The 57,671-nt window shown below is 64.0% G+C and carries 45 protein-coding genes, 3 tRNA genes, 3 rRNA genes and 1 pseudogene (2 of these 52 cut by a window edge); 27 read left to right on the forward strand and 25 right to left on the reverse strand.

Translation table 11 applies throughout. The features are described from left to right. The 7 genes from GSQ92_RS23910 to GSQ92_RS23940 all read left to right on the forward strand — a co-directional run. Positions 1-98: ribosomal RNA gene (locus tag GSQ92_RS23910) — 16S ribosomal RNA — on the forward strand; it begins 1,399 nt to the left of the window's first position. A 196-nt stretch (positions 99-294) separates the two neighbouring features. Then, positions 295-371, forward strand: a tRNA-Ile gene (locus tag GSQ92_RS23915). A gap of 83 nt (positions 372-454) precedes the next feature. Further along, positions 455-526: transfer RNA gene (locus tag GSQ92_RS23920), tRNA-Ala, on the forward strand. Between the two features lie 524 nt (positions 527-1,050). Further along, positions 1,051-3,801, forward strand: a 23S ribosomal RNA gene (locus GSQ92_RS23925). A 180-nt stretch (positions 3,802-3,981) separates the two neighbouring features. Further along, positions 3,982-4,096: ribosomal RNA gene (gene rrf, locus GSQ92_RS23930) — 5S ribosomal RNA — on the forward strand. Together the 16S, 23S and 5S rRNA genes with 3 tRNA genes alongside form the textbook arrangement of a ribosomal RNA operon. Positions 4,097-4,164: 68 nt before the next feature. Continuing rightward, positions 4,165-4,241 (forward strand) — tRNA-Met (locus tag GSQ92_RS23935). Positions 4,242-4,344: 103 nt separating this feature from the next. Next, positions 4,345-5,352, forward strand: coding sequence for a Gfo/Idh/MocA family protein (locus GSQ92_RS23940; RefSeq protein ID WP_158805105.1), 1,008 nt, complete (start codon positions 4,345-4,347; stop codon positions 5,350-5,352). Positions 5,353-5,381: 29 nt separating this feature from the next. Here the strand turns inward: GSQ92_RS23940 and fumC are convergent, their stop codons facing one another. After that, the gene (gene fumC / locus GSQ92_RS23945; RefSeq protein ID WP_158805106.1) at positions 5,382-6,815 is read right to left on the reverse strand and encodes a class II fumarate hydratase; all 1,434 of its coding nucleotides are present in this window, start codon (positions 6,813-6,815) and stop codon (positions 5,382-5,384) included. Positions 6,816-6,847: 32 nt separating this feature from the next. Continuing rightward, positions 6,848-7,774, reverse strand: a complete 927-nt coding sequence (locus GSQ92_RS23950) for an N-acetylmuramic acid 6-phosphate etherase (RefSeq protein WP_158805107.1) — start codon at positions 7,772-7,774, stop codon at positions 6,848-6,850. A 106-nt stretch (positions 7,775-7,880) separates the two neighbouring features. On the opposite strand from GSQ92_RS23950, the gene zwf reads away from it, so the two are divergent. Next, positions 7,881-9,353, forward strand: a complete 1,473-nt coding sequence (gene zwf, locus GSQ92_RS23955; RefSeq protein ID WP_158805108.1) for a glucose-6-phosphate dehydrogenase — start codon at positions 7,881-7,883, stop codon at positions 9,351-9,353. Positions 9,354-9,401: 48 nt separating this feature from the next. Here the strand turns inward: zwf and GSQ92_RS23960 are convergent, their stop codons facing one another. Then, positions 9,402-9,866 carry a CreA family protein gene (locus tag GSQ92_RS23960; protein ID WP_158805109.1) on the reverse strand — a complete coding sequence of 155 codons (465 nt, stop codon included), beginning with the start codon at positions 9,864-9,866 and terminating at the stop codon, positions 9,402-9,404. Positions 9,867-9,997: 131 nt separating this feature from the next. Here GSQ92_RS23960 and GSQ92_RS23965 point away from each other — a divergent pair, with 131 nt between their 5' ends. The 10 genes and pseudogenes from GSQ92_RS23965 to GSQ92_RS24010 all read left to right on the forward strand — a co-directional run bounded on the left by GSQ92_RS23965 (position 9,998) and on the right by GSQ92_RS24010 (position 20,021). Further along, complete coding sequence (locus tag GSQ92_RS23965; protein ID WP_158805110.1) at positions 9,998-11,239, forward strand: MFS transporter; 1,242 nt, start codon at positions 9,998-10,000, stop codon at positions 11,237-11,239. A 71-nt stretch (positions 11,240-11,310) separates the two neighbouring features. Then, positions 11,311-12,477, forward strand: a complete 1,167-nt coding sequence (locus GSQ92_RS23970; protein WP_158805111.1) for an iron-containing alcohol dehydrogenase — start codon at positions 11,311-11,313, stop codon at positions 12,475-12,477. Between the two features lie 12 nt (positions 12,478-12,489). Then, positions 12,490-12,870, forward strand: a complete 381-nt coding sequence (locus GSQ92_RS23975; RefSeq protein ID WP_158805112.1) for a histidine triad nucleotide-binding protein — start codon at positions 12,490-12,492, stop codon at positions 12,868-12,870. Positions 12,871-13,138: 268 nt separating this feature from the next. Continuing rightward, positions 13,139-13,975, forward strand: a complete 837-nt coding sequence (locus GSQ92_RS23980) for a MetQ/NlpA family ABC transporter substrate-binding protein (protein ID WP_216850489.1) — start codon at positions 13,139-13,141, stop codon at positions 13,973-13,975. Positions 13,976-13,980: 5 nt separating this feature from the next. Continuing rightward, positions 13,981-14,709 (forward strand): annotated as a pseudogene (locus GSQ92_RS23985) (methionine ABC transporter ATP-binding protein); the annotation flags it as partial. A 91-nt stretch (positions 14,710-14,800) separates the two neighbouring features. Further along, on the forward strand, positions 14,801-15,451 hold the full coding sequence (locus GSQ92_RS23990) for a methionine ABC transporter permease (protein ID WP_158805114.1): 651 nt from the start codon (positions 14,801-14,803) through the stop codon (positions 15,449-15,451). Between the two features lie 14 nt (positions 15,452-15,465). Next, complete coding sequence (locus tag GSQ92_RS23995; RefSeq protein ID WP_158805115.1) at positions 15,466-16,731, forward strand: SfnB family sulfur acquisition oxidoreductase; 1,266 nt, start codon at positions 15,466-15,468, stop codon at positions 16,729-16,731. A gap of 54 nt (positions 16,732-16,785) precedes the next feature. Beyond that, positions 16,786-18,192: an LLM class flavin-dependent oxidoreductase gene (locus GSQ92_RS24000; protein ID WP_158805116.1), complete on the forward strand. Its 1,407-nt coding sequence runs from the start codon at positions 16,786-16,788 to the stop codon at positions 18,190-18,192. A 94-nt stretch (positions 18,193-18,286) separates the two neighbouring features. Then, positions 18,287-19,036, forward strand: a complete 750-nt coding sequence (locus GSQ92_RS24005; RefSeq protein WP_158805117.1) for an electron transfer flavoprotein subunit beta/FixA family protein — start codon at positions 18,287-18,289, stop codon at positions 19,034-19,036. Positions 19,037-19,091: 55 nt separating this feature from the next. Continuing rightward, complete coding sequence (locus tag GSQ92_RS24010; protein ID WP_158805118.1) at positions 19,092-20,021, forward strand: electron transfer flavoprotein subunit alpha/FixB family protein; 930 nt, start codon at positions 19,092-19,094, stop codon at positions 20,019-20,021. Between the two features lie 22 nt (positions 20,022-20,043). Here the strand turns inward: GSQ92_RS24010 and GSQ92_RS30405 are convergent, their stop codons facing one another. From GSQ92_RS30405 to GSQ92_RS24040, 6 genes are read right to left on the reverse strand one after another with little or no spacing between them, the layout of a single operon-like run. After that, positions 20,044-21,183 carry a hypothetical protein gene (locus GSQ92_RS30405; protein WP_216850491.1) on the reverse strand — a complete coding sequence of 380 codons (1,140 nt, stop codon included), beginning with the start codon at positions 21,181-21,183 and terminating at the stop codon, positions 20,044-20,046. Positions 21,184-21,196: 13 nt separating this feature from the next. Continuing rightward, positions 21,197-22,864 carry a GMC family oxidoreductase gene (locus GSQ92_RS24020; protein ID WP_158805119.1) on the reverse strand — a complete coding sequence of 556 codons (1,668 nt, stop codon included), beginning with the start codon at positions 22,862-22,864 and terminating at the stop codon, positions 21,197-21,199. A gap of 45 nt (positions 22,865-22,909) precedes the next feature. Continuing rightward, positions 22,910-23,191 carry a formate dehydrogenase subunit delta gene (locus GSQ92_RS24025; RefSeq protein WP_254065845.1) on the reverse strand — a complete coding sequence of 94 codons (282 nt, stop codon included), beginning with the start codon at positions 23,189-23,191 and terminating at the stop codon, positions 22,910-22,912. Beyond that, positions 23,188-26,034, reverse strand: a complete 2,847-nt coding sequence (gene fdhF / locus GSQ92_RS24030) for a formate dehydrogenase subunit alpha (protein ID WP_158805120.1) — start codon at positions 26,032-26,034, stop codon at positions 23,188-23,190. Before fdhF ends, GSQ92_RS24025 begins: the two co-directional genes overlap by 4 nt. Before the next feature lie 36 nt (positions 26,035-26,070). Further along, a complete protein-coding gene (locus GSQ92_RS24035; RefSeq protein ID WP_158805121.1) occupies positions 26,071-27,627 on the reverse strand; it encodes an NADH-quinone oxidoreductase subunit NuoF in 1,557 nt (518 codons plus the stop codon). After that, on the reverse strand, positions 27,624-28,145 hold the full coding sequence (locus GSQ92_RS24040; protein ID WP_158805122.1) for a formate dehydrogenase subunit gamma: 522 nt from the start codon (positions 28,143-28,145) through the stop codon (positions 27,624-27,626). Before GSQ92_RS24040 ends, GSQ92_RS24035 begins: the two co-directional genes overlap by 4 nt. Before the next feature lie 321 nt (positions 28,146-28,466). On the opposite strand from GSQ92_RS24040, the gene GSQ92_RS24045 reads away from it, so the two are divergent. Beyond that, a complete protein-coding gene (locus tag GSQ92_RS24045; protein WP_158805123.1) occupies positions 28,467-30,821 on the forward strand; it encodes a penicillin acylase family protein in 2,355 nt (784 codons plus the stop codon). 172 nt (positions 30,822-30,993) lie between these two features. On the opposite strand, the gene GSQ92_RS24050 is transcribed toward GSQ92_RS24045, so the two are convergent. The 6 genes from GSQ92_RS24050 to GSQ92_RS24075 all read right to left on the reverse strand — a co-directional run bounded on the left by GSQ92_RS24050 (position 30,994) and on the right by GSQ92_RS24075 (position 39,033). Continuing rightward, entirely contained in the window at positions 30,994-31,899 is a 906-nt protein-coding gene (locus GSQ92_RS24050; protein WP_158805124.1) for an SMP-30/gluconolactonase/LRE family protein, read from the reverse strand. A 35-nt stretch (positions 31,900-31,934) separates the two neighbouring features. Beyond that, a complete protein-coding gene (locus tag GSQ92_RS24055) occupies positions 31,935-33,596 on the reverse strand; it encodes an ABC transporter substrate-binding protein (protein WP_158805125.1) in 1,662 nt (553 codons plus the stop codon). A gap of 291 nt (positions 33,597-33,887) precedes the next feature. Beyond that, positions 33,888-35,045, reverse strand: coding sequence for an FAD-binding oxidoreductase (locus tag GSQ92_RS24060; RefSeq protein ID WP_158805126.1), 1,158 nt, complete (start codon positions 35,043-35,045; stop codon positions 33,888-33,890). Then, positions 35,042-36,667, reverse strand: a complete 1,626-nt coding sequence (locus GSQ92_RS24065) for an FAD-dependent oxidoreductase (protein WP_159014135.1) — start codon at positions 36,665-36,667, stop codon at positions 35,042-35,044. Before GSQ92_RS24065 ends, GSQ92_RS24060 begins: the two co-directional genes overlap by 4 nt. Positions 36,668-36,700: 33 nt before the next feature. Next, positions 36,701-37,666, reverse strand: coding sequence for a GlxA family transcriptional regulator (locus GSQ92_RS24070; protein ID WP_216850493.1), 966 nt, complete (start codon positions 37,664-37,666; stop codon positions 36,701-36,703). A 92-nt stretch (positions 37,667-37,758) separates the two neighbouring features. Next, on the reverse strand, positions 37,759-39,033 hold the full coding sequence (locus GSQ92_RS24075) for an aromatic ring-hydroxylating dioxygenase subunit alpha (protein WP_159014137.1): 1,275 nt from the start codon (positions 39,031-39,033) through the stop codon (positions 37,759-37,761). A 38-nt stretch (positions 39,034-39,071) separates the two neighbouring features. Here GSQ92_RS24075 and GSQ92_RS24080 point away from each other — a divergent pair, with 38 nt between their 5' ends. Beyond that, positions 39,072-39,974 carry a 2-hydroxyacid dehydrogenase gene (locus GSQ92_RS24080; protein WP_159014139.1) on the forward strand — a complete coding sequence of 301 codons (903 nt, stop codon included), beginning with the start codon at positions 39,072-39,074 and terminating at the stop codon, positions 39,972-39,974. Positions 39,975-40,119: 145 nt separating this feature from the next. On the opposite strand, the gene puuE is transcribed toward GSQ92_RS24080, so the two are convergent. From puuE to GSQ92_RS24095, 3 genes are read right to left on the reverse strand one after another with little or no spacing between them, the layout of a single operon-like run. Then, complete coding sequence (gene puuE, locus GSQ92_RS24085; protein WP_158805130.1) at positions 40,120-41,058, reverse strand: allantoinase PuuE; 939 nt, start codon at positions 41,056-41,058, stop codon at positions 40,120-40,122. Positions 41,059-41,086: 28 nt separating this feature from the next. Beyond that, positions 41,087-42,118 carry an NAD(P)-dependent oxidoreductase gene (locus GSQ92_RS24090; protein ID WP_158805131.1) on the reverse strand — a complete coding sequence of 344 codons (1,032 nt, stop codon included), beginning with the start codon at positions 42,116-42,118 and terminating at the stop codon, positions 41,087-41,089. 13 nt (positions 42,119-42,131) lie between these two features. Next, positions 42,132-43,391: a Zn-dependent hydrolase gene (locus tag GSQ92_RS24095; RefSeq protein ID WP_216856925.1), complete on the reverse strand. Its 1,260-nt coding sequence runs from the start codon at positions 43,389-43,391 to the stop codon at positions 42,132-42,134. A 91-nt stretch (positions 43,392-43,482) separates the two neighbouring features. On the opposite strand from GSQ92_RS24095, the gene GSQ92_RS24100 reads away from it, so the two are divergent. Then, positions 43,483-44,259 (forward strand): SDR family NAD(P)-dependent oxidoreductase, encoded by a 777-nt coding sequence (locus GSQ92_RS24100; protein ID WP_158805132.1) that lies wholly within the window; start codon positions 43,483-43,485, stop codon positions 44,257-44,259. Positions 44,260-44,262: 3 nt separating this feature from the next. Here the strand turns inward: GSQ92_RS24100 and GSQ92_RS24105 are convergent, their stop codons facing one another. The 3 genes from GSQ92_RS24105 to GSQ92_RS24115 all read right to left on the reverse strand — a co-directional run bounded on the left by GSQ92_RS24105 (position 44,263) and on the right by GSQ92_RS24115 (position 48,058). Then, on the reverse strand, positions 44,263-45,249 hold the full coding sequence (locus GSQ92_RS24105; RefSeq protein ID WP_159014141.1) for an ABC transporter permease: 987 nt from the start codon (positions 45,247-45,249) through the stop codon (positions 44,263-44,265). Between the two features lie 29 nt (positions 45,250-45,278). Continuing rightward, the gene (locus GSQ92_RS24110) at positions 45,279-46,817 is read right to left on the reverse strand and encodes a sugar ABC transporter ATP-binding protein (RefSeq protein ID WP_216856926.1); all 1,539 of its coding nucleotides are present in this window, start codon (positions 46,815-46,817) and stop codon (positions 45,279-45,281) included. A gap of 221 nt (positions 46,818-47,038) precedes the next feature. Continuing rightward, entirely contained in the window at positions 47,039-48,058 is a 1,020-nt protein-coding gene (locus tag GSQ92_RS24115; RefSeq protein WP_158805134.1) for a sugar ABC transporter substrate-binding protein, read from the reverse strand. Between the two features lie 418 nt (positions 48,059-48,476). Between GSQ92_RS24115 and tal the strand changes: the two genes are divergently transcribed. The 3 genes from tal (at position 48,477) to GSQ92_RS24130 (ending at position 51,851) form a co-directional block, all read left to right on the forward strand. Next, positions 48,477-49,559: a transaldolase gene (tal, locus tag GSQ92_RS24120; protein WP_158805135.1), complete on the forward strand. Its 1,083-nt coding sequence runs from the start codon at positions 48,477-48,479 to the stop codon at positions 49,557-49,559. Between the two features lie 137 nt (positions 49,560-49,696). Next, entirely contained in the window at positions 49,697-50,683 is a 987-nt protein-coding gene (denD, locus tag GSQ92_RS24125; RefSeq protein WP_158805136.1) for a D-erythronate dehydrogenase, read from the forward strand. Between the two features lie 244 nt (positions 50,684-50,927). After that, a complete protein-coding gene (locus tag GSQ92_RS24130; RefSeq protein WP_158805137.1) occupies positions 50,928-51,851 on the forward strand; it encodes a glycosyltransferase family 9 protein in 924 nt (307 codons plus the stop codon). A 175-nt stretch (positions 51,852-52,026) separates the two neighbouring features. Here GSQ92_RS24130 and GSQ92_RS24135 read toward each other — a convergent pair whose 3' ends face one another. Further along, positions 52,027-52,521, reverse strand: coding sequence for a GNAT family N-acetyltransferase (locus GSQ92_RS24135; protein ID WP_216850496.1), 495 nt, complete (start codon positions 52,519-52,521; stop codon positions 52,027-52,029). Beyond that, positions 52,518-53,876, reverse strand: coding sequence for an aspartate aminotransferase family protein (locus tag GSQ92_RS24140; RefSeq protein WP_158805138.1), 1,359 nt, complete (start codon positions 53,874-53,876; stop codon positions 52,518-52,520). Before GSQ92_RS24140 ends, GSQ92_RS24135 begins: the two co-directional genes overlap by 4 nt. Positions 53,877-53,994: 118 nt before the next feature. On the opposite strand from GSQ92_RS24140, the gene GSQ92_RS24145 reads away from it, so the two are divergent. Then, entirely contained in the window at positions 53,995-55,377 is a 1,383-nt protein-coding gene (locus GSQ92_RS24145; RefSeq protein WP_158805139.1) for a M20/M25/M40 family metallo-hydrolase, read from the forward strand. 65 nt (positions 55,378-55,442) lie between these two features. On the opposite strand, the gene GSQ92_RS24150 is transcribed toward GSQ92_RS24145, so the two are convergent. Further along, entirely contained in the window at positions 55,443-55,898 is a 456-nt protein-coding gene (locus GSQ92_RS24150) for an Rrf2 family transcriptional regulator (protein WP_158805140.1), read from the reverse strand. A gap of 65 nt (positions 55,899-55,963) precedes the next feature. Between GSQ92_RS24150 and cysK the strand changes: the two genes are divergently transcribed. Together cysK and GSQ92_RS24160 are read left to right on the forward strand one after the other, a co-directional pair. After that, positions 55,964-57,004 carry a cysteine synthase A gene (gene cysK, locus GSQ92_RS24155; RefSeq protein WP_158805141.1) on the forward strand — a complete coding sequence of 347 codons (1,041 nt, stop codon included), beginning with the start codon at positions 55,964-55,966 and terminating at the stop codon, positions 57,002-57,004. Positions 57,005-57,131: 127 nt separating this feature from the next. Further along, a complete protein-coding gene (locus GSQ92_RS24160; protein WP_158805142.1) occupies positions 57,132-57,350 on the forward strand; it encodes a hypothetical protein in 219 nt (72 codons plus the stop codon). Positions 57,351-57,563: 213 nt separating this feature from the next. Here the strand turns inward: GSQ92_RS24160 and GSQ92_RS24165 are convergent, their stop codons facing one another. Continuing rightward, a protein-coding gene (locus GSQ92_RS24165) for a hypothetical protein (RefSeq protein WP_158805143.1) crosses the window boundary here: on the reverse strand, positions 57,564-57,671 show its end. The gene runs 573 nt beyond the window's last position; only the last 108 of its 681 coding nucleotides appear in the window; its start codon lies beyond the right edge, outside the window; the stop codon is at positions 57,564-57,566.

Raw genomic sequence — 57,671 nt, forward strand, 5'->3', positions numbered from 1 at the left:
CTAGCAATAGGAGGCAGCCAACCACGGTCGGGTTAGCGACTGGGGTGAAGTCGTAACAAGGTAGCCGTAGGGGAACCTGCGGCTGGATCACCTCCTTTCAAGGAACTGTTCTGATTTCCTGCGGCATTTTCGGATGTCGAGGTTTGGAACGGTGTCCAATTGCTTCCGGCGGATGCTGGAAGCGGCTCGGTCGCCTGGTCTTCGATTGGGCGCCATCAACATATCCCTTCCCCGCGACGACTCTGTCTTGGAGTTGTGCGATGCTGTGCATCGTGCGAACCATGACTGAGTAGGGGGCTAGTAGCTCAGCTGGTTAGAGCACACGCTTGATAAGCGTGGGGTCGGAGGTTCAAATCCTCCCTGGCCCACCAAGTATTTCTCGGAGTTTTGTTCTGAGATAAGGTGCTGAGCACTTGGTCCCTGGTTTTTTCTTCTGGTTGTTACTGTCCTGTGAGGGGGTGTAGCTCAGTGGGAGAGCACCTGCTTTGCAAGCAGGGGGCCGTCGGTTCGAATCCGTCCACCTCCATGGGAGCCTTCGGGTGAGCCTGGGTGGGTTGGTTGGGCTGGTGTTCTGACCATCGTCGCGGTGGGAAAGTCTTCGCAAGGGTTAGGAGCGGTGCCGCGAGGCGCTGTGCCGGCTCATGCGGTGCGATCCGTTTGTTCTTCGATTGGAGAGCGGGCGGAATGGTCTTTTGAAATGTGAATCAGGGTTTGGCGCGTCTGGACGCGCCGGCTGCAAGTCTGACCGGAGGAGGCACGCGAGTGCTGAGTCCCCGCAGCCGGGAAGTGTTCAGAAGCGTGGAGGCGGCATGATCGCCGATCTTGGGGGCGCCTAGCCTTCGGGGTTGAACATCATGTCGTGGACTATGTGTGTGCGAAGTGGCGACGTCCATCGGGTTTATTCAGTGTTTCTCGCATTGAATGGAGATCGGTGGCATCGGGATGGGGATAGGTTCATCGATCGGTTGTCTGGAGAGGTCCGGGCAAGACGGGGTTGGATGGTTCCTGTGCAAGATGGGGGTGAGTGGCGCGAGCTGTTCATCTGCGTGGTTGTGAGCATGAGAAGGGCGTTCGGTGGATGCCTTGGCACCAGGAGGCGATGAAGGACGTGGCACGCTGCGAAAAGCCATGGGGAGCCGCGAGCAGGCGTTGATCCATGGATATCCGAATGGGGAAACCCACCCGCAAGGGTATCATGATCTGAATACATAGGGTCATGAGGCGAACCCGGGGAACTGAAACATCTCAGTACCTGGAGGAAAAGACATCAACAGAGATTCCGTCAGTAGTGGCGAGCGAAAGCGGAACAGGCCAGTGGCCTATTGAAATCGAGCAGAACGGTCTGGAAAGTCCGGCCATAGCGGGTGATAGCCCCGTATGCGGTGAGGTTTTGGTAGGTCCTTGAGTAGGGCGGGACACGTGAAATCCTGTCTGAACGTAGGGGGACCACCCTCTAAGCCTAAATACTCCCTGGTGACCGATAGTGAACAAGTACCGTGAGGGAAAGGTGAAAAGCACCCCGATGAGGGGAGTGAAATAGACCTGAAACCGGACGCCTACAAGCAGTCGGAGCCGCAACTGCGGTGACGGCGTACCTTTTGTATAATGGGTCAGCGAGTTTCTGTTTGCAGCAAGCTTAAGCCGGTAGGTGTAGGCGTAGCGAAAGCGAGTCTGAATAGGGCGATATAGTTGCAGGTAGAAGACCCGAAACCGAGTGATCTAGCCATGGCCAGGCTGAAGGTGCGGTAACACGCACTGGAGGGCCGAACCCACGCCTGTTGAAAAAGTCGGGGATGAGCTGTGGCTAGGGGTGAAAGGCCAATCAAACTCGGAAATAGCTGGTTCTCCGCGAAATCTATTGAGGTAGATCGTCGGGTGTTTACCCTGGGGGGTAGAGCACTGGATGGGCTAGGGGGGCCCAAAGCCTTACCAAACCTAACCAAACTCCGAATACCCAGAAGTATAGCCCGGCAGACAGACCATGGGTGCTAAGGTCCGTGGTCGAGAGGGAAACAGCCCAGACCGCCAGCTAAGGTCCCCAAATCGTGGCTAAGTGGGAAAGGATGTGGGAATTCCAAAACAACCAGGAGGTTGGCTTAGAAGCAGCCATCCTTTAAAGAAAGCGTAATAGCTCACTGGTCTAATAGAAATCCTGCGCCGAAAATGTAACGGGGCTCAAGCCACGTACCGAAGCTGCGGGTGTCAAAGACGTAGCTGTCTTTGATGCGGTAGCGGAGCGTTCCGTAGGCCTGCGAAGGGAGATGGGGTGACCCCTCCTGGAGGTATCGGAAGTGCGAATGCTGACATGAGTAGCGACAAACAGTGCGAGAAACACTGTCGCCGAAAGTCCAAGGGTTCCTGCGCAAGGTTAATCCGCGCAGGGTGAGCCGGCCCCTAAGGTGAGGGCGAAAGCCGTAGTCGATGGGAACCAGGTGAATAGTCCTGGGCCTGCTGGAAGTGACGAATGCGAAATGTTGTCGGGGCTTATTGGATTGTCCCGGCTTTTTGAGCATTCCAGGAAATAGCTCCAGCGTATAGACCGTACCCTAAACCGACACAGGTGGACTGGTAGAGCATACCAAGGCGCTTGAGAGAACCATATCGAAGGAACTAGGCAAATTGCTCGCGTAACTTCGGGATAAGCGAGACCCGTTTGTGGGCAACCATGGGCGGGTGGCACAGAGCAGGGGGTAGCGACTGTTTAGTAAAAACACAGGGCTCTGCGAAATCGAGAGATGACGTATAGGGTCTGACGCCTGCCCGGTGCCGGAAGGTTAAGAGGAGGTGTGCAAGCACTGAATTGAAGCCCCGGTAAACGGCGGCCGTAACTATAACGGTCCTAAGGTAGCGAAATTCCTTGTCGGGTAAGTTCCGACCTGCACGAATGGCGTAACGACTTCCCCACTGTCTCCGGTATGGGCTCAGCGAAATTGAATTCCCCGTGAAGATGCGGGGTACCCGCGGTCAGACGGAAAGACCCTATGAACCTTTACTGCAGCTTTGCAGTGGCATCAGGGGAGCACTGTGTAGGATAGGTGGGAGGCTTTGAAGCCGGGGCGCTAGCTCTGGTGGAGCCATCCTTGAAATACCACCCTGGGCGCTTCTGATGTCTAACCGAGTCCGGTCATCCCGGGCCGGGACCCTGCATGGTGGGCAGTTTGACTGGGGCGGTCGCCTCCCAAAGTGTAACGGAGGCGCGCGATGGTGGGCTCAGGCCGGTCGGACATCGGCTGCTGAGTGCAATGGCATAAGCCCGCCTGACTGCGAGAGCGACAGCTCGAGCAGAGACGAAAGTCGGCCATAGTGATCCGGTGGTCCCGCGTGGAAGGGCCATCGCTCAACGGATAAAAGGTACTCTAGGGATAACAGGCTGATCTCCCCCAAGAGTCCACATCGACGGGGAGGTTTGGCACCTCGATGTCGGCTCATCACATCCTGGGGCTGGAGCAGGTCCCAAGGGTTCGGCTGTTCGCCGATTAAAGTGGTACGTGAGCTGGGTTTAGAACGTCGTGAGACAGTTCGGTCCCTATCTGCCGTGGGTGAAGGAGACTTGAGAGGATTTGTCCCTAGTACGAGAGGACCGGGATGAACATACCTCTGGTGCACCGGTTGTCACGCCAGTGGCACAGCCGGGTAGCTAAGTATGGACGGGATAACCGCTGAAAGCATCTAAGCGGGAAACCCACCTCAAAACTAGGTCTCCCTGAGGGTCGTGGTAGACCACCACGTCGATAGGCCGGGTGTGAAAGCGGGGCAACCCGCTCAGCTAACCGGTCCTAATCACCCGATAGGCTCACAAGACACACCATCCTGCACAGCAATCATCCAACCATTCCTTCAATGGTGGACCGACCAATCCCAACTGACAGCATCCGCTGACAGGCAAATACAATCGCCACAACGCACACACACAAACTCCAGCCAAACCCTCACAACCCAACCGTCCCCAGGTGCAAACCTGGAGCCGGGTGGATTGGACGACCTGGTGGCCATAGCGGGGAGCCTACACCCGATCCCATCCCGAACTCGGCCGTGAAAAACCCCAGCGCCCATGGTACTGCGTCTTAAGGCGCGGGAGAGTAGGTCGCCGCCAGGTCTTCCAATCCACCCAACACACATACAAATCCGCAGGCACACCACCGCCCGCGATCACACAGCTACCAACGCGGGGTGGAGCAGCCCGGTAGCTCGTCAGGCTCATAACCTGAAGGTCACAGGTTCAAATCCTGTCCCCGCAACCAAATCAGCAGATCCACCGAACTAAAGGAGGCGCACGGGTTTCCCCCGAAGTCGCGCCGCCGCCAAACCCATGCCACTATCGCTCCAGATTTGGGAGCACCAAAGGTGAGCATCAAAATCGGTCTGATCGGCTGCGGCGTCATGGGGCTCGACCATGCGCGGCTCGTCATGAACGCCATCGGCGGAGCGGATCTCTCAGGCATCTATGATGCCGACCCGGCGCGCGTGAAATCGCTTGCCGAAATGTCTTCGGCGATCCGGACCTTTCCGACACCCGAGGCATTGATCGAGGATCCCGGGATCGACGCGGTGATTATCGCCGCGCCCGACGCGACCCATGCCGCTCTCACGCTCTCGGCGATTTCCGTCCGCAAGCCGGTGCTGTGCGAGAAACCGCTTGCCACCACGCTCGATCAATGCCGGGAAGTCATCGCGGCTGAGATGGCGACGGGCCGCCGACTCGTCCATGTCGGCTTCATGCGCCGATTCGACCCCGGGTACCGCGCCATGAAAGCGCAGCTCGACAGTGGGGCTCTCGGCCAGCCCCTCTTCCTGCACTGCGTCCATCGTAACAAGGTCGCGCCAGATTACGTCACCTCCGATCTCGTCATCGCCAATTCGATGGTGCATGAGATGGACATCGCGCGCTTCCTGCTCGGCGAGGAATTCGCGTCAGTCACCCTGACCAGCGCGCGCCGCAGCCGCTTCTCCTCAGCCCGGCAGCCGCAATTCGCCGTGCTGGAAACCGCAGCCGGCGTCGTCGTCAGCATCGAAATGACACCCGACTCACAATATGGCTATGAGGTGCAAGGCGAACTGGTCTGCGAGGAAGGCACCGTCTCTCTCGCGCCCGCGCCGCCTTTCGCGCTGCGCCAGGCCGGGCTGTCGGGATACCCCGTTGAGGAAGACTGGCGCCCGCGCTTCGCCGACGCCTATCGCATCCAGCTTCAGGAATGGGTCGCGGCGATAACCAGCGGCGAATCCTCTCCGGGATCCACAGCCTGGGACGGCTACGCGGCGTCGTTCACTGCTGCGGCCGCGCTTACTTCGCTAGCGACCGGTCAGCGGGAAGCGATCGAAATGCCCGCACGCCCCGCCTTCTACGACACCTGAGACAGCAGGGCGCCTGCGAAGCCGCGCGCCTAATGCGCGGCGCTCGGTGCCAGCATGTCGGCCGGCCTCACCCAGGTGTCGAACTGCTCGCCGGTGACGAAGCCCAATGTGAGTGCCGCCTCGCGCAGGCTGCTGTTGTCGCGATGCGCCTTCATCGCGATCTTCGCTGACTTCTCGTAGCCGATATGGCGGTTCAGCGCCGTCACCAGCATCAGCGAGTTTCCAAGGTTCTCTCTAAGGCGCGGCAAGTTCGGTTCGATCCCGCGCGCGCAATGCTGCTCGAAGGCCAGCATCGAATCCGTCAGCAGCCCCACGGACTCCAGCACATTGTGCACCATGACGGTCTTGTAGACGTTGAGCTGGAAGTTGCCCTGGCTGCCCGCGAAGGCTACCGCCGCGTCGTTGCCGAAGACCTGCACCGCGACCATCGTCATCGATTCGCACTGCGTCGGATTGATCTTCCCCGGCATGATCGAAGACCCCGGCTCGTTCTCTGGTATCGTGATCTCGCCGAGCCCGGCGCGCGGGCCGGAGGCGTGCCAGCGCACGTCGTTGGCGATCTTCATCAGCGCGCCCGCCAAGGTCCGCAGCGTGGCGCTCGCATGCACCATCGCGTCATGCGCCGACAACGCGGCGAATTTGTTGGGCGCGGAGACGAAGGGATGCCCGGTCTCGTCTGCGATATACCGCGCCGCGACTTCGCCGAAACGCGGATGCGCATTGAGGCCCGTGCCGACGGCCGTGCCGCCGATCGCCAGATCCATCAGCCAGGGCAGGCTCGCCGCGATCGCCCGCTTGCATTCGTCGAGCTGCGTGACCCAGCCCGAAATCGCCTGACCCAGTGAAATCGGCGTCGCATCCTGTAGATGCGTGCGCCCAATCATGATGACATCGGCGTAGGCGCGCGCCTTGGCATCGAGCGTATCGCGCAACACCGTGATCGCTGGAAGCAGCTGCTCGGCGATTTCCTGCACGGCCGCGATATACATGACAGTCGGGAAGGTATCGTTAGATGATTGCCCGCGATTGACATCATCATTCGGATTGATCGGCTTCTTAGTGCCGACAATGCCGCCGGCCATCTGAATGGCGCGGTTCGCGATGACCTCGTTCGCATTCATGTTGCTCTGAGTTCCAGAGCCAGTCTGGAACACGACGAGCGGAAATTCACCATTCCACCGGCCGTCGATCACCTCCTGCGCCGCGCGCACGATGAGCTCCACTTTCTCAGCCGGCAATTCGCCAAGCTCGCCATTTGCGAGGGCGGCGCATTTCTTGAGGATGCCGAAAGCGCGGATGACCGGCGGTGTCCAGGCGAAACGGCCGACACCGATTGGGAAGTTCTCGATCGACCGCTGCGTCTGAGCACCCCAAAGATGATCAGCGGGCACCGCCACTTCGCCGAGCGAATCGGTTTCGATCCGCGTCCCTGCTGGAGGCTGCGTTGCTGGGATGCCGCTCATCTACCCGATCCTTGTCTCGTCGTGGCCGCTTGCTACAGCGAAGTCGCCGCCTCTTCCAGCGCCGCCCGAAGGAGGCCGCCATGGCGCAGGAGAAGAGCTTCGGCGCTCGCCGCGTCCACGTCCTTCCGCACCATCACAAGGGCGAGCTTGATTCGCCCCTGCGCCTCCTTCAGCGCCGCCTCCGCCCGCTTCGTCGAACAGCCCTCGAGTTCGACGATCATCCGGGCGGCGCGCCCGGCAAGCTTCGCGTTGGTCGGCCGCATCTCCACCATCCGTCCGCGATAGATGCGGCCGAGCCGTATCATGACCAAGGTGGAAAAAAGGGTGAGTGCCGCCTTCTGTGCGGTTCCGGCCTTCATACGGGTCGATCCGGCGATCGCCTCAGCGCCTGTATCGAGCAGAACAGCGTGCTCGGCGGCTGCGAGCAACGGCGTTCCAGGACTATTCGCCATGCCGATGACGAGCATGCCGTGCGCCCGGCCCGCCGTCGCTGCGGACACCGCCCAGGGCGTCGTGCCGCTTGCCGCGAGCGCGACCATCACGTCCTCCGGCCTCGGATCAAGGGCCGTGAGCGCCGCGACGGCCGCCGCACCGTCATCCTCGGCACCCTCCGCGGCCCTAAGCAGGCTGGCGGTGCCGCCCGCAATTAGGATGAGACTGCGCTCCGGGGGCCAATCGAAGGTCGGCGGCAGTTCCGCCGCATCGAGCGCCGCCAGTCGGCCGGAGGTTCCCGCGCCGACATAGATCAACCGGCCTCGCCCTGGCGCCAGACGCGCCGCGGCCGCGTCGGCGGCGGCTGCCAGGCCGGGCAGCGCGGGCCGCAGTGCCGCGACAGCCGCCATCTGACCCTCCCACAAAGCCTCGAGCGCGACGGCGCTGTCCCAGAGGTCGAGATCGCGGAAACGCGGTGTGACGCGCTCCGTGGTGGGCAGCGGCGCTGGAGAATGGGTCGGGCTCATGCTCCCCGTTGACGGCAGGGCGGCCGCATCGTCAAGCGGCGCGGCTGGTCAATCGGCGCACTGTGGGTATGCTAGGAGCCTCCGGTCAAAAGGAGCCCATGTCAGCATGGTCGCGCGCATCATCACCGTCGATCCCTTCGATATCGTGGTCTTCGGGGGCTCGGGCGATCTCGCCCGCCGCAAGCTGCTACCGGCGCTCTACCAGAGGGACCGCAGCGGCCAGGTGCCTGCCGAAGCCCGCGTCATCGGCTCCTCTCGCCGCCATCTCACGGATGCCGACTATCAGGCGATGGCACGCGAATCGATCACCGACTTCGTGCCCAAGGATGATATCGACCCCGAGGTGCTTGAGCGGTTCATCGCCCGCGTTGGCTATGTCTCGATGGACGCCACCGGCACGGACGGCTGGAGCGATCTCGTGGACAAGCTCGCGGATGGCGCGGACCGCGTGCGCGTCTTCTACTTCGCGACGTCGCCGGAGCTTTTTGGCCCAATCTGCCAGCAGATCGCCGCCCATCACCTCGTTACACCGCTGAGTCGGGTCGTGATGGAGAAGCCGATCGGCAAGGATCTGGAATCAGCCCAGGAGCTCAACAACGCCATTGGCCGGGTCTTTCTCGAGAGCAGCATCTACCGCATCGACCACTATCTCGGAAAGGAGACGGTACAGAACCTCATGGCTCTGCGCTTCGGCAATTCGCTCTTCGAGCCGCTGTGGAATTCCGCCCATATCGACCATGTGCAGATCACGGTCGCCGAGGATCTCGGGCTCGAAACCCGCGCTGGCTACTACGATACGGCCGGCGCGCTGCGGGACATGATGCAGAACCATATCCTGCAGTTGATGTGCCTGATCGCGATGGAGACGCCGACCTCGCTCGACGCCGATACGGTGCGCGACGAGAAGCTGAAAGTGCTGAAGTCGCTGACGAAGATGACCCCGGACCAGGTCGCGCAGCACACCGTCCGCGGTCAATACACGGCTGGCGCCTCCACGAAAGGCCCCGTGCCCGGCTACCTGGACGAGCTTGGGCGTCCCACGAGCATGACGGAGACCTTCGTCGCGGTGAAGGCGGAGGTCGGAAACTGGCGCTGGGAGGGCGTGCCCTTCTACCTGCGCACCGGCAAGCGCCTGCCAAGCCGCGTGTCGGAGATCGTGGTGCAGTTCCGCGGCGTCCCGCATCGCGTTTTCGAGCATGGCGCCGGCCAGCTACAGGCAAACCGCCTGGTCATCCGCGTGCAGCCGGATGAGGGCGTGCGGTTATGGCTGATGATCAAGGATCCGGGGCCGGGCGGCATGCGCCTGCAATACGTGCCCCTCGATATGAGCTTCGCCAAGGCCTTCTCGGTGCGCAATCCGGATGCCTATGAGCGGCTGATCATGGATGTCGTCAGGGGCAACCAGACCCTGTTCATGCGCCGCGACGAGGTCGAGGCCGCCTGGGCCTGGATTGACCCGATTCAGGATGCCTGGGTCGCTTCGGAGGAACTGCCGAAACCCTACCGCGCCGGCACCTGGGGTCCCTCCGCCGCGATCGCCCTGCTCGAACGCGACGGGCGGACTTGGTACGAGGAATAGAGGTCGCGAGGGGTTGTGCTGTCGGCTCAGTCCGACAGCACACAACGCTTACGGACTCGTCGTCGGGATGACCGAGATCGAGTTGAACGGACTACCTTCTTTGAGGCGGCTGCTGATGGCGAGGTAGATGACGACCTTCTTGTCCGCGTCCAGCATCCGGAAAATGACGAGGTGCTTGAAGAATACCGAGAGGCTGGCGGCGAAGACCTGCTGCTTCTTCGGCAGGTTCGCCGGATAGGCAACCGGCCCGACGGCGCGGCAGGCGATCGAGAAGCGCGACGGATCCTCCGCCAAACCCACGCTGCCCGAGATACCACCCGTAACGGCGCGGGCGAGGTAGCACGAGGCGTTGGGCACATCGGGATCATCGTAGCGGTCCACCACCACGCGGTCATTGGCGCCGAGCAAACGGAAGGTGGTGTCCACACCGCCTACGCGCGTTTGCGCCATCGCCGCAGCGGGCAACAGCGCCATCAGGGTCGTGATCAGGAATTTCGTTCGCACCGGCGCCATCCGTGAAAGTGTTTTCGTCATTTAGCGATGAGGCGCGGCTTTCCCACGCTTGATCGCCCTGCACTTGATCGCTAGGCCACGCTCCTGCATCCCGTCAGGAGGATGCAAAGCGAGGAAGGCATGCCTTCCGCATGACCAAGAAAGCCGAGACCGAGCCGCTCGCGAAGCCAGCGCGATCCACGACCGCTCGCCATCGGTCGCGGCAATGGCGCACCGTCAATCGCCCCATCCTCGCGACGGTCGTCTTTACCTTTGCCGCCTATATGATGGTCGGACTGCCTCTCGCGGTTCTGCCGCCCTTCGTGCGTGGTCCCTTGGGGTTCAGCTCCGTTCTCGCCGGCCTTGCCGTAAGCACGCAGTATCTCGCCACCTTCATCACCCGCGCACCGGTCGGCCGCCTGACGGACTCGGTTGGCCCGAAACACATCGTCATGTTCGGGCTTAGCGCCTGCGCTGGCAGCGGCGTTCTCACCGCCCTCGGTGGGTTGTTCCAGTCGCAGCACGTCCTCAGCCTCGTGTTGCTGCTGCTGGGTCGCCTTTGCCTTGGCACCGGTGAGAGCGCTGTCTCGACCGGCGGCATCGCCTGGGCCATCGGCAAGGTTGGCGCCACGCATAGCGCCAAGGTCATCTCCTGGAACGGCATCGCGACCTACGGCGGCATCTCGCTCGGAGCCCCGCTCGGCGTGCTGATCCAAAGTATCGCTGGGTTCAGCACGATCGGCATCGCGGTGGTGGTCGTCGGTTTGGCGGCGCTACCCTTTGCCGCCGCTGGCCCGATTACGCGCTTGGTGACAGGCCCTCGGATGTCCTTCGGCAGCGTCTTTGGCCGCATCCTGCCCTACGGCGCGGCGCTGGCGCTGAGTTCGATCGGCTTCGGCGCCATCGCCTCCTTCATCACGCTCTTTTACGCGAGCCGACACTGGGGCCATGCTGCGCTCGCACTGTCGGCCTTCGGTGGCTGCTTTATCCTCGCCCGCCTCATCTTCGTCGGCAGCATCGCGCGCCAGGGCGGCAATCGTGTCGCCCTGGCCTCCTTCCTGGTCGAGTGCGCCGGCCTGGCGCTCCTGTGGCGAGCGGGTGATCCAGCCTCCGCCCTCATTGGCGCAGGCCTCGCGGGTTTCGGCTTCGCCCTCGTTTTCCCGGCGCTGGGTGTCGAGATTCTGGCGCGCGTGCCCTCGACCAGCCGCGGTGCGGCGATCGGTGCCTTCAGCGTCTTCCTCGACGTCGCCCTCTGCGTTACGGGACCGCTCGCGGGCTTCATCGTCGGCTCCTTCGGCTACGCCACCATCTTTCTCGTCGCCGCCTTCGCTGCCGCCATCGCGGCCGTGATCCTCATCATGATGGGCGCGCTGCGCACTCCAGCCAGCCGCTAGGGCAGGCGAGCCCGCCTTGCCCAACGCGCCGCCTATGCGGAGACTGGCGGAAACCAAGCGGGAGACGCGCCATGGCGACCGGTCAGCAACCCTTCGAGTTCCGCACAGTTCCCTCGATCCAGGTCGAGTGGTCCGGCGCGCAAAGACTGGGCGCCCTGCTCGCGCCTCGCTTCGCCGCGCGTCGTGCCCTCATTGTGACGGATGGCGGTTTGGTCCGCGCCGGGCTCCTCGGGCCGGTTGAAGCCAGTCTGAAAGCAGAAGGCTTTACCGTGGCAGTCTTCGATGCCGTGGTGGCGGACCCGCCCGAGGCCGTGTTGCTGAGTTGCGTCGAGCAGGCAAAGGCTGCGGGAGTGGACATCGTGATCGGCCTCGGCGGCGGATCTTCGCTGGATGTCGCGAAACTTACCGCGGTTCTGGTGAGGTCGGATCAGCGCCTTGCCGATATCTATGGCATCGGCAAGGTCCAGGGCGACCGCCTGCCGCTCGTGCTGGTCCCGACCACGGCGGGCACCGGGTCGGAGGTCACCAACATCACCATCCTGACCACCGGCGAAACCACCAAGATGGGCGTCGTGGCGCCGCAGCTCTTCTGCGACTACGTGCTGCTCGACGCCGAACTCACCCTCGGCCTGCCCGCGACCCATACCGCCGCGACGGGCATCGACGCGATGGTCCATGCGATCGAGGCCTATACCAGCAAGAACAAGAAGAACCCGCTCTCGGACGCCCTGGCCCGCGAGGCGCTGCGCCTGCTCAGCACGCATCTCGTCACCGCCTGCCGCGACGGGAAGAACCGCGTGGCGCGAGAGTCGATGCTGCTGGGTGCCACGCTCGCCGGCCAGGCCTTTACCAATGCGCCGGTCGCGGCGGTTCATGCGCTCGCCTATCCCTTGGGCGGCCACTACCATGTGCCGCATGGCCTCTCGAACGCGCTCATGCTCGGCCCGGTGCTGCGCTTCAACTCCGCCGCCGCCGCGCCGCTCTATGCCGAACTCGCGGATGTCGTCATCGGCCCGGCCAAGGGTGACGCGCAAAGCCGTGCCTCGGCCTTTGTCGGCGAGATGGAGCGGTTGATGAATGAGAGCGGCGCGCCCCGCCGCCTCCGCGATGTCGGAGTGACCGACAACAGCCTGGCCTTGCTTGCCTCTGACGCCATGAAACAAGGGCGGCTGCTCGTGAACAATCCGGTGGAGGTTACCGAGGCCGATGCCCTCGCCCTCTATCGAGAGGCCTTCTAGGGAGACTGGATCATGCCCGTCAGCGGCCTCGGCAACTATGACGACCAGAACATCTTCGCGCGCATTCTGCGTGGCGAAATCCCGAACCGCACGGTGTTCGAGGATGAGACGGTGCTCGCCTTCCACGACATCGCGCCCCAGGCGGCGGTGCATGTGCTGGTGATCCCCAAGCGCCCCTACATCTCCTTCGCGGATTTCGCGAAAGCACCGGCTGACGAAGTCGCCGCGTTCTGGCGCGCGGTGGGCCGCGTCGCCGGCGAGCTTGGGTTGGAGGAAGGCGGCTATCGCCTGCTCACCAATATGGGCGCCGACGCCGGACAGGAAGTGCCGCATTTCCACGTCCACATCTTCGGCGGCGAGCCGCTCGGCCGGATGATCCAACCGCGGGGCTGACGCGCCCGCGAGTGCGGCGGCTAACGCGGTCCAACGGATAGTCCGTCATGGCATGCGCAGGCATGCCATCCACGCCTTACCTTCGCTACGCGGGTGAAGGCGCGGATGCCCGGCCTTCGCCGCGCATGACATGGTGGGGTACGCGCCGTTCAGACCAAAGTCGTTCTGATTTAGGCACCGCTTCGACGCGGGTTTGACTGGTAATAACGCTTTTAGGTAGGATATTTTGTAATCCACCATATCAAATCTACCAACGAAGGATCAGCGTATGTCCCAAGGAGAATACGCGCTTACGATGCCTCGACGAGGAAGGCGTCGCGCTGTCGCGGCAGGGCTGGTGGCGCTTGGCCTGTTCCTGCTCGGCCTCGTCGCCCATGCCCGCGCCGATGAGGTATTGCGGATCGCCGGGACACCTGGCCCGATGGCGGAGGTGCTGCGTCACGCCGCCGACCTCGCCGCCAAGCAAGGGCTGAAGGTGCAGGTGGTACAATTCTCGGATTGGGTGACGCCCAATGTCGCGGTCAACGAGGGCTCGGTCGAGGCCAATCTCTATGAGCACAAGCCGTTCCTGAACGCGGCCATCAAGGCTCGTCACTTCAACCTCGTGCCCGTCGCCTCGGCGGTCGTGATGCCGATGGGCCTGTTCTCGCATAAGCTCAAAAGTCTGGACCAGCTGCAAAATGGCGAACAGGTGGCGATCGCCAATGATCCGGTGAACCGCGCGCGGGGCCTGCAGCTGTTTGAGAAGGCGAGGCTCATCACGCTCACGCCCGGCATCGGCGATGCCGCGACGGTGAAGAACGTGACCTCCAACCCGAAGCATCTGCGGTTCATCGAACTGGAAGCGCCGCAGCTCGCCCGCGCGCTGGACGACGTGAAGGTTGCCCAGGTGAGCTACACCTTTCTCATCGCATCCGGCGGCGATCCTAATTCAGCGCTGATCGAAGATGGCGCTGGCAACCAGCATTATGCGTTGTTCTTTGTATCCAGGCCTCAAGACGCGCAGGATCCGAAACTGCTGAAGTTCATTCAGATCTTCCGGTCCGACGATGAGCGTGCCTTCATTCTCAAGCGCTACGCTGGCGCCATTTCCCCGGCTTGGTGATCGCGATGGACCAGACGGTTCTCGACTGGCAGCCGGACCACCGTGACCAGTCGGCGCCCGTACTGCGCGTCGGCAAGGTCTCGCGCCGCTTCGGCGGCGTGACCGCGCTCGACGATATCTCCTTCACGCTGGGCGCCGGCCAGGTGCTTGGCATCATCGGTCGTTCGGGCGCCGGGAAATCCACCCTCATCCGCTGCCTCAACGGGCTGGAGCGGCCGGATGCCGGACGCATCGAGATCGAGGGACGCGACGTCACGAACCTCTCCGAACGCGGCTGGCAAAAGGAACGCCAGCGGATCGGCATGATCTTCCAACACTTCAACCTGCTTTCCACCCGCACGGTGATCCAGAATGTCGCGCTCCCGCTCAAGCTCGCGGGTGTAGCCAAAGCCGAGCGGCTGGCGCGGGCAACGGCGCTGCTTGACCTCGTGGGCCTGGCCGACAAGGCCCACGCCTATCCGGCGCATCTCTCCGGCGGCCAGAAGCAACGTGTCGGCATCGCCCGAGCCTTGGCCTCGGACCCCGCGCTGCTGCTGTGCGACGAAGCGACCTCGGCGCTCGACCCGGAGACGACCCTCTCGATCCTCGCTTTGCTCCGGCGGATCAACGAGGAGATGGGCCTGACCATTGTCCTCATCACCCACGAGATGAACGTCGCCCGGCGCATCGCCGACCGCGTGCTGGTGCTCGCCGACGGCCGAGTCGCGGAGGAGGGACCGGTGCGGGAGGTCCTGATGGCGCCGCGCGCCGAGGAGACCCGCCAGTTGCTCGCCGCCGCCAGCCTCGGCTTCGAGGATGCGGGCCGGCCGGTGCGGGAGGTGCCGCATGGCCATTTCGCTTGACGATCTGCTGACGGCGCTGTGGCAGACGCTCGAAATGGTCGGCGTCTCCAGCGTGATCGCGGCATTGCTCGGCCTGCCGCTCGCCTTGGTCATGGTTGCGACCAGCCGGCGCGGCATCGCGCCCCAGGGTGCGATCAACATGGCGCTGTCCGCCGTCGTCAACGCTATTCGCTCGGTGCCCTTCATCATCCTGCTGGTGGCGCTGATCCCCGTCACGCGCCTCATCGCCGGCACCTCGATCGGCACCGAGGCGGCCATCGTGCCGCTGACCATTGCGGCGACCCCCTATTTCGCGCGCATCGTCGAGGTTTCGCTGCGGGAGGTCGATGGCGGTTTGATCGAGGCGGTGAGGGCCATGGGCGGCAGCCGCCTCGCGGTGATGCGGGAGGTGTTGATCCCCGAGGCGCTGCCGGGCCTCATCGCCGGCTTCGTGGTGACGCTGGTGACCATGATCGGCGCTTCGGCCATGGCGGGCGTCGTTGGCGCGGGCGGGCTGGGTGACCTTGCCATCCGCTACGGCTACGATGAGTTTGACACGGGCGTCATCATCGTGGTGGTCGCTGTGCTGATCGCCTTGGTTGCGGGGGTGCAATTCCTCGGCGACCGGCTGGTTGTCCGCGTCGACCATCGCTGAAGGACTTTCGATCGATGAGTGAGGCTCTTCGTGTAGCGCTGCCCACGGCACCGGCCGCGGCCCTCGATCCACGCGCGGCACCGCCGCTGCCGTTGCCGACCGTCCGGCCGCCTTTGCTGAACGCGGTGCAGGCCATCGAGGCTGCTCATGCCTTCGCCGCCTCCATCAAGGATGGCGCGGCGGAACGCGACCGGGACCGGCTTCTGCCCATCGCGGAGATCGAACGCTTCTCGGCAACCGGCCTCTGGGGGCTGAGCATTCCGCAAGCCTATGGCGGCCTCTCGCTGCCCTGGACCGTGATCGCCGAAGTGTTCCGGATCGTCTCGGCGGCTGACCCGTCGATCGGCCAGATCCCGCAGAACCACTATGCTTTCCTCAACCTCCTGCGCGCCGAACCTGACGAGGAGCGGAAGCGCTACTTCTTCGGCAAGGTTCTGGAGGGCTATCGCTACGGCAATGCGCTGGTCGAAGTGGGAACCAAGACGGCCGCCGAGTGGAAGACCCGTATCATCCCGGATGGCGGCGGCTTCGTTCTCGAAGGCACCAAGTTCTACTGTACTGGCGCGCTATTCGCGCATCTCGTGCCGGTGGTGATGCGGACCGAGGACGGTGCTGTGCTCCGCGCCATAGTGCCGCGCAATGCCCCTGGCCTTACCGTGATCGATGACTGGTCGAGCTTCGGGCAGCGCACGACGGCTAGCGGCACGGTCAGGCTCGACCATGTGCGGATCTCGGCTTTCGATGTCATCGGGCTGAATGGATTGGGCGATAAGCCCACCGTTTATGGACCTGTCTCCCAGATCATGCAGGCTGCCATCGATGCGGGCATCGCGGCGGGGGCCCTCGCGGATACGATGGAGTTCGTGCGCACGAAGTCGCGGCCCTGGATCGACAGCGGCAAGGAGAAGGCCGCCGAGGATCCTTTCACCATCAGCCAGATCGGCGACACGCAGATCCGGCTGCACGCGGCGGAGATGATGCTGGAACGCGCCGGTCGCATCATCGATGAGGTGCTGCTGGACGAGAATCCGGAAAGCATCGCCCGCGCCTCCATCGCGGTGGCGGAAGCGAAGGTGGTGACAACGGAGGTCGCCATGCATGCGACGAACAGCTTGTTCGAGCTTGCGGGCACCAGTTCTACGCTGGGTAAATACAATTTCGACCGGCATTGGCGGAACGCGCGCGTGCATACGCTGCACGATCCGGTCCGCTGGAAATACTTCGCGGTCGGCGACTACGCACTCAATGGCACGCCACCCCCGGTGCATAGCTGGATCTGAGCGGGGCCAGCGAAGAGCGACACTTGCGGAACGAGCCGCGCTGATTGGACGCAGATGACCAAGCCCATCCTGCTCAACGCCTTCGCGATGAACACCCTCACGCATCAGTCGCCGGGGCTGTGGCGTCACCCCCGCGACCGTTCGCGCGAGTTCAATCGCCTGCCGATCTGGCTGGAACTCGCGAAGCTGTGGGAGCGTGGGCTGTTCGACGGGGTGTTCCTCGCCGATGTGCTGGGTCCCTACGACGTCTATGGCGGCAATGCGGATGGGGCGGTTCGTAGCGGCGCGCAATTGCCGACCAACGATCCTATGATGCTGATCCCCGCGATGGCCGCCGTCACCCAAAACCTCGGTTTCGGCGTCACCGTCTCGCTCAGCTACGAGCCGCCCTATCTCATGGCGCGGCGTCTTTCGACGCTGGATCACCTTACAGATGGCCGCGTCGGCTGGAATATCGTGACGAGCTATCTCGACAGCGCCGCTCGCGCCCTGGGCCAGCCACGCCAGCGCGCCCATGACGACCGCTATGCCATCGCCGAGGATTATATGACGGCGATCTACAAGTTGTGGGAGCAGAGCTGGGAGGAGGGCGCGGTGGTCGCCGATCCCGTGCGCGGCTATGGCGACCCCAGCCGCGTGCATGTGGTGCGTCATTCCAGCGAACATCTCAGTATGGAGGCGCTGCATCTCTGCGAGCCCTCGCCCCAGCGGACGCCGATGCTGTACCAGGCCGGCAGTTCCCCGCCGGGCCAGGCTTTCGCGGCGCGTCACGCCGAATGCGTCTTTGTCTCTGGCCCCTCCGCGGCGGTCATCGGGCCGCGCGTCGCCAAGCTGCGCGCGGCGTTGGTCGCGGCTGGGCGCCGGCCGGATAGCATCAAGGTTTTCGCCCTCGCGACCGTCGTCGTGGCGCCGACCACCGCCCAGGCGCGCGAAAAACTTGCCGACTACCGCGACTATGTCGATCACGAGGGCGCCCTGGTGCTCATGGGCGGTTGGATGGGCGTGGACTTCGCCGGCTATGCCTTCGACCAGAAGATCCGCTTCATCGAGAACGACGCCGGCCGCGCGGCGATGGAGAACTTCACCCGGGGCGATCCCGGCCGTGAATGGACGGTGCGGGAAGTGGCCGAGCATGTCGCGATCGGTGGCGCCGGACCGGTCTTCGTCGGCAGCCCCTCCGATGTCGCGGAGACGATGCAGGCCTGGATAAAGGAAACCGACGTCGACGGCTTCAACCTCGCCTATGCCCTGCTGCCCGAGAGCTTCGAGGATGCGGTGAACTTGCTGGTCCCCGAGCTGCAATCGCGTGGCCTCTACAAGACGGCCTATGCCCCCGGCACCTTGCGGGACAAGCTGTTCGGCGAGGGTCCGCTCCTTGCCGACCCCCATCCGGCGGCCACTGCGCGCCGCCTGTCGCATTCGGCCGCCGCCGCTGTCGTTTCCGATCCAGTCGCCGTCTGAGCAAAGCGCCAGGAGGGGGCGGGTTGCGCGGGGGCTTCTTGGGACGATAGGAAGGCCCCTGAACTCGTAGCGAGTGTGTGGCGGTGGAGGCCTGATGAAGATCCTGGTGCCGGTTAAGCGGGTGGTGGATTACAACGTCCGCGTCCGGGTGAAGGCGGATGGCTCCGGCGTCGAGCTCGCCAATGTCAAGATGTCGATGAACCCGTTCGACGAGATCGCCGTCGAGGAAGCGCTGCGTCTGCGCGAAGCCGGCAAGGCGACCGAGATCGTGGCCGTCTCCATCGGTCCGCTGCAATCGCAGGAAACCATCCGCACCGCGCTCGCCATGGGCGCCGACCGCGGCATCCTGGTCGAAGTCACGGAAGCGGTGGAACCGCTGACGGTCGCCAAGATCCTCAAGGCGATCGTGGAGCAGGAGCAGCCCGGCCTGGTAATCCTCGGCAAGCAGGCGATCGACGATGATTGCGGCCAGACGGGCCAGATGTTGTCGGCGCTGCTGGGCTGGTCCCAGGGCACCTATGCCTCGAAGATCGAGATCGGAGATGGCCGGATCGCGGTGACGCGGGAAGTCGATGGCGGATTGCAGACCGTCGACCTGAAGCTGCCGGCTATCGTGACGACGGATCTGCGTCTCAACGAGCCGCGCTATGCGAGCCTGCCCAACATCATGAAGGCCAAGAAAAAGCCGATCGAGATGAAGAAGGCGGCGGATTTCGGCATCGACACCACGCCTCGGCTCAAGGTGCTGAAGACCGTCGAGCCGGCGGGCCGTAAGGCTGGCGTTATCGTGGGATCGGTCGGCGAGCTTGTCGCCAAGCTGCGCGACGAAGCCGGCGTGATCTGACGCAAGCACGACGGGACTGAGAACGCCGGCTTGCCGGACGGAAGAGGATAGGCTGATGAAGACGCTCGTTCTGGCGGATCACGACAATGCCAGCCTCAAGGAGGTCACGGCCCGCGCCGTCACCGCCGCTCAGGCGCTGGGCGGTGAGGTCGATGTACTGGTTGCCGGGCAGGGCGCCCGCGCCGCCGCTGAGCAAGCCGCCAAGCTCGCGGGGGTTTCGCGCGTGCGGCTGGCCGAGGATGCGGCGCTCGCCCATCAGCTCGCCGAGCCATTGGCGGCGCTGCTGGTCTCGCTGGCGCCCGAATATGATGTGCTGGCCGCGCCCGCGACAGCCATGGGCAAATCGGTGATGCCGCGCGTCGCGGCCCTGCTCGACGTCATGCAGGTGTCGGACGTCATTCGCGTCATCAGCGCGGACACTTTCGAGCGGCCGATCTATGCCGGTAATGCCATCCAGACGGTGCAGTCGGCTGACGCGAAGAAGGTGCTGACAATACGTACGGCAACCTTCGCGCCGGCGGAGAGCAGCGGCTCCGCGCCGATCGACAGTGTGACGGCGGCGGCGGATCCGGGTCTGTCTGGCTTCGTCGGCGAGAGCCTGTCGCGGTCGGAGCGGCCTGAATTGCCCTCGGCCAAGATCGTCGTTTCGGGCGGCCGGGCGCTGGGCTCCTCGGAAAAGTTTCAGGAGTTCATTATCCCGCTCGCCGACAAGCTGGGCGCGGCCATTGGTGCTTCGCGCGCGGCCGTCGATGCGGGTTATGCGCCGAATGACCAGCAGGTCGGGCAGACCGGCAAGGTGGTCGCGCCGGATCTGTACATCGCCGTTGGCATTTCGGGCGCAATCCAGCATCTCGCCGGCATGAAGGACAGCAAGATCATCGTCGCCATCAACAAGGATGCTGAGGCGCCGATTTTTCAGGTCGCCGATTACGGCTTGGTCGGCGATCTGTTCACGCTGCTGCCGGATCTCGTGAAGGCGCTCTGAACGACTACGTTTGATCAGCGCGTTATCCTCGGCCGTTGACGGCGGCTCGGCCCCGCTCGACCAGCGCCTGGAAGCGGGCATGCTTTATGCTCTCAAGATATTTATTGGTGGGATTTGGGTTTGGGAGCCAGTGGATGCCGTTGAAGCTGTAAGCATCCTGCCGCAACAGGACGGCAGTGGGAAAAGGATTCGAGAAGATATATTTGGTGACGTTTGAAGGCAGGTCCGCCAAATTTTGACTGTAGTTTACTGTGCTTGGTTGAGTGAATGTAATCACGCCTGGAGCTGGCCCTCTATTATAATGGGTCCAGCTTTGCCCATGAACTTCGGACCCGCGAAGGCCCACTTTGAGCAGGTGATCCAGCGAGGGAAAGAAAAACTCGCCATTTGCCCAGTCCTGAGCGGGAATGGTTGGCTGCCGATCAACATCCAAAAAATATTTGTCGATCGCTGACTGCGAGATGGAACTCGTCGTTGAGGTCGTTGAGGTCGTTGAGGTCGTTGAGGTCGTTGAGGTCGTTGAGGTCGTTATTGGCGGCGATGGCAGCAGGCCCGCGACCTGCGCGGATGCCGCCGCTTTCCTTTTGACCATCTCAAAGTTGATCAGGTCGTCTCGAATCGGCAGGCCGCGATAGAGCTCCTTCAGCACGCTGCGCCTGCAATCCGAGAGCGCCTCCTCGACGTACGGCACGAGGCGCCAGTTCTGCGCCATAGCCCAGTAAGTAGCCTGTTCCCGCGTGTTCCTCATCCTGGCGTTGAAGTCTCTGGCCGCTTGCAATGCTTTGAGGACGCCCTGAAATTCACCTGCTCTTTGGCCGCTATTGCCATTCTTGAAGGCAAACCTGACGTCTTCGAGGAAACCATCGACCACCCCGTTGGTGGATCTCGGCGCGGAGCGAAAATCGTCCATCTCCATAAGGCGTTGCACGAGTCCCTCGGTCTGGAGTCTGAGGTAGTAGCTTTGGAGATCTGTGAGATTGTTGCTCGCGATGGGAAGATACGAGGCAGCCGTCTGTCTTACTGCGGGGACCTGCCCGGGAAGCGATAAGAGCTGAGAGCCAATTTGGACGGGGGGAGCCACCGGGAAAAACGGACCAGCGATGGAACCCATTTGCGAACCCGCCGATAGCGGGGTTGTTCCGTTGAGCGCTGGCGCGTACATGCCGACATCCGTCTCATTGAGTGCAAACACCGCAAATACTGGACGAATACTTACCGATCGGTTTCCAATTGCTATCTTCAACGACCATCTTCGCACCTTGTTCAGCGATCATGGCGGTGGGCGTGTTGGTATTGCCCGAGGTGATGGTCGGCATGATCGACGCGTCGATGACGCGGAGGCCCGCGATTCCCAGCACGCGAAGACGTTCATCGACCACCGCGAGCGGATCGCTCGGCAGCCCCATCTTCGCCGTGCCGACGGGGTGGAAGATCGTCGTGCCGATAATGCCCGCCGCGCGATGGAGCGACTCGTCGTCATCGCCCACCGTCGGGCCGGGCAGGTATTCCTCGGGCGAGAAGGGCGCGACCGCCTTCTGCGACATCAGCCGCCGCGTCACGCGGATGGCGTCGGCCGCGACGCGGCGATCCTCTTCCGTCGTCAGATAATGCGGCGCGATCATGGGCGCGTCGCGCGGCTCGGCGGAGCGCAGCCGAACCGTGCCGCGCGAGGTCGGGCGCAGGTTGCAGGCCGAGACCGTAATGGCGGCGAAGCGATGGAGCGGATCGCCGAACTTGTCGAGCGACAACGGTTGAATGTGAAACTGGATGTTGGCGCGCTCCTGTCGCGGATCGGATCGCGTGAAGATCCCCAATTGCGACGGCGCCATGGTCAGTGGTCCTCGCCGGCGCAGCGCGTAGTCGATGCCCATCCAGCCACGCCGGAACAGCGAATAATAGATGTCGTTCATCGTCCGCACGCCGCGCATCTTGTAGATGGCGCGCTGCTGAAGATGGTCCTGCAAATTGCCGCCGACGCCGCGCAGCGCGTGAACCATCGCGATGCCGTGCGGGGCAATCGCCTCCGCATCGCCGACGCCCGAAAGCTGCAGGATTTGCGGCGAGCCGATGGCGCCCGCGCAAAGGATCACCTCCCGCGCTTTCGCCTCGGTGCGCGCGCCGTTACGCAGGAAACGGATACCCGTGGCTCGCTTGCCCTCGAAAATCACGCGCTCGACATGCACGCCGGTTTCCAGTCGCAGATTCGGGCGGTGCAGAACCGGCTTGAGAAAACCGCGTGCGGCCGACCAGCGGCGACCATGTTTCTGGTTGACGTGGAACGGCCCGGAACCCTCGTTATCGCCGGTATTGAAGTCGTCGATCTTACGGATGCCCATCTGCGCCGCCGCCTCACGCACCGCTTCTAGCACCGCCCAGGCGATGCGCGGCGCCTCGACGCGCCAGCCGCCGCCGACGCCATGGAATTCGCTCGCGCCGAGAAAATGGTCCTCCAGCCGCTTGAACGCTGGCAGCACGTCGTCCCATCCCCAGCCGGTCAAGCCGAGCTGCCGCCAATGGTCGTAATCCGCCCCCTGCCCGCGCATCGCGACCATCGCGTTGATCGAGGATGACCCGCCGATGACCCGGCCGCGCGGATAGGCAAGCGACCGGCCGTTGAGCCCGGCTTCGGGTTCCGTGCGGAACATCCAGTCGGCGCGCGGATTGCCGATGGCGAAGAGATAGCCGACCGGGATGTGGAACCAAATCCAATTGTCCATGCCGCCTGCCTCCAGCAGCAGGACCCGGCGGCGCGGATCGGCGGAAAGCCGGTTCGCCACGATGCAGCCGGCGGTTCCGGCGCCTACGATGATGGTGTCGTAATCGCCGTCGAGAAGGCTCGTCATGGACGGTGCCACGACCGAGGGGCCGGTTGCGTCACGCGCTTTTCCTCAACCGGCGTCGCTTGCCATCTGACCAACCTCGTCAGGACCCGCGGTTTCCTTCCGCGCCGGGTTTTCCGCCGGACTATCCGCAGCCAAAGCGCTCACCACCAGCGGATCGATTCCCGGCGCGCCTGCCGCGATCTGCGCCGCGAAGGTGCGTCGCATCTTCGGCGTCCAAAAGGATTCGAGATGCTTGGCGATGCCCGCCATGGCCTCGTCATCCGGATAGGAGCGGAAGAAGCTGGCGATCTGGTTCGCCATGCGGATCAGCTTGTCGTCGCCGCTCACTCGGCGGGCGCCTCTTCGAGCGAGGCTAGGCGCATCAGGCTGAAATCCTCCTCCGCGTTTTTCTCCTGCCAGGCGGAGATATGGTTCGTGCGGCGCACCTGCACCGCCGTCACCTTGTATTCCGGGCAATTGGTCGCCCAGTCGGTGTGATCCGTCGTCACCACATTCGCGCCCGTCGAGGCATGGTGGAAGGTCGTATAAACCACGCCCGGCTGCATCCGCTCGCTGATCCGCGCGGGCAATGTAATGTCGCCCGAACGGCTGGCGAGCGAGACCAGTTCGCCGTTCTTGATGCCGCGATGCTCGGCGTCGAAGGGGTGGATTTCGAGCACATCCTCCTCATGCCAGCGGCTATTCTCGGTCCTGCGCGTCTGCGCGCCGACATTGTATTGGCTGAGGATGCGGCCGGTGGTGAGGATCAGCGGGAAACGCGCGCCGGTGCGTTCCTCCGTCGGCACGAATTCCGTGATCATGAAACGCCCTTGCCCGCGCACGAAGCGATCGACATGCATCATCGGCGTGCCGGTCGGCGACGCCTCGTTGCAGGGCCACTGGATCGAACCCAGCGTGTCGAGCTTCTGATACGACACCCCGGAGAAAGTCGGCGTGAGCCGCGCGACCTCGTCCATGATCTCGGACGGATGCGTGTAGTTCATGGGGAAGCCCAGCGCATTGGAGAGAGCCATCGTCGCCTCCCAATCCGCGAGACCGCCCAGCGGAGTCATGACGCGGCGCACGCGGTTGATCCGGCGCTCGGCATTGGTGAAGGTGCCGTCCTTCTCCAGGAAAGACGAACCCGGCAGGAAGACGTGGGCGTATTTCGCGGTCTCGTTCAGGAACAAATCCTGGATGACGACGCATTCCATGGCGCGCAGCCCGGCGGTGACATGCTGCGTGTCCGGATCCGACTGCGCGATGTCCTCGCCCTGGATATAGAGGCCCTTGAAGCCGCCGCCCACCGCTTCGTCCAGCATATTGGGAATCCGCAGGCCCGGCTCGCCGGAAAGCGGCACACCCCAGATCGCCTCGAAGCTTTCGCGCACCGCGTCATTTGCCACATGGCGGTAACCCGGGAATTCGTGCGGAAAGCTGCCCATGTCGCAGGAGCCCTGCACGTTATTCTGCCCGCGCAGGGGATTAACGCCAGCGCCGAGTTTTCCGATATTCCCGGTCACCATCGCGAGATTCGCCATGGCCATGACGGTGGTCGAGCCCTGGCTGTGTTCCGTGACGCCGAGGCCGTAATAGATCCCCGCATTGCCGCCGGTTGCGTAGAGTCGTGCCGCTCCACGAACGTCGGCGGCGGGAACACCGGTTACGTCCTGCACGGCCTCGGGCGCATTGTCAGGCCGCGCGACGAAGCGCGCCCAGGTCTCGAAGGCCGGCATTTCGCAGCGGGCGCGGACGTAATCCTCGTCGATCAGCCCTTCCGTCACCACGACATGCGCCATCGCATTGAGCAGCGCGACATTTGAGCCCGGCATGAGCTGCAGGTGATAATCGGCCGCGACATGCGGCGTGCGCACCAGATCGATGCGGCGCGGATCGGCGACGATCAGCCTGGCCCCCGCTCGCAAACGCCGCTTCATGCGGGAGGCGAAGACCGGATGCCCATCCGTCGGGTTGGCGCCGATCACCAGGACGACATCGGCATGATCGACCGAAGCGAAATCCTGCGTGCCAGCCGAGGTGCCGAGCGTCGACATAAGCCCGTAGCCGGTCGGCGAGTGGCAGACCCGGGCGCAGGTATCGACGTTATTATTGCCGAAGGCACCGCGCACGAGTTTCTGGACGAGATAGGTTTCCTCGTTGGTGCAGCGAGAGGACGTGATGCCGCCGATCGAGTCGCGGCCATATTCCGCCTGAATGCGCTTGAACTCGGAGGCCGCGTGGTCGATCGCTTCCTTCCAGGTGACTTCACGCCAGGGATCGGTGATCTTGGCGCGGATCATCGGCTTGGTCTTGCGGTCCTTATGCGTCGCATAGCCGAAAGCGAAGCGGCCTTTCACGCAGCTATGCCCGGCATTGGCCTTGCCGTCCTTGAACGGCACCATGCGCACGACGGTCTCGCCCTTCATCTCCGCCTTGAAGGAACAGCCGACGCCGCAATAGGCGCAGGTGGTGACAACGGAATGTTCCGGCACGCCGATTTCGATGACGCTTTTCTCGTTCAGCGTCGCGGTCGGGCAGGCCTGCACGCAGGCGCCACAGGAGACGCATTCCGAGCCCATGAAGTCGGTGCCGCCGGGCGAAATCTTCGAATCGAAGCCACGCGCCAGCATGGTCAGCGCGAAGGTGCCTTGCACTTCCTCGCAGGCGCGGACGCAGCGCGAGCAGGCGATGCATTTCGACGCCTCGAAGGTGAAATACGGGTTGCTCTCGTCCTTCGCGGCGCTGAGATGGTTGGCGCCGTCATAGCCGTAGCGGACCTCGCGCAGGCCCACTTTGCCTGCCATGTCCTGCAACTCGCAATCGCCATTGGCCGAGCAGGTCAGGCAATCCAGCGGATGGTCGGAGATATAGAGCTCCATGACACCTTTGCGGCGCTTGGCGATCTCTGGCGATTGGGTATGCACCACCATGTTTTCTTCGGCCGGCGTTGTGCAGGAGGCCGGATAGCCGCGCCGTCCCTCGATCTGCACGAGGCACAGGCGGCAAGACCCGAAGGGCTCCAGATTATCGGTGGCGCAAAGCTTTGGGATCTGCGTGCCGAGGCCCATCGCCGCCGCCATGACCGAGGTACCGCGCGGCACGGAAACCGCCTGGCCGTCGATGGTGAGCGTCACGCGTTCCGGCGAAAGACGGATCGGCGTGCCGTAATCGGTTTCGCGGATCAGGGACATGCTGATGCCCTCCTCGTTTTCGCCATCGTCATTCGCTTACTCCGCCGCCGCTGGCAGGTGCCGCGCACGATCGAAATCCTCGGGGAAATGGGTAAGGGCGCTGCGCACCGGCACCGGTGTCAGGCCGCCCATGGCGCAGAGCGATGCGTCGGTCATGAGTTCGCACAGATCATCGAGCACCGCGAAGTTGCGGTCGAGATCGACGCCGGCCGTGATGCGGTCCATCACTTCGACGCCACGTACCGCGCCGATGCGGCAGGGCGTGCATTTGCCGCAGCTTTCATGGGCGCAGAATTCGAAGGCGAAGCGCGCCTGGGCGGCGAGATCCACGCTGTCATCGAAGACCGTGACACCGCCATGGCCGAGCAACCCGCCTGCCTTGGCGAAAGCCTCGTAATCCAGTGGCGTGTCGAGCATCGCATCCGGAAAATAGGCACCCAGAGGCCCGCCGACCTGAACCGCGCGAAAGGGCCGGCCGGTGCGTGTGCCCTGGCCCCAATCCTCGACGATTTCCCGCAAGCTCACGCCGAAGGGCAGTTCGATGAGGCCGCCGCGCGCGACATTGCCCGCGAGCTGCACCGGCAGGGTGCCGAGTGACCGGCCCATCCCCAAAGCGGCATAGGCAGCCGCGCCGTTCGCCATGATCCAGGGCACGCTCGCCAGGGAAAGAACATTGTTGACCACGGTGGGTTTGCCGAACAGCCCTTGGATCGCCGGCAGTGGCGGCTTCGCGCGCACCATGCCGCGCTTGCCTTCCAGACTGTCGAGCAAGGAGGTTTCCTCGCCGCAGATATAGGCGCCCGCGCCCATCCGCACCTCGATATCGAAGGCGTGGCCGGAGCCTTGGATATCGGCGCCGAGATAGCCCGCTCGCTGTGCCGCGGCGATGGCGCGGTTCAGCGCGCGGATGGCGTGGGGATATTCGGACCGCGTGTAGATGAAGCCCTTGGTGGCGCCCACGGCCACGGCGGCGATGGTCATGCCCTCGATGAGGGACAGCGGATCGCCTTCCATCAGCATGCGGTCGGCGAAGGTGCCGCTGTCGCCCTCATCGGCATTGCAGACGATGTATTTGCGGTCGGCCTGGGCCAGCGCCACGGTGTTCCACTTGATGCCGGTGGGAAAGCCCGCGCCGCCCCGGCCGCGCAGACCCGATAGCTTCACCTCATCGATGATGACAGGCCCCTCGGCGGCCAGAGCGCGGTCGAGCCCGGCATAGCCGCCATGGGCGCGATAATCCTCGACCGAGGCCGGATCGACGATGCCGCAGCGCGCGAAGGTCAGGCGCGTCTGGCGCGCGAACCAGGGGTGGTCTTCCGGCCGGCCAATCCGCTTGGGATGGTCGCCGCCCGTCAGCATCCCCGTATCGAGCAGACCCACGACATCCGCCGTGGTGACCGGCCCGTAGCCGATGCGCCCCTCGGGCGTTTCGACTTCCAGCAACGGTTCCAGCCACACCGCGCCGCGCGTGCCGGTGCGAATCACATCGAGGGTGAGGCCCCGCGCCGCCGCCTCACGCTCCAGCACTCGCATCACCTGATCGGCGCCGAGCGCCACGGCCGCCGCGTCGCAAGGGAGGTAGAGCCTCGTCATGCCACGGCCTCCGCCGCCAGGGCGTCCGTGACTTGGGCGAGAAGAGGCGGCGTCAGCCGGGCCAGCGGCTCGCCATCCAGCAATGCCGCCGGGGCGCAGGCACAGAGGCCGAGGCAGAAGGCGGCTTCCACGGTCAGCGCGCCATCGGCGGTCGTGCCGCCCCAGTCGAGCTCCAAGCGGCCAAGCACATCGGCGGCCAGGGCGACGGCGCCCATCGACTGGCAAGCCTCGGCGCGGCACAGCTTCAGCACATGGCGGCCGGGAGGCGCCTCACGGAAATCCTGGTAGAAGCTCACCACGCCCAGGACCTCGGCGCGGGAAAGGTTGAGATGCTCCGCGATCAGCGGCACGGCGGCACGCGGGACATGCCCGAAGGCCTCCTGAAGCGCATGCAGGATGGGCAGAAGCGGTCCTTCCAACCCGCCATGCGTAGCGAGGATTTGGCGGGCGGTTTCCTCGTCCCACGGCGCCACGCCCTGCAAAAGCTCGGAGAGAGGAGATGGTCGAGAGATCGTCATGCGCTTCCCGCGAAGAGCTTTCGTTTCGGTTTGCTCGCTGTGCCGGTTTTCGCAGCCGCCACCAACGCTCCCTAGGACGAACCGCCGAGGGAAGGCTTGTCCGTCCCCGTCATACAGCGGGGGAAGACAGACCTAGCCTACCGTGAATCTGGCATGCCAGGCCAGCGCCGTGCCCCAAAGGCCAGCGCGCACGGCCCCGCGACCTGGGCAAGCGTCGCCTGGGCGAGTTGTGGAGCGAGCGTCGCCCCCCTTAAGCTGGCGGACGACCATGGAAAAGCAGCATGAACTCACCCGCCTCGCTCGCCGCCATCCCGCAGACCTATGACTGACCGGACCTACAGCATCCCTGGCCTCACCGGCCCTGCGGAAATCAGGGTGGATCGCTGGGGTATTCCGCATATCCGCGCGGCCTCCCGGCTGGATGCCTTCCTGGTCCAGGGCTTCAACGCCGCGCGGGACCGGCTTTGGCAACTCGATCTTTGGCGCAAGCGTGGCCTTGGCTTGCTGGCGGCAGATCACGGCCCCGGCTTCCTGGCTCAGGACCGGGCCTGCCGCCTGTTCCTCTATCGCGGCGACATGGACGCCGAATGGGCGGCGAATGGGCCGGAAGCCAAGCAGATCGTCACGGCCTTCGTCGCCGGTATCAACGCTTTCGTGACCCTCGCCGAGACCGACGCACGCCTGATGCCCCCCGAATTCCCAGCACTCGGCCTGACGCCGGCCCGTTGGCAGGCCGAGGACGTGGTGCGCATCCGCAGCCATGCGCTCGTAGCCAATCTCGCGTCGGAGGTCGCGCGTGCCCGCGTCACCCAGGCTGGCGGCGATGTGGCCGCCGACGCCCTCCGCCGTCACCTCTCGCCCGACTGGACGCCGATCGAGGTGCCAAAGCTTGATGCGCCGCTACCCCCCGACCTGCTCGCGCAACATCTGCTGGCGAGAGCCGAGCCGAGCATCTCGCCGGAACGCCGTGCGGCGACGCTGGATGCCGCCTGGGCATGGACCAGGCTCGACGACACTGGCCGGGTCACGCGCGGCGCTGGCGGCAACCCGGCGCCGGCGGCCGAAGGCTCGAACAACTGGGTCGTTTCCGGCACGCGTACGGAAACCGGCCGCCCGATCCTGGCGAGCGACCCGCACCGCGCCTATGGCACGCCCTCGCTACGCTACATCGCCCATCTGACCGCGCCGGGGCTGGATGTGATCGGCGCCGGGGAGCCTGCTCTGCCCGGCGTCTCCCTCGGCCACAACGCCGACCTCGCCTTCGCGCTGACGATCTTCCCGGCCGACCAGGAAGACCTCATGGTCTACGAGACGGACCCGGCCGACCCCACGCGCTACCGTTACGGCGACGGCTGGGAGACGATGCGGATCATCACCGATTACATTCCTGTGCGTGGCGAAGCCGACCAGCCGGTGAAGCTCGCGTTCACGCGCCACGGTCCGGTGATCTGCGAGGACGCGGCGCATCACCGCGCCTATGCCGTCCGCAGCGTCTGGTCGGAGCCGGGTGCCGCTGCCTATCTCGGCAGCCTCCGTTACCTCGATGCGAAGACGGCGGGAGAATTCACCGCGGCGCTCGATCACTGGAAGGTGCCGCCGGTCAATCAGGTTCATGCCGATACCGCCGGCCATATCGGCTGGCGGGTCGCCGCCGCCGTGCCTCGCCGCGCGAATTGGGACGGGCTGAGCCCTGTCCCGGGCGATGGCCGTTACGAATGGGATGGCTTCCACCCCGGCGCCGATCTTCCCGGCCGCCTCGATCCGCCGCAGGGCTTCATCGCCACCGCCAACGAGATGAACCTGCCGCCCGATTATCCCAACGCGCAGCGCCGCCTCGGTTTCGAATGGAGCGAGCCATTCCGCGCCGACCGCCTGCATACGCTGCTGGCCGAGGTGAAGCCGATGAGCCTCGACCTGTCGCGGCGCCTGCAGAGCGATCTCGCCTCCGAACCTGCCAGGCGCCTCCTGGCTTTGGTCGCGGCGCGCGGGCTCGGCCATCCGGTTTTCGTCGATTGGGACAGGCGAATCACCGCTGATAGTGCCGCCGCTGCGCTCTTCGAGGTTTGGTGGAGCCGCCATCTGCTGCCCGGCGTCGTCGCGGCACTGGCGCCCTCGCCGGCGGTCGCGGCTTTGATCGCTATCGGCGACGAGGTTTCCGTTCTTGGCGCCCTAGAGCATTCCGCGCCACATTGGACCGAGGCGGCGCGGGATGCGCTGATGCGCGACACGCTGGCGGCGGCGGATGAGGATTGCGCGCGGCTGATGGGTCCGGATCGCGCCGCATGGGCCTGGGGGCGGCTGCACCAACTGCGCTTCGCTCACGCGCTTGGGCAGATTCTTCCGGAAATCGGCGGGCGTAGACTTGACGTCGGTCCCGTGCCGATCGGCGGGTCGAACACGACCGTCGGTCTCGCCGAATATCGCGATACGGATTTCGGTATCATTTTCGGCGCGTCGTTCCGCATGGTTCTGGATGTAGGAGACTGGGATCGCAGCCTCGCCATCAACGCGCCGGGCCAAGCGGGCAATCCCGCCTCCCGACACTATGACGATCTCACGCCGCTCTGGGCCGCCGGCGATTGCGTGCCGCTGTTATTTTCCGACGAGGCAGTGGAGGCGGCAACTGTTGCGCGCATCCATCTGTTACCCAGCGACGGGTTCGGCCGCAGAACGTGACGATCTCATACAGTACCGTAACCCAAACGACCCGACATGGCACACGAAGGCGCGCGGGGGCACCCCGTGCCATCCACGCCTTGCCTTGTCACGCAAGCAGGGCGTGGATGCCCGGCCTTCGCCGAGCATGACGTGGTGGAACGAGCAGGGTTCAAGCTAAAGACATGCCATCCTACTGGTTCGGGATGGAATAAATCTTGCCAAGGTAAGGGGATTTGTCGATCTGATCGAGCGCCGTCACATAAACCGTCTTGTCGTCAGGACTGAAAGCCAGGTTCGGCACTTGAGGGGATGGCAGGCTCAGCGTGCGAAGCAGCTTGCCGTCCGCGTTCACGATAAAGATCTTCCCGACCAGGGGAGCCTTCACGTCACGCGGACTCTGCCCGATGTAGATCTCGCCCTTCGAGTCGATCTTCACGCCATCCGGCCAGATATGCACGACATGGTTGGTAAGATCATCCAGGTTCAGGAAAACGCGCCGATCCGATAGTGAGCCGTCCTCGGCGATCTTGAATTGCAGCAGCCTGTTATCCTCGGTTTCGACGACATAGAGGATCTTTCCGTCGTTCGAGACCACGAGACCATTGGCATTATGCAGATCCACCGCCTCCTGCGTGATGGTTTCGTCTTTGGCGATGTAGAATACCTTGCCGTCGATCACCGGTCCCTGATCGCCCGAGGCGGTGAAATAGATCCCGCCCTTCTTGTCCGGGGCGAAATCATTCGGCCCGACGAACTTGTTGCCATCCTTGTCCTGCGTATAGGGTTTCAGCGTCTTGCCCTCGGCCGAAACTCGCCCGATCGTGCCGTTATCGTAGCAGGTGACGATGAAGTCGCCGCGCACGGTGGGAACCACGGCGGATTCGCCGCAACCCTTGTCGGTATTGAAGATGACGTTCTTCGTGCCGTCCCAGGTTGTGATCGTGTTGCGGTCATATTCGATGTACCAGAGCTTGCCCTTGTACCAAACTGGCCCTTCAGGATAATGCGCATCATTGTTCAGAATCTTGATGCCATCGGCATGAGCAAAAGACGCCAGACTGGTCGCGAAGAACAGTCCGAGCAGGAACTTCTTCAACGGAATCTCCTTGGGTTCGGGTGCTGGCGCACGGCTCAGCCGAAGGTGGCTTGCGACAGGAAAAGGCGGTTGGCGATTGGAGGAATACCGGTCAGGCCCTTCTTCACCGGCACAAGGTAATCGTAGAAATAGGCGAAGATGATCGGCGTCTCGTCGAGCAGCAGCGTTTGGATCTGCTTTGCGAGCACACGTTGACCGCCGAGGTCGGGTGCCTTGCCGTATTGGCCGACAAGCGCGTCATAGGTCGGGTTCTTGAAATGCGCCGCGTTCCAGGTGCCGTCGCTGAGCAGCGGCGCGCGCATGAAGACATTCGGCACGCCGCGATGACCATAATCCGTGATGCCCAGGGTGCTATCGAGCCAGTCGGATTTGCCGAAGACCGCCGTGCCGTAATAGGCGCTCTGATTCTCGACATTCAGTTTGATGTCAATGCCGACATGCTTCGCGAAGTCCTGGATCAGTACGGCGTAGTCCGGAATTTCGATATATTGCTCGGTTGTCAGCGTGACCTTGAAGCCCTTTGGAACACCGGCGGCAGCCAGCAATTGCTTCGCTTTGCCAAGATCCTGCTCGCGTTGCGGCAAGGAGTGATCGGTCATCGGAAAAGCGGGGGCAAAGGGGCTGTCATTGCCGACAACCGCCAGGCCACGGAACAGTCCCTTGACCAGCTTCGCTCGGTTGAGCGTCAGCGCCAGAGCCTGCCGTACGCGCTTATCGGCGAAGGGGCCGACATCGCACCGCATATGAACTTGCTCATGGCCGGAGCTGCGCTCGCGAATGATCTCGAAGCGTGGGTCGTTTAGAAGTGCCTGCCCGCCCGATACCGGGATCTGCGCCAGAACATCGACCTCGCCGCCCTGCATCGCGAGAATCTGTGGTTGCAGATCCGCGTAGAAGGTGAACTCCGTGCGATCAGGCAGTGCCTTCGCGCCCCAATAATCCGGATTGCGTACAAAGGACGCGCCGACCCGTGCCTTGTATTTGTCGAGCTTGAACGGTCCTGTGCCATCCCAGTTGTTTTCGAAGTCGCCCTTGTAGCTCGCCGGGAGGATGACGCAGTTGTAGTTGTCCGAGGACACCACGTAGGGAAATGCGCCATACGGCGTGTCGAGATGGAAGGCGACCGTCAGGTCATCGACCTTCTTGCTATTGCCCGGTGACAGAATACCCTTGAACGCGGAAAGCGCATTGGATGCATTCTTCGGGTCGCAAAGACGATCGATGCTGGCGACGACGTCTTCGGCCTTCATCGTAGCACCGCTGTGGAACTTCACGCCGCTGCGCAGCTTGAACGTCCAGACGGAACCGTCCGAATTATGCGTCCAGCTCTCAGCGAGAACCGGCCGCAACGTGAAATCCGGCCGCAGGACCGTCAGGAACTCGCCGGTCTGGATGAGAAGTTCGAGACCGCCATTATCCGCGATCGTCACCGGATTGATCGAGGCCGCGGGTGTCGTCAGCCCGACACGGATCGTGCCGCCCGGCTTTCCCGCCGCTCGCGCTGCGCTGGGTTCCGCGAACATCCCATAGGCGGAGGCCACGCCACCGAGCAGCGGAAGAGATAGGCCAAGCAGGCTTCCCTGGCGCAGAAAAGTGCGGCGGTCGATGCGGCCCGACGCCAATTCATCAATCAGGTCGTTATCGATTGCGTCAAGCCGGCGGCGGAGTTTCTCGATCGAGTTTCTATCGGCTGCCATGGTGGTCTCCTATTGGGAGGTGCGGCGATGCAGCTCCGTGGTGACGATGTACAGGCGTCGAAGGGGCAGTTCCGTCGGCGCGGCTTGGCGCCTTCCAGCGGTTCCCGCATCAAACACGTTTGTTACAACAAATGTAATGCAGGAAATGGGCCACGGTTTACGAAATATGGCGAACTCCACATACAAGAGAGAAACTTCTGAGGAACGCGGAACGGGAAAACTACGCTACTCAACCCAGGGTTTAAGACCAAGAATTCCGGTCGGCGGCTGAAGAAAGCAAGCCCCGGCTATTCACCCGGTTACTGTCTCGCGCCAGCCCTGCAAGCTTTGCCAATCGGCTTCCAATCGTCGGAAGCGTGAGAGGGAGAAGCTGGAAATATCGGCAAACCCGCAGGCGCCGCGCAAAACAAGATCGCAAATAGCGCGCCCCGATGCCGGAGAAAGCCCGAAGCCGATGCTCGACAATGTCGCGATCACGACATTCCCGGTCGCCTCCGGCTTGTCCAGTATCGGCCGCCCATCAGGTGTGTTCTCGATAATGCCGGCCCAGCTTCGAATGATCCGGGCATGTGCCGCTCGTGGAAACATCCGGGCCAGGCGCCCCGCGATATTCGCCATCAATGGCGTACTGGATGGCGGACCGGCAGCCTCGCCGAATTCAATCCATTCGTGTGGTCCGCCCCCATAGGCGAGGTTGCCACGCAGGGTTTGCCGCCCATACAGGCCGTTGCCGTCAACGCCGCCAATCGGCATCAGCGGCAGCGGCTCGGTCACGATCATCTCGGCTCTAGCGGCAACCATGGGCACATCGAGATCCAGCATTGCCGCAAGCCGCCCGGTTGCCGGGCCTGCTGCGATGACGACCTGATCGCATTCGATCTCGCCCTGGTCAGTCATCACACCAATCACGCGGCCTCCGGCGCGCCGAAAACCCCGCACGCTGGTATGCTGCATGACCCGCCCGCCGAGATCCTGCATCGCCCAGGCATAGGCTTGAACCGTGCGGTGCGGATTAGCATGACCGCCGAAGTCGTAGAAATAACCGCCGACCGCATCCTCACCGGCAAGCGGCACCATCTCGAGAACCTCTCGCGCATCGAGAAGGGTCGAGGCGAAGCCCTGTCGTGCGGCGTTGCGAACGGCGCGTCCGTAAAGCTCAAGCTGGTGCTCGTCATAGGCGATGCGAATCCGCTTTGCCTGGAATTCAGTCGGATAACCGAGCAGCCCATCCATTTGCGGCCATAGTCGCTGCTCCTCGACAAAGAGCGGGCTGAAATGATGCGAGCAGCCTCCGCCGTTGCGTCCCGACGCGCCCCATCCGATGATGCCGCGATCCAGCACAACAACATCCACACCTTCGCGCGCCAGCCACCAGCCCGCGCTCAAACCCGTCGCACCACCGCCGATCACCGCAACAGTCGCTCCGCGCGGAGACTGGGACAGGCTCATTCGCTTGCCACCTCCGCATCCTGATCGCGTTCTCCTGCGGTGTAAGTTTCAGGCACATCCCAATACGGAACATATTGGGACGGCATGCCAAACCATGTGTCCCAGTGCTCTGCCATGGCAGCAGATTCGGAAGAGGCGAGCGCGGCGAGGTTCAGCCGCATAGGGCGAACGGGCGCGCGATGGGTCGCGGCGGGGATGCTCTCCAAAGGAACATTGGCCGCCAGAGCAAGAAGTGCGGCAACTTGTTCGCGGCATCGCCGTCCCTGGCAAACACCCATCCCCGCGCGCGTCAATCGCTTGACCTGATCAGGATGCGGCGGCGAGTCGCCGAGCAGGCTGTGGAGGTCGCGCCGATTCCGCCGCACCGGATCCGCCTCACTCGCAGGCGGCAGGTCCTCCCATCCGAGATAGCGCGGCGGCCGGACTTCGAGAATTTCATGCGCCGTCACTTCCTCGCATTGGCATACGTGGGCGGCGCCTTCGGAGTCGATCACCGCGGCCTGTACCCAGCGAAGACGATACTCGCCGAAATCGGGGGTTGGGCCGCCGCTAGTCTCCGCCTGCACCTGTTCTGTCTGAGATGCGGCGCGGCGCCCTTCCGCGCGGGCGATCTCGGGATCAAGCGTTTTCGCGGCCCAGATGCCGGCGCAGTCGCCAACCGCGAAGATGCCAACTTTGGTCGTGCGCTGCGCGCCATCCAAAACCGGAACGACACCACCTCGTCCGCCGTCGAAAACCGTTTGGCAGCCTACGGAATCGAGCAACTCGATGACCGGAACAGCGCCGACGCCGAGCAGCACCGTATCGCAAGCAATCGTCAGCTCGGCGCCATCGGAATCACTCGCGCGCCACGGAGAAGCGATCACCGCCTCGACGGATTCCTGTGCACCCACCGCTTCGCGCGGCACATAGCCAAACAGCCCCCGCGTTCCGCCAGCCGCCAACTGCGCCCACAAAACTGGCGATCCGAGTGGCTCGAAGACGTGGTCAATGACCGCGGCGATCTCGACCCCCGCATCACGCAGTTCGAGCGCGGACTGCAATGCCTCGGTGCTGCTTCCCAGCACCACTGCCCGGCGTGCCTGTAAGGCGCCATAGCGTTTCGCCAACCGAACGGCGGCCGTGATGCCAACAACGCCGTTCTTCTCCCATCCGGCGAAGGCGAGGCCCATATCGCGCCGGCCCGCCGCGACGATGATCTGCTCCGCGCCGACCATCCAGGACCGATCGCCATCCATCAGCCCCGCGACGGGTCCAGGCAGCCAGCCAACATCGGGTCCAGGCGCATACACCCCCCAGCATGTTGTGCCGAGGCGAATATCGATGCCGGCGTCGAAAGCCTCGCTGAATGCCGGTTCGCTCTCGACGACGGCTTCAAGCATTGCATTGCGGTTGCGCACGGCATTCGTCATGCCGCCACCAAAATGCAGCGGAACATTCTCGCCCATCGTCTCGGCACTCAATGGATTCTCATCAACGAGGATGACGGACCGCCCGAGGCTAGCCGCCTGAAGCGCCGCCGCGAGACCGGCGGGCCCTGCTCCGATAACCAGAACCTGCGTTCGCTCATGCACCGGAAGATCGGTGCCCGCGATCGATTTCGGGTCAGGCCGAAAAGGCATATCGCCTCCTGATCGCAAACAATGAAGGAGGCGTCACGGCAGTGCCCTTTGCGGCAAAGGCGGCGATCGCGACAGCGGGATCGCACTTCCTGCCGCGAGTGAGGTCTCTCGGGCACGCGTCGCCTTTCCGGCGGGGCGCGTTGCCTCGGAACTCGGGGTGCGGCCGAACATGGCGCGATAGGCATGGGCGAAATGGCTCGCATTCGCGAAGCCTGTCGCCAGCGCGACCTCCACCATGGGCATCGGCGTCTGACGCAGCAGCATCCGGGCATGTTCGAGACGCAGCCTTAGATAATAGGCGGCGGGCGTGACGCCGAAATGCCTGCGGAAGAGCCGCTCGACCTGGCGCAGGGAAACGCCCGCGACTGCTGACAGTTCCGCGCCCGTCCCCGGCTGTTCGAGATAGGCGTCCATATAGGCGAGGACTCGCAGGAGAGCCGGGTTTCTGACACCGAAACGCTCCGAAGCGGACATGCGTTGCGGATGTCCACCTTCACGCACTTCGGTTTGCATGAACCAGTCACTCACCGCCATGGCGAGCGCGCTGCCATGTTCGTGGGCAATCAGTGCATGCATCATGTCCAGCGGCGCCGCTCCACCCGAGCAGGTGAGCCGATCGCGATCAATCTCGAACAGACATTTGCGCAAGTTGAGGTCGGGAAATTCCTCGTTGAATCCGGCCGACAATTCCCAATGCAGCGTGAAGCGATAGCCGTTCAGCAGCCCTGCGCGAGCGAGAATGTACGGACCAGCCGAAACCCCGCCCATCCGAACGCCTTGCCGCGCCAGCACCGCCAAACGCCGCAGAGTTGTGGGATCGCGAAAGCTCATGGCCGAGGCACCCGCGCAGACAATCAACCAGTCGAGGTCGCGCGAAGACGCCCAGTCGAGATCGGGCGTCACCGTCAGGCCGTTCGACGCCTCGACCGGCGTTCCTTCCGGTGTCAGGTGATGCCATTCATAGAGCGGGTGTTCCGCGATGGCGTTGGCGGCGCGCAACGGCTCAATCGCGGAAGCGTAAGGCAGCAGCGCGAAGCCGGGGATCAGCAGAAAGCCGATCCGCGTGGTGCGCTCCGATCTGGCGGGGGCGATTATGAAGACCGCCCGTCGCGATTGGGCGACCGGGAAAGGCCATCGAGATGATGGTCAAGCTTCTCGCAATACCAATCGACGAATTTCAGCACGCCCGCTTCCAGGGAGGGCGAATAGGGGCCCGGCCGATAGCCGCTCGATCGGACGCCGGCTTGGTTGCGTTCGACCAGCGCCTTGTCCTGATCATTGGTGATCGTCCAGACCTTCAGAAGATTGCTGAGGTCGTAGTCGCGGCCTTCGACGGCGTCCGCATCGACCAGCCACTTGGTCGTCACCAGCGTCTCCTCGGGGCCGAGCGGAAGCATGCGGATCAGCACTGTGTAGTCGTTCAGGCAATGGTTGAAGGTCGAGGGGTAATGGACCCAGCGCAGCGAACCATAAGCATCCGCCGGCGCCTGGCCGAGTGGACGGCCAACCGCGATCTTGCCGTCCATCGTCATGGACCGGGCATCGCCGGTGAGCGGCAGGCGGACGGCCCGGTGGGTTGGCCCCTCGCTGACGCTCGGCCCGAATCCCGCGGTTTCCCACTTGTCCCAATAGGACCTGATATTCGTCGCCTGATCCGGATTGGCGAAATCGTAGATGTCGAGGAACGTCAGCATCAGCTCGTCATGGCCGGTGGCGCAGTGATAGCACTCGCGAGAGTTCTCCATCACCATTTTCCAGTTGCCGTATTCGACAAGATCGGCCTCGAACGCCACCTTCGCGTGTTCGAGTGCGTGTGGCGCAAGCTGTTGGGTCAGCGCCTCCTGATAGGGCGCGAAATCCGGCGGATCGTCGGCGAGGCAAACATAGATCGTGCCGCCGACCGTCCGGACATGCACGCTGACAAGGGGAAACTCCTCGGGGTTGAAGTCTTCCGGCATGTGTTTGGCGTGGGCGAGGGTGCCATCCAGCCGGTAGGTCCAGCGGTGATAGGGGCAGATGAGCGCCGGTGTATGTCCTTTGGCGGCATCGCAGAGCTTGAAGCCACGATGACGGCAGGTGTTGAAGAACGCGCGCACCTCACCTTTGCGGTCGCGCAACACGATGATCGGGCTGTTGCCGATGGTGACCGTGAGGAAATTGCCAGGTTTCGGGATCTCGCAGAGAGCGCCGACGAAGATCCACTCGCGTTCGAAGATCGCCGCGATGTCGAGGGCATAGATGTCAGGGTCGGTGTAGAAGGCGCCCGGCAAGCCATGGCGCGGGCGCCGTGCACGGAGCAGATCGCGCACCGAGGCGGCACCTCCGGCGAATGTCTGTTGTTCCAAGGTTGCGCTGGTGGAGATCATGGGCATTTCTTGCCGTCGTGCTGAGAGAGTGTTGACCAATGAAACTCGCCTTCCCCGATTGCAGCGCGGAGATGGCTGCCGCTTTCGATCCGGAGATCCGCGCCTTGCTTCCGACGCTGGATGTGCGGCTTGCCGAGCCTGGCGCGGAAGGATTGGTGGCGGCTGCGCAAGGCTGCGCCGGCCTCGTTCTGTTGCGGACTAAAGTCGACGCCCGCACTCTCGCGGCATTGCCGGATCTGCGCGTGATTTCCTACCTCAGCACCGGCGTCGGAAGCTGGGTGGATCTCGCGGCGGCGCAGGCGCGCGGCATCGCCGTGCATCGTGTGAAGGGTTATGGCGACGGTTCGGTGGCCGAGCACGCGCTTGGCCTGATCTTCGCGGCGCGGCGCGGTATAGCCGCCATGGATCGCGGCATGCGGGCCGGCCAATGGGCGCCACAACTCGGCCGGGACATCGCCGGAGCACGTCTGGGCATTCTGGGGCTTGGCGGCGTCGGCCGTGCCCTGGCGGTTCTGGGCAAGGCGGTGGGCTGCGAGGTCGTTGGCTGGAATCGCTCGCCGCCGCCTGATGCGCCCTGCACCTTGCTGGAGTTCGACGAAGTATTGGCGACGTCCGATATCGTCTCGCTGCATCTCGGGCTGTATGAATCGACCCGTGGCATCATTAATCGCCAGCGGATTGCTTTGCTGAAAAGTGGTGCGGTCCTGGTGAACACGGCGCGCGGCGGCTTGGTGGATGAGGAAGCGCTTGTGGCCCGCTTGAGAAAAGGCGACCTGCATGCGGGCCTCGATGTTTTCGCGCAGGAGCCGCTGCCGCCGGGTCATGTTCTGACCACCCTCGACAGCGTCACGCTGTCCCCCCACGCCGCATGGTTCACGGTGGAGGCGACGCGCCGTCTGTTGCGCGCGGGCATCGTCTCGCTGCGAGACGCCCTGAGCTGAGGGACCCGCAGAGTAAAGGGACCGGTCGCCAAGGGATACTGTGCCGAGGCGACTGTTTCAGGCGCAACGAAATCCACTGATGCCGTGCTCCGATGCAGGGGAAAGACTGCCCCTCATCAAAGCACCGTGTTGTCGTGAATACGACCTAAACTTGCGTCTGGCCGACGGAGTGGGCGGGGTGACGGGCGATCCAGTGCCGCGCGATGGAGGAGCGGTCGCACAGCCAGACGCCGTCGTGGGTCTGGATATGATCGAGTAGCCGCGCCAGCGCGCCAATCCGGCCGGGGCGGCCGATGATCCTGGCGTGTAGGCCGATCGACATCATGCGCGGGCGGCCCTCGGCGCCTTGGCGATACAGCCAATCGAAAGCGTCGCGGCAATAGGTGAAGAAGTCGTCGCCCGTGCTGAAATCAGCGCCGCGCGGCAGGCGGCTGTCATTGTTGTCGAGGCTGTAAGGGACGATCAGATGCGCGCGGCCATCCACTTTTGTCCAATAGGGAAGATCGTCGTTATAGGCGTCGCTGTCGTAGAGGAAACCGCCAGCCTCCACGACCAGCCGACGGGTATTGGGGCCAGGCCGGCCGGTGTACCAGCCAAGCGGCCGGCGCCCGATCATGCGGGTGATGACCTCGATATTGCGGGCGATATCCGCGCGCTCGACTTCCTCCGGGACCTGCTGGTAGTCGATCCAGCGCTGCCCGTGGCAGGCGACTTCCAGGCCGCTGGCGGCGATCTCGGCGGCCGCATCGGGGTTGCGTTCAAGCGCCATGCCGACGCCGTAAATCGTCGCATCGACGCCGCGCTCGCGGAACAGGCGCATGATCTCCCAGAAACCCACGCGGCTGCCGTATTCGAACATGGATTCGACGTTGAGATCGCGCAGTCCTTGCAGGGGAGGGACCGCGCCGAGATCGGTGAGCACATATTCCGAATGCGGGTCGCCGTGCAGCACCGAGTACTCGCCGCCTTCCTCGTAGTTCAGCACGATGGAGACTGCGATCTTGGCGTCATTCGGCCAGCGCGGATGTGGCGGGCGGCCGCCATAGCCGAGGAGATCGCGAGGATAGGGTTCGGCTGAGATCATTGCTGTGCCCGAGTCATTCGATGCTCTGTCAGGTGGCCGATCGCCGCGCGGCGATCCAGTCCATATAGCCATGAAACGCTTCGCGCGTCGGGCGGGGCGTCCAGCCGGTATCGGCAGCGATGCGCGAGATATCGTAGGCACCCCACATGCCGCCGGTCAGGCTCGCATCATTGAGGATGTCGGCCCGCTCGCCATGCGCGATCTCGGCGGTGAATCCAGGCGTCTTCTCGGCGGCCCAGTCAACAAGTTCACGGATCGTCGTGACGTGGCCGGCGGCTATGTTGTAGGCCGAAAATCGCAGTTTCGGCGCGTGCAGCAGCGCAAGGATTGCGGTAGCCACATCCTCCGCATGAATATAGTCACCGACGACATCGAGCGAATTCGCGCGCACGGGGCTGGCGCCGTCGAGCGCCATGTGGGCGATGCGATTGGGAATATGGCGGAAGTTGCGGCTCGCCGTCGCGCGGTCCATTGTGCCGTAGACCGATGACAACCGGACGGAGGCGGTGGAGAGCCCGAACAGGTCGCCATAGCGTTCGGTGATGAGTTCCGATGCCAGCTTCGAGATTCCGTAGAGCTTTCGCGGCATGACATAGCCATCCTCGGGCAAAGGCTCACCGGGACGATCGGGACCGTGATGCTTGTAGACCGCGCCGGAGCTGACATAGATGACGCGTTGCAGACCGGGCAATGCGCGGGCCCAATCCAGCACGGCCACGGTTCCCATGATGTTGACGTCGATGATGCGGGCAGGATTTTCCGCTTCGGGCTCCCGCTTCGCCTCGGCCGCTGAACCGCGCGACAGCGGCGTCACGGTCGCGCCGTGGACGATGTGCGTTATGTCAAACCCCGCCAGCGCATCGCGCCAGCTTTCCGGCCGCGTGACATCCGCGACAATGACGGACAGGCGATCTGCCACCGGCGCGAAATAGCGCAACGCCTCAGCGTCGAGCGGTGCGGTGTCCAGAGCCACCAGCCGCAGGGTTGGGTCGGACTCCAGCCAGCGCCGCGCTAGCACGCTCATCACGAAGCCCGTCGCCCCAGTCACCAATACGGTCATCGCGAATCTTCTCTCATATCGGGAAATCGACGAGCAGGCTGATCAGCGTCTGTGTCGCGACACCGAAGTCATCCAGCGTCATCGCCTCATCCGGGTTGTGACTGCCATTCTCGTTACGGATGAAGATCATGGCGCTCGGGATCCCCATTTGCGCGAAGACCGCCGCGTCATGGCCTGCGCCGCTCGCCATCTCGAAAGGCGCGTCGAGCAGACCCATGATCTTCGCACGCAGTCTTGTGTCCATGAGTGCCGGTGGCGAATCGCTAGTGGTGCCGAGATCGAAGCTCACCCGATAATCTCGCCCGATACGTTCAGCCGCATCTCGCGCCTCGGCCGCCACGATGTTCATGGTGGTGTCCGACGTGCTGCGGATATCCAGAACGAAGCGCGTTTCTCCGGCGATCTTGCTGGGGCCGTGCATTGTGGCGTCGGTGTAAAACTCACCCGAGGTCAGCACGAGATCCGCGCCGGCCGCTTCCTCACGCAGCCACACTGCTTCCATCTGATGCAGAAGTGCGACTGTCGCGGCCACCGCATCGCGGCGATAGGGGCGGGCGACGGCGCCGGAATGCGCATAGGCGCCGACGCACCGCGCATTGCGGAACCGTTTGCAGCCCCGGATGCCGGTGACCACGGCAACCGGCAGGCCCTCGTTGACGAGCGTCGGACCCTGCTCGATGTGCAGCTCCAGATAGGCGCGGATGCTATTTGGTTCGATGAGGTGACGCCGCTCGCGAATTGTGCTGGGATCGAAGCCTTGCGCGGCCAATGTCGCCTCTAGAGTGAGTCCGGTATCCGCGCGCGCGACCGACAGGCAATCCGGATCAAGCAGCCCGAGAGCCCCGGCGCTCCCGACATAAGCGATATCGAACCAAGCGGATTCCTCGGCGCGGATGCCCATCACGGCGATGTCGCAACGCGGCACGAAACCGCCGCTTCGCAATGCCGAGAGGGCGCAAAGCCCTGCTACGACACCCGCCGCGCCATCGAAATTGCCGCCCTGAGGCACGCTGTCGAGGTGGGAGCCGATGATGATGCGCGGCGCCGCGCGGTCAAGGCCCGGCAGTGTCATCGTCAGGTTGCCGATGGCATCGACCGCGCATTCCAGACCGATCGCGACGGCCCTGCGCCTCAGAATGTCATGAGCCGCCTGCTCACCCGCGCCGTAGCTATCGCGAACGATACCGCGTCCGACGCGCGTGGCCAGCGCCAGCTCATCGAAGATCGCGCCGGCGAGGTCGGGATCGAATTGAATGATGTCGTTAATCGGCAAGATCCTCGAAAACTGGTTGCTCGCTCTGCAAGTTCAGCGAGAATGCGTGTCACGTCAGCGACAATTTCATCCAGCCATGGAACCACCATGAATGTCTAGTTTGCTCGCCGGAAAGATCGCCGTCGTCACCGGAGCAAGTGCCGGGATCGGTCGCGCTATCGCCCTCAGCTTCGCGGCAGAGGGGGCGACGGTCGCGCTCGCCGATATCACTACCGAACCGCTGGAAGGCGGCGAGCCGACGCTCGATCTGATTACCCGTGCGGGCGGCAAGGGCATTTTCGAAACCGTCGATGTCTCGAAATGGGAGGATCTCGACCGGCTCGTGACGAAAACGGTGGCGCTCTATGGCCGGCTCGATGTCATGGTCAACAACGCGGCGATCTATTCGGGAACGCCGCTGCTGGATACGACGATCGAGCAGTGGGAGCATGTCATGGCGGTCAATATGACCGGCATGTTCCTCGGCTGTAAGCGCGCGGTGCAGCAGATGATCTCGCAGGAGCCTCGGGAGGAGGTGCGGGGGCGGCTGATCAATCTTGGCTCGCAGCAGGGTATCGTGACCTCGCCGCGCGATACGCCCTATGGCGTCAGCAAGGCGGGCGCCATCTATCTCACGCGGCAGATCGCCGTTGACTATGCCAAGGACCTGATCGTCTGCAATTCGATCTCGCCGGGCAAGGTCGTGACCGGCAAGCCGGGGCTGCCGATGGATCCCGCTCTGATGGAGAATGCCCGACGCCGCACGCCCTGGCCGCGTCTCGGCCGGCCGCAGGACATCGCGAATGCCGCCGTGTTCCTGGCGAGCGACCGCGCCACCTTCATGACCGGCTCGAACCTCGTGGTCGATGGCGGCTGGCTAGCTGCCTGATCCTCAGCCGCCGCGACGCTTCTGGTTGAGGCTGTCGATCAGCACCGCGCCGAAGATCACCGCGCCCTGGATGAACTGCACCCAGAAGGGCTGCACGTTTTTCAGCGTAAGACCGTTGTTGATCAGGCCGATGATCAGCACGCCCAGCAGCGTACCCAGGATGCTGCCCTTGCCCCCGAACAGGGACGCGCCGCCGATAACCACGGCCGCGATCGCGTTCAGCTCCAGCCCCACCGCCGCGATCGGCTGCGCGCTGTCCAGCCGCCCAGCCAGCACCACGCCGCCCAGACCCGCGAGCGCGCCGCTGATGATGTAGACGATGGCGAGCGTGCGCGTCACGGGAATGCCCGCCAGCCGCGCGGCGTCGCGATTACCGCCCACGGCATAGACCTCGGCGCCGAACACCGTGCGTGCCAGCACCAGGCCCGCGATCAGGAACACCGCCGCCGCGATCAGTGCCGCGACCGGGAAGGGGCCGATATTGCCGCCGCCGATATTGTCGAAGGCGTCCGGGAAGGAGAAAATCGTATTGCCGTTGGTGACGATGAAGGCGAGGCCGCGCGCCATGGCGAGCACCGCGAGGCTCACGATGAAGGGCGCCATGTTCAGCGTCGTCACCGCGAAGGCGATGAAGCCACCCGACAAGGCGCCGATGCCGATACCCAGCAGCACCGCGATGGGCACCGGGATATGCGCGTTGAGCGCGAGCCCCGCCATTACGCCGGTAAAGGCCACCACCGAACCCACGGATAGGTCGATGCCGCCGGTCACAATGACGAAGGTCTCACCCACCGCGACGATGCCGATCAGCGAACTCGCCAGCAGGATCGAGAGCAGATTGGCGGAGGTCAGGAAGGACGGCGTCGTTATCGCCAGATAGACCGAAATCGCGACGAAACCCACCACGATGGTCAGCTCGTTGATGGCGCGCGTCACCGAGGAGAGACCGAAGTTTCGCTTCGGGGCGGGGGAGGTTTGACCGGATGCCATCGACAGCCTTCTCTTTAACGGACGCCGCGTCAGCCGAGGGCTGCGAGGGCCATGATGCGTTCCTGGCTGAAATCGGCCTTGGCGACCATCCCGGCGATGCGGCCTGTCCGCATCACCAGGACACGATCGCAGAGACCCAGCAGCTCCAGCATGTCGGAAGACACGACCAGGATCGCCGCTCCGCGCTCCGCCAAGGCGTTGATGAGCCGATAGACCTCGACTTTCGCACCCACATCGATACCGCGCGTCGGCTCGTCGAGCAGGAAGATGCGCGGCTTCGTGGTCAAGGCGCGAGACAGTACGACCTTCTGCTGGTTGCCGCCCGACAGCGACCGGACAAGCTGGCGAATGCCCGGCGTGCGGATGCGCAGGTCTTCGACAGCGTGCTCCGCCAGCCGGTCGATCCGGCCTTGCGCGAGGATCGAGCGCAGCCAGGAAACCTTGGTGAGGGTGGACATCGCGACATTGGTGCGGAGCGAGAAGGGCATCACCAGACCCTCGCCCTTGCGGTCCTCTGGCACTAGCGCGACCCCGGCGGAAAGCGCCTGGCGCGGCGAGCGAATATGGCGCTCCCGCGCCTCGACATGGATCTTGCCCTTGGTCGCGGGCAGGGCGCCGTAGATCGTCTTGAGCACTTCGGTTCGGCCCGCGCCGATCAGGCCGCCGAGGCCGACCACCTCGCCGGCCCGAAGCTCGAAGGAGACATCCTCGAAGCGGCCGGCGGAACTGAGCCCCTCGACCTGGAGCAGCACTTCGCCCAGCGTGGCGTGGCGGGCGGGGAACAGCGCCTCGATCGGGCGATTGACCATCGCCTGGATCAGCGCGTCCTCGGTCCAATCCTTGGTCGCTCGGGTTTCCACGGCGGCGCCGTCGCGCAGCACCGTCACGCGGTCGCAGATCTCGAAGACTTCTTCCAGATGGTGGCTGATGAAGACCAGCCCGACGCCGGCATTCCGCAGCGTCGCGATCGTGGCGAACAGGATGCGCTGCTCGGCCGTGGTCAGCGTCGCCGTCGGCTCGTCCATGACGATGACCCGCGCCTCGCGGGACAGCGCGCGGGCGATCTCCACCAGCTGCTGCTGCGCGATGCCGAGCCGGCGAACCAGCGTGCGTGGCGAAACGGAGAGGCCGACGCGGGCGAGCAACCGGCTCGCCTCGCGGTTCAGCGCGGCGCGGCGTATCCCGCCGAGCCTGCCGCGCGGCAGATGGCCGAGGAAGATGTTCTCGGCCACCGAACGCTCGGGGATGAGGCTGAGTTCCTGGTGGATCACGATGATCCCGGCATCCAACGCGTCTTTGGGACGCCTTGGGCTGAATGGCACGCCCTCAAGATGCAACTGGCCCGCATCGGGGCGAAACACCCCGGCGAGAATCTTCATCAAGGTGGACTTCCCGGCGCCATTCTCGCCGACGATACCGAGCACCTCCCCCCGGTCGAGGGAGATGCTGACATCGGAGAGAGCTTTCACCCCGGGGAACCCCATGGAGATGCCCTGCATCTCCAGCAGCCGCGTCATGCTGTCAGGCCCGCATTTGCGCGGGGTCTTACGGCCAAGTCCTGTTGCCATCCACGCCTGCCCACGACTTCACTAGGAAGGCGTGGATGCTCGGCCTTCGCCGAGCATGACGAATGGGTTGGGTTGAGCGGGCGGCTCACCGGCTCAAGGGACAGGCTGGCCTCGAGAGTATCGTCATGGCACGCGAGGGCGTGCCATCCACGCCTTGCCTTAGTCGAGCAAATAAGTCCTGGACGCCCGATCCTCACCGCATCCAACAACAGATTGTCGCCTTACTGGCTCACCTCGTCGCCCCACAGGCCATAGGCCTTGGCCGCCGGGCTATCGATCGTCTCTTTCGTCAGCAGCATATGCGGCCAGAATTGATGCGCGGGGATGCTTGCCTTGTCGCCATGCAGATAGGCCTCGACATAGGCGACCGACTGCTTGGCCATGGTCAGGGGGTTCTGCGACAGCGTGCCATCCATCTGGCCCTTGCGGATGGCGCTCAGCGCCTGCTCGGTGCCGTCGATGCTGATGATCACGATGTGCTTCGGATCGCCGATCGGCGCGAATCGGTTGGCCTGGCGGATCGCGCGGATGGCGCCGACCGCGTTGTCGTCATTGCCGTTGAACACCGCGTCGATGTCGTTATGGGCCGCGAGAAGCTGGGTCATGATGTTGAAGGCCTTGTCGGCATCGAAATCCGCCGCCTGCTTGGCCACCAGCTTGAGGTCCGGATTGTCCTTTTGCAGCACCGCCAGCTCGGCGGCGAAGCCTTGCTCGCGCTCATCGCCCGCCGTGGTGCCGAGGAGACCTTCGAGATCGACCACATTGCCCTTCACCGAGCCGTAGCGCTTCTTGAGCTGCTCCGCGATGAAGTCGGCGCCCTCCTTGCCGAGCGCCACGTTGTCGGTCTCGAGGAAGTTCACCTGGCAATCGCCGCAGGCGGCGCCACGGTCCAGCGTGAAGACCGGAATGCCCTTCTTATTGGCTTCCTTCACCACCGGCACGATGGAATTGGCGTTGATCGGGTTGAGGATCAGCGCCGCCACATGCTGGTTGATGAGGTCGGTGACCTGGTTGGTCTGGGTATTCGCATCGCCATTGGCGCTGGTATTGATGAGCTTGAGGTCAGGATGTTGGGCGATCCCGGCCTGCACGCCCTTCGTCATCCCCTGGAAGAAAGGATTGGCGAGGGTGGCGACGCTGAGCCCGACCGTATAGCTGTCGGCCGCATGGGCTGCCGAGGCGGCCCATGCGAGACACGAGACAGCGGCAATCGCCGCGAGATTCTGCTTGAGTTTGGACATGAGTTCTCCCTCGCGCCGAGACTTTTCGCTTTTTTACGCGGCGTTGATTAGGACAGTAGATAGCCCCCCTGGCAGCGTCAACGCGGCGAAACTCGCCGTCGGCGGCAAACCAGATATGCCTCAAACGAGACAATTTGAGCCACGGAGCAATTGAAGGGTCGGAGTCCAACAGACCTCGCACGCTCCCAATGACACTTTTGCTTCAGCACGCCCGCCTCGCCGTGCGGAAGGCAAAAGCCGCGGCCCGAGACCATTTTCCCCCGGGGGGACACGTGCTAATTGAGGACTAAGCCTGACCGACATTCACCCAATGGCGGATCGGGAGGCTGGCCGAAGTGGAAGGTGCGCCGTGGCGTGCCAGGACCACGAGGACGCATCCGATCCGGCAACCCTAGACCAGCGGTAAAGGAACCAACCCATGGCCTCAGACGCACCGAAGACTCTGAACCGGCTGGGCCAAAGCTTGTGGCTCGACAACATCACGCGCGATCTTCTCGATAGCGGCACGCTTAAGCGCTACATCGACGAGCTGTCGGTCACGGGCCTGACCTCCAACCCGACCATCTTCGACAACGCCATCTCGAAGAGCAAATGGTACGACAAGGAAATCATCTCGCAGCTCGATAGCGGCGCCAAGGGCGAGGGCCTGTTCTTCAACATGGCCGTGCAGGACCTGAGCCGCGCGGCGGATCTGTTCCTCCCGGTGTACGAGCGCACGGGCACGGTGGACGGCTTCGTCTCGCTCGAAGTGTCACCGGTCTTCGCCTATGACACCAAGGCGACGGTCGATCAGGCCAAGACGCTGCACAAGCAGGCGAACAAGCCGAACCTCTTTATCAAGATCCCCGGCACGCCCGAGGGCCTGCCCGCGATCGAGGATGCGATCTTCGCCGGCATCCCCATCAACGTGACGCTGCTGTTCTCCACCGACCAGTACAAGCTCGCCGCCGATGCCTATATGAAGGGACTGGAGCGCCGGGTCGCCGCCGGTCTGTCGGCCGATGTGCGCTCCGTCGCCTCGCTGTTCATCAGCCGGTGGGATGCGTCCGTGACCGAGAAGGTCCCGGCCGAGATCCGCAATACCCTCGGCCTCGCGGTCGGCGCGCAGTGCTACAAGGCCTATCGCGACATCATCGAGAGTGACCGTTTCCAGCGTCTGCAGAATGTCGGTGCCCACGCACAGCGCCTGCTCTTCGCTAGCACCGGCACGAAGGACAAGAACGCGTCCGACACGCTGTATATCGCGGGCTTGGCCGCTCCGAACACGGTCAATACGATGCCGGAAGGCACGCTGCTGGCCTTCGCCGATCACGGCAAGTCAGCGACCGCCCTGCCGCGTGACGGCGGTAACGCCGAGGAAGTTCTGGCCGCGCATGTGAAAGCGGGCATCGACCTCAGCGCGCTATCGACCGAGCTGCAATCAGCTGGCGCCAAGGGCTTCGTGAAGTCCTGGACCGAGCTGATGGGCGCGATCGAGTCCAAGAGCAAAGTGCTCGCTTAGTCTTCGAACGACCAAACCCCTCTCGTCGCACAGGTGGCGAGAGGGGCGCTTTACTGTTCCGTGCCGATAGAGCGTTGCCACCGGCCTGATCCTGATCTAGCTGGCTGGAAAGACTCTCGGCGAGGAGACTTCCCAAAGTGCATATTCTCATCCTAGGCGCTGCCGGCATGCTCGGCCGCAAGCTCACCGATCGGCTGGTGAGCGGGACGGCGGGCCTGTCGCCCGACACACTGACGCTGGTCGATGTCGTTGAGCCGCTGGCGCCCGCCGGCTTCAAGGGCAATGTGACGCGTCAGGCGGTGGACCTTTCGGCCGCCGGCGTTGTCGATCGCTTCGTCGCGACGCGCCCCGACATCATCTTCCACCTCGCCGCCATCGTTTCCGGCGAGGCCGAGGCGGACATGGACAAGGGTTACCGCGTCAATCTCGATGGCACGCGGTATCTGCTGGAGGCCATCCGGCAGGAAGGCGCGCGAGCCAATACGGAGAAGTATTACCCGAGGGTGGTCTTCACTTCCTCGATCGCGGTTTTCGGCACGCCGATGCCGCCGGTCATTCCGGATGACTTCAACCTCACGCCGCTCTCCAGCTATGGCACCCAGAAGGCCATCGGCGAACTGTTGCTGGCGGATTACAGCCGCCGAGGCTTCCTCGATGGCATCGGCCTTCGCCTGCCGACCATCTGCGTGCGGCCGGGCAAGCCGAACCTGGCGGCATCCGGCTTCTTCTCCTCCATCATCCGCGAGCCTTTGGTGGGTCAGCCGGCGGTGCTGCCGGTCAGCGACAAGGTACGCCACTGGTTCGCCAGCCCGCGCGCCGCGATTGGCTTCCTCATCCATGCCGCGACCTGCGACCTCGCGCCCTTGGGCGGCAGGCGAAGCCTGGCGTTGCCGGGCGTCACGGCCACCGTCGCCGAGGAGATCGAGGCGCTGCGAAGCGTCGCCGGCGAGGCCGCGACCCGGCTGATCACCCGCAAAGCCGATCCCGCGATCGAACGTCTCGTCAGCAATTGGCCAGAGGCTTTCGACACCCAGCGCGCACTCGCGCTCGGTTTCCGCGCCGATGCGTCCTTCGAGGCGATCGTGCGCGTGCATATCGAGGAAGAGCTGGGCGGCCGCGTTTAGCGTCGGTGTCTTCGACGCTAAGCCGCGGCCAAAGGATCCGTCATTTCACGCAAAGGCGGGGCGGCCCCCCGCGTGCCGTCCATGCCTCGCCTTCGTCGAGCAAGGAAGGCGTGGATGCTCGGCCTTCGCCGAGCATGACGTGGCGGAATTGGCGCGGTTCAAACCAAAGACATCCTTCGCACGGATCACGACAGGCTCCTTATCCTCTGCGCCAGACCCGAACGCCCTGACGCGGAGAGTGGCCATGCGCATCCTCTTCATCTCGTCCAATCGCATTGGGGATGCCGTCATTACCTGCGGCGTTCTGGATCACCTCATCCGAACCTACCCCGAAGCGCGCTTCACCATCGCCTGCGGTCCTGCCGCACGGGACGTTTTCGCGCGGATGCCGAACCACGAGCGCACGATCATCGTCGTCAAGCATCGGCGCGACCTGCATTGGTTGAGGCTGTGGCGCGACGCGGCCTTTACCTTCTGGGATCTCGTGGTCGATATGCGCGGCTCCCTCATCGCCTATCTTCTGCCGACGCGCAGGCGTGCCGTGCGGCGGCGGGTTCCGGGGCGGATGTACGAGCAGTACGCCGCCATCCTCAAAATTAAACCGCCACCGCTGCCGATCGTCTGGACGGCGCCGGAGGATCGCGCGAAGGCGGCAACGCTGTTGCCGCCGGGCCGGCCAGTGATCGGCTTCGGCGCGACCGCGAATTGGGCGCCGAAGGTCTGGGCCGCCGACCGTTTCGCGGAACTGTTTCGCAGGCTCGCCGAGGGACCGCTGCCGAATGCCATCCCCGCCGTCTTCGCGGGACCTGGAGACGCGGAGCGCGACATGGCCGCACCTTTGCTCGCGGCACTGCCGGGCGCGCTCGACTTCCGTGGCAACCTCATCATCCCGGAGGTGGCCGCCTGCATCCAGCGCTGCGCCCTCTATGTCGGCAATGACAGCGGGCTCATGCACCTCGCCGCCGCGTCCGAAACACCGACGATCGGTTTGTGCGGGACGACGATCGATCGTGCGGAGGAAATGGCCCCGGCCGGCAAGCATGCGGCCTGGGCCTTGGCGGACGGACCGTCGATGGAGAGCCTTTCCGTCGATACGGCCTACGCGGCCTGCATGCGAATGCTGGACACGGTGCCGGAGCGGACGGCGACGATATTGGCGGCGCGTTGAGGCGGGATGTCTTTGGTTTGAACCGCGCTCATCCCACCACGTCATGCTCGGCGAAGGCCGAGCATCCACGCCTTTGCTTGCTTCACGAAGGTAAGGCGTGGATGGCACGCCTTCGCGTGCCATGACGGATCTTTCGGGTCGCGGCTCGCATCAGTGCATCACGTTCGCACCACGCCTAACCCGTTGGCGTTGAGCGCAGCCGGTCGAGTGCCGTACCGGCCAGGATGAAGCTGTCGTCGTGGTCTTTCAGGACGAAGCCGATCCGCTCGTAGAAGGCGCGTGCCGAGGCGTTCATCCGATCGACTTCGAGCAGGATGAAGCCGCAATCCTCGTGAGCCTCGCGCGCCAGCACCGCGCGCAAGAGCGCGATGCCGAGGCCCGCGCCTCGCTGCGCTTCGTCCACATAAAGATCGGATAAGTAAACGCCCGGCCGCCCTCGCCATGCCGAGAACAGCCAGGAGTAAAGGCAGAAGCCGACCAGCCCATGCGCCTGTTCCGCCACCAGGATGGTGAAGCGGCCTCGCCCCGCAGCCCCGTGCGCAAGCAGATCCGCGGCGGTCGTCCTGGGGACGAAGCCCGGTTCGATGTGTTCGGCGAGTTTGCGAATCATCGCCGCGACCGCGCCAAGCTCGTCTACCTTCGCCTCCCTGATAAGAGCCGACGAACTCAAGCCGATGCCCCAGCCGGCAGACCAGCTCCCCTCGCGAAGTCGAGGAGGCTCGCGGTGATCCCATCCATGATCTCGTCGATCTGCGCCTCCGTCACGATGAGCGGCGGACAAACCATGAAGTGATCGCCGATACGGCCACCCCGTGTGCGGCGCGAATAGAGGATTAGCCCACGCTCGTACGCGATATCGATCAGCCGCAGATGGGCGTTCAGCTCAGCCGGGAGCGGCGCCATCGTCTCCCGATCCGCCACCAGCTCGAAGGCCAGCAGCAGCCCCTTGCCGCGCACGTCGCCGATAAATGGGAAACGCTGCATGAGCGCCTGAAGCCGCGCCTTCAGCCGTTCACCTCGATCCTGCGCCGCTTCCAACAGGTCCAGCCGATCGATCTCCTCGATCACCGCGAGGCCGGCGGCACAGGCGAGGGGATTGCCGGCATAGGTATGGCCGTGCATGAAGCCGCCATTGTCGATCACGGCATTGGCGATCCGCGCGTCAGCCACCATCGCGCCGAGCGGCACGTAACCCGCACCCAGCCCCTTCGAGAGTGCGATAAGATCGGGCCGTACGCCCCAATGGTCCAGCGCCAGATATTTCCCGGTGCGGCCGGCGCCGCTCATTACCTCGTCGCTGATCAGCAGGATGTCGAACTCGTCACAGATGGCGCGGATCTCGGCATGGTAGCTGTCCGGCGCCACCAGCGCTCCGGTCGAGGCGCCGCCCACCGGCTCCATGATGAAGGCGAGCACCGTCTCCGGCCCCTGCCGCAGAATCTCCTCCCGCAGCATCCGCGCATAACGCAGCCCGCGTTCCTCGGCCGAGAGGCTGTCCCGGTCGAGGTAGCAAGTCGGCGCAGGGATCTTCGGCATCTCGCGCATCATCGGCGCGAAAGGCGCACTCATCAGTGACATGCCTGTGACTGAAAGGGCGCCCAGGGTCGTGCCGTGATACGAAGGGAAGCGCGAGATGACCTTCCAGCGCTGCGCCTCACCGATCGCCAGCGCATATTGGCGGGCGAGCTTGAGGCAACTCTCCACCGCCTCCGAACCGCCCGAGACGAAGAAGACGCGGTCGAGCCCCGGCGGCATCTTCGTTGCGATCCGGTTGGCGAGTTGCTCAGCCGGTTCGTTCTCGAAATGCAGGCGATAGCCGAAGGTCGAACGGTCCATCTGCCGCCGCATCGCTTCCAGCACGGCCGGGTTGGAGTGCCCGATGTTGGAGACCATCGAGCCGCTGGAACCGTCGAGGTAGCGCTTGCCGTTCTGGTCCCAGAGATAGACGCCCTCGGCCCGATCGAGCAGGGGCCGCCGCAGCCGCGTCTGGTAGAACAGTTTCGACGCGGATTGATCCGTCGGCATAACGCCTCCCCCTATCGCCACACCCTAGCTTCGGCCGGGACGCCGCATTTGCCCAGGCCCGCGAGGCGTGCTTGAGACAGTTGATCCGCTGACGACCCCAAGCATCGAGGCCCTTACGATGACCGACCTGAATGCCGTGCTCGACGCCGCCGATAATGGTCTGGATCGCAGCCTCGACCGGCTCTTTGAATTCCTGCGAATCCCATCAATCTCCGCCGATGCCGCCTATGCGGCGGATTGCCGCCGGGCCGCCGATTGGGCCGCTGCCGCGCTGACCGAAATTGGCTTCGAGGCCTCGGCACGGAAGGCGCTGGGGCAGCCCATCGTCGTCGGCCACCGCCGCACCGGTCGCGCTGGCGCGCCGCATGTCCTGTTCTACGGCCATTACGACGTGCAGCCGCCCGACCCGCTGGATCTTTGGACCTCGCCGCCCTTCGAGCCGCAACGTGTGCCGGGTCCGCGCGGTGAGGCGATCGTTGGGCGCGGCGCGTCGGACGACAAAGGCCAGGTGATGACCTTCGTGGAAGCCTGCCGCGCTTTCATCGAAACGCGGGGCGAATTGCCCATCGACGTCACCGTGTTGCTCGAGGGCGAGGAGGAATCCGCTGCCCTCAGCCTGGTGCCCTTCCTCACCGAGAACCGGGAGGAGCTGAAAGCCGATTTCTGCCTCATCTGCGATACCGACCTTTGGAATGCGGAGACCCCCGCGATCACCACGATGCTGCGCGGCATTGTCTATGAGGAAGTCACCATTCGCGCGGCGTCGATGGACCTGCATTCCGGCATGTATGGCGGCGCGGCGCAGAATCCGATCCGTGTGCTGGCCCGCATCATCGCCGACTTACATGACGCCGAGGGTCGCGTGACGCTCCCCGGTTTCTACGACGACGTGCGGGAATTACCGCCGGAGGTGAAAGCGGGCTGGGACGCGTTGGGCTTCGACGATGCCGGTTTCCTCGGCGCGGTCGGCCTGTCGGTTCCGGCCGGCGAACGGGGGCGCTCCGTGCTGGAGCAAATCACCACACGGCCGACCTGCGACGTGAATGGCATCCTGGGTGGCTACACGGGGGAGGGGGCGAAGACCGTCATCCCCTCCGAAGCCTCCGCCAAGATTTCCTTCCGTATGGTGGGCGGGCAGGATCCGAAGGCGGTGCAGGCGGCCTTCCGGCAATTCGTGACGGAGCGTCTGCCGGCCGACTGCGAGGCCCGTTTCCTCGGCCACGGCAATAGCCCGGCCGTGACAGTGCCTTCCGACGGCGAACATGTGCGGCGCACACAGGCGGCCCTGACCGAAGAGTGGGGCAAGGCGGCCGCGATCATCGGTTCGGGTGGGTCGATCCCCGTGGTGGGCGACCTTCAGCACGTTCTCGGCATCGACTCGCTGTTGGTCGGCTTCGCGATGGACGACGACCGCATCCATTCGCCTAACGAAAAATACGACTTACGCAGCTTCCAGAACGGAATCCGCTCGTGGATCAGGATCCTCGACGCTCTGAAGTGACCAACCGACGTTGAGCATTGCAATCGCCCGCTCGGATCTCGCCGGGCGAAATGGTGAGAGCTGCTTCAGATCGCGAAGACGATCGGCGCATGGGCCGGGCGCTTCAGGCCCGAAACCTGGGCGCGCTGGATGAGCGCCTCCAGCGTAATGGCCTGCAAATGGGCATGGACATGCTGTTCCAGCTCGACCCACAGAGGCTCGACCGCCGCCGTCTGCAACTCGCCGCCTGCTTCCGTGACGGTTTCCTCCGCGCCGTCGCCTCCCGTCACCGCTTCCACGATCTCGGCGAGGTTGATTTGACGGGCGCTGCGGCCCAGACGGTAACCGCCTTTCGGGCCGCGCGTGCTGTCCAGCAGGCCGACTCGGGCGAGTCCCTGCAGAACCGGCTCGATTCCACGCCGAGCCATCGCCAAACGGTCTGCGATATCACCAGCGCTTTCAAGGCGCTGCCGGCCGGCGTGCCATCCTATATCCAGCATGACCGCGATAGCGGTATAGGCCCGTTCGCGACGCATGAGCATCGACGTTCTCTCCTTGATCGCGGCGAAGCTAAGAAATTCACTTCCTCCGAGGGTTATATAGGACAATGACGGGTTCGGTAGGAGTCGCTGGCAGGAAAAAAGGCCGGTCGACGGAAATTGCGCGAGAAAACGAACAAGCACGGGCCGCCCACGCCGTATCGGTGCCGCGCGGGCGGATTTATGGCAGCATTCTCGATGCCATCGGCGGCACGCCACTCATTCGCCTCGCACGGTTCAAGGCTGAGGATGGCCTCAGCGCGGACGTGCTCCTCAAGCTCGAATATCTCAATCCGCTGGGCTCGGTGAAGGACCGCATCGGCCTGGCGATGATCGAGGCCGCCGAACGGGATGGTCTGATCGAGCCTGGCCGCAGCCTCATCGTCGAACCGACGTCCGGCAATACCGGCATTGCCCTCGCCTTCGTCGCGGCCGCCAAGGGCTATGCGCTGACCGTGGTGATGCCGGATTCCGCCTCCATCGAGCGGCAGAAGATGCTGCGCTTCATGGGCGCGACCCTGGAACTCACGCCCGCGCGGATGGGCATGGCCGGGGCGATCAGCCGGGCCGAGGCGATCATTGCGAAGTCACCGGGTTCGTGGATGGCGCGGCAATTCGACAATCCGGCCAACCCGGCCATCCATGCAGCAACGACCGCCGAGGAGATCTGGGCGGATACGGGCGGCGAGGTCGATATCGTCGTCGCCGGCGCCGGCACCGGCGGGACGCTTACGGGCATCGCACGCGTTCTAAAGGCCCGGCGGCCTGGCATGCGCATCATCGCGGTCGAGCCCGCGGAAAGCGCAGTGCTCTCGGGCGACGATCCCGGGCCCCATGAGATCCAGGGCATCGGGCCTGGTTTTTGCCCCATCAACCTCGAAATGGAGCGGATCGACCAGGTAATTCCGGTCTCGGAGCGGGATGCCATGCAGGAGTCCCGCCGCTGTGCGCGGCTTGAGGGCATCCCGATCGGGATCTCCTCGGGCGCCGTACTCCATGCGGCACTGCGGCTGGCGAAGGATCCGGCCAATGAGGGGAAGAACATCGTGGCGATCGCGGCCTCCTCGGCCGAGCGTTATCTCTCCACGAATCTCTTCGCCGGACTGTAAAGGCTAGGTCGCTATAACGAAGTTGTGACGCTATTGCATGGCTGGATGCTGCGCTGCGGCATAGACTGTCAGGGCCCTCGGACATATGTTGCATCGCAGCATAACCATGCCGAGGAGGCATTTAGCCGTGGCATCTCTTACCCATTCTCGTCACCGCAGCATCGGCCGCGCTTTGGCCGACAGCGTCAGCGCCGTGACCTTCAGCATCCAGGCTCGCTTCGCAGAAGCGAAGGAGCGCCGCCGGATCTCCAAGGAGCTGTCGATGTACACGGATCGCGAGCTGCAGGAACTCGGCTTCAGCCGCAACGACATCCCTGCGATCGCGGCCGGCCACTACCGCCGCTAAGTTGTAACGGGAGCTCGGCGCGGATAAGGCGCCGGGGCTCCCGAGGCCTCAACCGCGATCAAAGATTCGTCATGGCATGCGAAGGCATGCCATCCACGCCTTGCGGCGACGGCCCCGCCTTTGTCATGCAAGCGAAGGCGTGGATGCTCGGCCTTCGCCGAGCATGACGAGGTCGAGTGAGTACGGCTCAGTACCAAAGACACCCAGCCCAACCTATCGGGTTGGCGGCGAGCCCAGCACGCCGGCGGTATAGCTTTCGACGACCTCCGCGATCGGCAGCCCGGAAACGGCGTGAAGAACCGCCTCGTTCGTGATGACGTG

The sequence above is a fragment of the Acidisoma sp. S159 genome (assembly GCF_009766125.1).
Lineage (GTDB): Bacteria > Pseudomonadota > Alphaproteobacteria > Acetobacterales > Acetobacteraceae > Acidisoma.

What these genes read in the sequence shown, in the direction of transcription:
- fumC (WP_158805106.1), bottom strand. Translation starts at nt 6,815, where the DNA reads ATGAGCGGCATCCCAGCAACGCAGCCTCCAGCAGGGACGCGGATCGAA.
- GSQ92_RS23950 (WP_158805107.1), bottom strand. Translation starts at nt 7,774, where the DNA reads ATGAGCCCGACCCATTCTCCAGCGCCGCTGCCCACCACGGAGCGCGTC.
- zwf (WP_158805108.1), top strand. Translation starts at nt 7,881, where the DNA reads ATGGTCGCGCGCATCATCACCGTCGATCCCTTCGATATCGTGGTCTTC.
- GSQ92_RS23960 (WP_158805109.1), bottom strand. Translation starts at nt 9,866, where the DNA reads ATGGCGCCGGTGCGAACGAAATTCCTGATCACGACCCTGATGGCGCTG.
- GSQ92_RS23965 (WP_158805110.1), top strand. Translation starts at nt 9,998, where the DNA reads ATGACCAAGAAAGCCGAGACCGAGCCGCTCGCGAAGCCAGCGCGATCC.
- GSQ92_RS23970 (WP_158805111.1), top strand. Translation starts at nt 11,311, where the DNA reads ATGGCGACCGGTCAGCAACCCTTCGAGTTCCGCACAGTTCCCTCGATC.
- GSQ92_RS23975 (WP_158805112.1), top strand. Translation starts at nt 12,490, where the DNA reads ATGCCCGTCAGCGGCCTCGGCAACTATGACGACCAGAACATCTTCGCG.
- GSQ92_RS23980 (WP_216850489.1), top strand. Translation starts at nt 13,139, where the DNA reads ATGTCCCAAGGAGAATACGCGCTTACGATGCCTCGACGAGGAAGGCGT.
- GSQ92_RS23990 (WP_158805114.1), top strand. Translation starts at nt 14,801, where the DNA reads ATGGCCATTTCGCTTGACGATCTGCTGACGGCGCTGTGGCAGACGCTC.
- GSQ92_RS23995 (WP_158805115.1), top strand. Translation starts at nt 15,466, where the DNA reads ATGAGTGAGGCTCTTCGTGTAGCGCTGCCCACGGCACCGGCCGCGGCC.
- GSQ92_RS24000 (WP_158805116.1), top strand. Translation starts at nt 16,786, where the DNA reads ATGACCAAGCCCATCCTGCTCAACGCCTTCGCGATGAACACCCTCACG.
- GSQ92_RS24005 (WP_158805117.1), top strand. Translation starts at nt 18,287, where the DNA reads ATGAAGATCCTGGTGCCGGTTAAGCGGGTGGTGGATTACAACGTCCGC.
- GSQ92_RS24010 (WP_158805118.1), top strand. Translation starts at nt 19,092, where the DNA reads ATGAAGACGCTCGTTCTGGCGGATCACGACAATGCCAGCCTCAAGGAG.
- GSQ92_RS30405 (WP_216850491.1), bottom strand. Translation starts at nt 21,183, where the DNA reads ATGTACGCGCCAGCGCTCAACGGAACAACCCCGCTATCGGCGGGTTCG.
- GSQ92_RS24020 (WP_158805119.1), bottom strand. Translation starts at nt 22,864, where the DNA reads ATGACGAGCCTTCTCGACGGCGATTACGACACCATCATCGTAGGCGCC.
- fdhF (WP_158805120.1), bottom strand. Translation starts at nt 26,034, where the DNA reads ATGTCCCTGATCCGCGAAACCGATTACGGCACGCCGATCCGTCTTTCG.
- GSQ92_RS24035 (WP_158805121.1), bottom strand. Translation starts at nt 27,627, where the DNA reads ATGACGAGGCTCTACCTCCCTTGCGACGCGGCGGCCGTGGCGCTCGGC.
- GSQ92_RS24040 (WP_158805122.1), bottom strand. Translation starts at nt 28,145, where the DNA reads ATGACGATCTCTCGACCATCTCCTCTCTCCGAGCTTTTGCAGGGCGTG.
- GSQ92_RS24045 (WP_158805123.1), top strand. Translation starts at nt 28,467, where the DNA reads ATGACTGACCGGACCTACAGCATCCCTGGCCTCACCGGCCCTGCGGAA.
- GSQ92_RS24055 (WP_158805125.1), bottom strand. Translation starts at nt 33,596, where the DNA reads ATGGCAGCCGATAGAAACTCGATCGAGAAACTCCGCCGCCGGCTTGAC.
- GSQ92_RS24060 (WP_158805126.1), bottom strand. Translation starts at nt 35,045, where the DNA reads ATGAGCCTGTCCCAGTCTCCGCGCGGAGCGACTGTTGCGGTGATCGGC.
- GSQ92_RS24065 (WP_159014135.1), bottom strand. Translation starts at nt 36,667, where the DNA reads ATGCCTTTTCGGCCTGACCCGAAATCGATCGCGGGCACCGATCTTCCG.
- GSQ92_RS24075 (WP_159014137.1), bottom strand. Translation starts at nt 39,033, where the DNA reads ATGATCTCCACCAGCGCAACCTTGGAACAACAGACATTCGCCGGAGGT.
- GSQ92_RS24080 (WP_159014139.1), top strand. Translation starts at nt 39,072, where the DNA reads ATGAAACTCGCCTTCCCCGATTGCAGCGCGGAGATGGCTGCCGCTTTC.
- puuE (WP_158805130.1), bottom strand. Translation starts at nt 41,058, where the DNA reads ATGATCTCAGCCGAACCCTATCCTCGCGATCTCCTCGGCTATGGCGGC.
- GSQ92_RS24090 (WP_158805131.1), bottom strand. Translation starts at nt 42,118, where the DNA reads ATGACCGTATTGGTGACTGGGGCGACGGGCTTCGTGATGAGCGTGCTA.
- GSQ92_RS24100 (WP_158805132.1), top strand. Translation starts at nt 43,483, where the DNA reads ATGTCTAGTTTGCTCGCCGGAAAGATCGCCGTCGTCACCGGAGCAAGT.
- GSQ92_RS24105 (WP_159014141.1), bottom strand. Translation starts at nt 45,249, where the DNA reads ATGGCATCCGGTCAAACCTCCCCCGCCCCGAAGCGAAACTTCGGTCTC.
- GSQ92_RS24110 (WP_216856926.1), bottom strand. Translation starts at nt 46,817, where the DNA reads ATGGCAACAGGACTTGGCCGTAAGACCCCGCGCAAATGCGGGCCTGAC.
- GSQ92_RS24115 (WP_158805134.1), bottom strand. Translation starts at nt 48,058, where the DNA reads ATGTCCAAACTCAAGCAGAATCTCGCGGCGATTGCCGCTGTCTCGTGT.
- tal (WP_158805135.1), top strand. Translation starts at nt 48,477, where the DNA reads ATGGCCTCAGACGCACCGAAGACTCTGAACCGGCTGGGCCAAAGCTTG.
- GSQ92_RS24130 (WP_158805137.1), top strand. Translation starts at nt 50,928, where the DNA reads ATGCGCATCCTCTTCATCTCGTCCAATCGCATTGGGGATGCCGTCATT.
- GSQ92_RS24140 (WP_158805138.1), bottom strand. Translation starts at nt 53,876, where the DNA reads ATGCCGACGGATCAATCCGCGTCGAAACTGTTCTACCAGACGCGGCTG.
- GSQ92_RS24145 (WP_158805139.1), top strand. Translation starts at nt 53,995, where the DNA reads ATGACCGACCTGAATGCCGTGCTCGACGCCGCCGATAATGGTCTGGAT.
- GSQ92_RS24150 (WP_158805140.1), bottom strand. Translation starts at nt 55,898, where the DNA reads ATGCTCATGCGTCGCGAACGGGCCTATACCGCTATCGCGGTCATGCTG.
- cysK (WP_158805141.1), top strand. Translation starts at nt 55,964, where the DNA reads ATGACGGGTTCGGTAGGAGTCGCTGGCAGGAAAAAAGGCCGGTCGACG.